The organism is Hydrogenophaga sp. (assembly GCF_018780075.1).
Classification (GTDB): Bacteria; Pseudomonadota; Gammaproteobacteria; order Burkholderiales; family Burkholderiaceae_C; genus Hydrogenophaga.
Window position 1 is genome coordinate 1 of the sequence record NZ_JADMKB010000046.1, and the last position, 42,600, is coordinate 42,600.

The following is a 42,600-nucleotide window of genomic DNA, read 5'->3' on the forward strand; positions in this document are numbered from 1 at the left end:
GTGCGCGCCTCGTGCATCCTGCAGCTGGCGCTGGGCAACGTGGGCAAGAGCGGCGGCGGCACCAACATCTTCCGTGGCCACGACAACGTGCAGGGCGCGACCGACGTCGGCCCCAACCCGGATTCGCTGCCGGGCTACTACGGCCTGGCCGCGGGTTCGTGGAAACACTTCGCCGCCGTCTGGGGCGTGGACTACGAGTGGATCAAGAAACAGTACGCCGAAGGCACGATGGAGAAGCCCGGCATCACCGTCTCGCGCTGGATCGACGGCGTGCTGGAGAACAACGAACTGATCGACCAGGGCCCGAACCTGCGCGGCGTGTTCTTCTGGGGCCACGCGCCCAACTCGCAGACCCGCGGTCTGGAGATGAAGCGCGCCATGGACAAGCTGGACCTGCTGGTGGTGGTGGACCCGTACCCCTCGGCCACGGCGGCGATGGCCGCCATGCCGGGCAAGCCCGAGGACCTCAACCCCGACCGCGCGGTCTACCTGCTGCCGGCGGCCACGCAGTTCGAGACCAGCGGTTCCTGCACCGCCTCGAACCGCTCGCTGCAGTGGCGCGAGAAGGTGATCGATCCGCTGTGGGAGAGCCGCAGCGACCACATGATCATGCACCAGTTCGCCCAGAAACTCGGCTTCGCCACCGAGCTGTCTAAGAACTACAAGATGCAGCAGATCAAGGGCCTGGACGAGCCCGTGCCGGAAGACATCCTGCGTGAAATCAACAAGTCGGTCTGGACGATTGGCTACACCGGCCAGAGCCCGGAGCGCCTGAAGGCCCACATGCGCAACATGGGCGCCTTCGACGTGAAAACGCTCAAGGCCAAGGGCAAGGTCGTGGACAAGGAGACCGGCTACGACATGACCGGCGATTACTTCGGTCTGCCCTGGCCCTGCTACGGCACGCCCGAGATCAAGCACCCGGGTTCGCCCAACCTCTACGACACGTCCAAACACGTCATGGACGGCGGCGGCAACTTCCGCGCGAACTTCGGGGTGGAGAAGGACGGCGTGAGCTTGCTGGCCGAAGACGGCTCACACTCGGTGGGTTCGGAGATCACCACCGGCTATCCCGAGTTCGACCACCTGCTGCTCAAGAAGCTGGGCTGGTGGGACGACCTGAGCGACGCCGAGAAGACCAAGGCCGAAGGCAAGAACTGGAAGACCGACCCCACGGGCGCGATCATCCGGGTGGCCATGGCCCATGGCTGCCACCCGTTTGGCAACGCCAAGGCGCGTGCGGTGGTCTGGAACTTCCCCGACGCCGTGCCGCAACACCGCGAGCCGATCTACGGCATCCGCCCCGACATGGTGGCCAAGTACCCGAGCCACGACGACCAGAAGAGCCGCTGGCGCCTGCCCATCCTCTACAAGTCGCTGCAGCAGAAGAACGTGGACGACAAGGTCCACGAGAAATTCCCGCTGATCATGACCTCCGGCCGCCTGGTGGAGTACGAAGGCGGCGGCGAGGAGACCCGCTCCAACCCCTGGCTGGCCGAGCTGCAGCAGGAGATGTTTGTCGAGATCAACCCGGTCACGGCGGCGGCGCGCGGCATCCGCAACGGCGAGCGCGTCTGGGTGAGTTCGCCCACCGGTGCGCGCATCAACGTGCAGGCGCTGGTGACCGAGCGCGTGAACGACCACACCGTGTTCCTGCCGTTCCACTTCTCCGGCCGCTGGCAGGGCGAAGACATGAAGGCCCACTACCCGGCGGGCGCGATGCCCGTCGTGCGGGGCGAGGCCGTCAACACCGCCACGACCTACGGGTACGACATCGTCACGATGATGCAAGAGACCAAGACGACGGTCTGCAACGTCGAAAAAGCATGAACATGACCCCCACGCTTTTCACTGCGTGTAATGCGCTGCCCCCCGAGGGGGCTCGTTTTCCCTTGGGGCGGCCCGGCGGGAAAACCACCGAACAGGAGACACCATGGCAAGAATGAAATTCATCTGTGACGCCGAGCGTTGCATCGAGTGCAACGGCTGTGTCACGGCCTGCAAGAACGAACACGAAGTGCCCTGGGGCGTGAACCGCCGCCGCGTGGTCACGCTCAACGACGGTGTGCCCGGCGAGAAGTCGATCTCGGTGGCCTGCATGCATTGCAGCGACGCGCCGTGCATGGCGGTCTGCCCGGTCAACTGTTTCTATCGCACCGACGAAGGCGTGGTGCTGCACGACAAGGACGTGTGCATCGGCTGCGGTTACTGCTCTTACGCTTGCCCCTTCGGTGCGCCGCAGTTTCCGAGTCAAGGCACCTTCGGTGTGCGCGGCAAGATGGACAAGTGCACCTTCTGCGCCGGTGGCCCGGAAGAGCACGGCAGCGCCGCCGAGTTCGAAAAATACGGCCGCAACCGCCTGGCCGAGGGCAAGCTGCCCGCCTGCGCCGAGATGTGCTCGACCAAGGCCCTGATCGCCGGCGACGGCGACACCGTGGCCGACATCTTCCGCACCCGCGTGCTGCGCCGGGGCAAGGGCGCCGAAGTCTGGGGCTGGGGCACGGCCTACGGCACCGCCACCAAGGAAGGGGCCAAATCATGATGCAGCAAGGTTTCTTTCGCGTCACGCTGGTTGCCGCCGCGTTGGCCCTCGTGGCCTGCGGCGAAGCGCCGCAGGACCTCACCGGCCAGGGCGTCAAGCAGGACGGCGCGCCCTATGCTGGCGTGGGCAGCAGCCAGTACGCGCAGACCGGCTGGAAGGTCGGCGACAAGGCCAGCTGGGAGCAACAGCTCAAGGCTCGCGCCCAGTACGGGCAAAACGACTACACCCGCATGGGCACCCAGCCTTGACGAAAGGACAGCCATGACCCGGCCTTTCTTTTCGGCTTTCCAACACACCTGGCGCGGTGGCCTGATCGCTGCCTCGCTGGCGCTCGGCGCTGGCTGGGCCTCGGCTCAAACGACCCCTGGCGCCGCCGCGCCCGCCGATGCCGCGCAGGCGGCACCGGCAGCCCCGGCCGTGGCCGGCGTCAAGAGCGCGAACGTCTTCGAGATCGCGCCCGACGCCAGCACCGACCCCAAGTACGCCGGGCAGACCAACGCCGAACGGCGCCAGGTGCAGCCCGGCAACAACGCGCCCATGTGGCGCGACGTGGGCAAGGGCGTGACGGGTTACAGCAGCCTGCCGCTGAGCCAGGCGCCCGAAGCGGGCAATCTGATCCAGCCGTTCGTGCAGTACCCCGGCTCGCGCCTGACCAACGCCGGCGAGGCCTGGCGGCAGGTGCGCAACGACTGGCTGATCCCCTACGGCGGGGCGCTGCTGTTCATCGTGTTGCTGGCGCTGGCGATCTTCTACAAGGCCAAAGGGCCGCTGGGCGGGCACCTCAAGGACACCGGTCGCACCATCGAGCGCTTCACGCCGCTGGAGCGCGCGGCGCACTGGTCCAACGCGGGCGCCTTCATTGCGCTGGCGGTGTCGGGCATCGTGATGGCCTTCGGCAAGTTCTTCATCCTGCCGGTGATCGGCAGCATGCTGTTTGGCTGGCTGACCTTTGCACTGAAGAACCTGCACAACTTCGTGGGCCCGCTGTTTGCCGTGTCGCTGCTGATCGTGATCGTGACCTTCATCAAGGACAACATCGCCAATGCGGCCGACTTCGTCTGGCTCTCCAAGCTGGGTGGCATGCTGGGTGACAAGGAAGTGCCCTCGCACCGCTTCAACGCGGGTGAAAAAGGCCTGTTCTGGTGGGGCATCACCATCCCTGGCATCGTCGTGGTGGGCTCTGGCCTGTTCCTCGACAAGCTGCTGCCTGGCATGCTGTACCTGCGGGGCGACATGCAGATCGCGCACATGCTGCACATCGTGTGTGCGCTGGTGATGATGGCGCTGATCATGGGCCACATCTTCATGGGCACCATCGGCATGAAGGGCGCCTACAGCGCCATGCGGACTGGTCATGTCGACGAGGCCTGGGCCAAGGAGCACCACGAGCTCTGGTACGACGACATCAAGGCCGGCAAGATCCCCGCGCAACGCAGCCAGCCGTCCCAGCCGTCGGCCATCGACGCCACGGCCAAGGCCTGATCATTCGAGGACATCCATGAAATCACTCCTGCTCATTTCCCTGCTGCTCACCGCCTCGGTCGGCGCCATGGCCAAGTTGCCCGCCCCCGTGCTGGACGACGCCGCCAAGGCCAAGGCGGACGAGGCCAAGGCCAAGACCGCACACGCCGGCAAGGTGGACGGCTACAAGCTGTGCCTGTCGATGGACCGTTCGGCCGCGAATTACCACAAGACCGCTGCCGCTTCGGGCAAAACGGTGAAGCCGGCCACGGCCACGCCGCCCTGTGCCGATCCCGGCCCCTTCGTCTGGCCCGCGCCCGCAGCGGCGGCGGCCCCTGCGGCTGTGCCCGCCGCGCCCGCAGCCCCTGCCGCCGCCCCGGCCAAAAAGTCCTGATGCGGCGCCTGAACGCCCGCTGATGCATCATGTGGAAGGCCTTCGGGCCTTCTTCCTTTTGTGAATTCCCCGCCGTGACCCTTGTTGACCTTTCCACCGTGCCGACCCTGCCCCGACTGACCCAGGCCATCGCACCGCTCACCCGCGAGGTGGCGGTGGTGGACGAGTTCGGCCAGCCCGGCACCGTGTCGATCCCCGCCGAGCGCGACCTCACGGTCTATGTCGACAAGCGCGAACTCGTCACCCTCATGACCCTGGGCGCCCATCCCGAGTGGCTGGTGCTGGGGTTCCTGCTCAACCAGCGCCTGGTGGGTTCGGTGAGCGACATCGAGTCCATCACGGTCGACTGGGAGGTGGGCGCCGCCGCCGTGGTCACGCGACACGGCATCGATCGCATCGAAGAACGCACCTCCAAACGGGTGGTCACCACCGGCTGCGGGCAGGGCAGCGTGTTCGGCGGGCTGATGGACGAGATCGATCGCATCGTGCTGCCGCCCGACGCGGTGCTGCGCCAGTCGCAGCTCAACCGCATCGTCAACACCATCCGCCTGAAAGAAAGCACCTACAAGTCGGCCGGTTCGGTGCATGCCTGCGCGCTGTTCGTGGACGACCAGCTGCAGCTGTTCGTCGAAGACGTGGGCCGCCACAACGCCGTGGACACGATTGCGGGCTGGATGGCCTTGCAACAGGCCCCCACGCTCCACCGCTCACGCGGGTCGCTGCCCCAGGATCGGGAAGGGTACCGGTCCGCGCCAGTCCCAGGGGCTGATCCGGCTCGGGGCGGCCCTGCGCCGGATCGTCAGGACGGCTTGCCGGTCGGTCAAAAGGTGTTCTACACCACCGGTCGCCTGACCAGCGAGATGGTCATCAAGTCGGCGCAGATGGGCGTGCCCCTCGTGGTGTCGCGTTCGGGCATCACGCAGATGGGCCAGCAGATCGCGGAGCGCGTGGGCCTGTGCGCGATTGGTCGCGCGACGAACACGCGCTTTCTCTGCTACACGCACCCGCAGCGGCTGGTGTTCGACGCGATCCCCGCCGCCCCGGTGGCGCAGCGCAGAGCGGCACCAGAGGTGCCGTCGGAAGCCGCATAAACTCAGCTCCCCGCTGGCTCCTGGAGCCAGCCCAACCCGCCAAATGAGCCTTGCCGATGAGCCGCGACGTCCACATCATTGATCACCCCCTGGTCCAGCACAAGCTCACGCTGATGCGCCGCAAGGACACCAGCACCAAGAGCTTCCGCGAGCTGGTGCACGAACTCTCGGCTCTGCTGGCCTACGAGCTCACGCGCGACATGCCGATGCACGAGATTGAGATCGAGACCCCGCTGGAGACCATGACCTCGCGTGTGATCGACGGCAAGAAGATCGTGCTGGCCTCCATCCTGCGCGCGGGCAACGGTTTCCTCGACGGCATGCTGCAGGTCATTCCCGGCGCGCGGGTGGGCCACATCGGCCTGTACCGCGACCCGGCCACGCTGCAGGCGGTCGAGTACTACTTCAAGATGCCCAGCGGCATGGAAGAGCGCGACGTGATCGTGCTCGACCCCATGCTCGCCACCGGCAACTCGGCCGTGGCCGCCGTCGACCGCCTGAAGCAGACGAAACCGCGCTCGATCCGCTTCGTGTGCCTGGTCACCTGCCCTCAGGGCATCAAGACCTTTCACGACGCCCACCCCGACGTGCCGATCTACACCCCGGCGGTGGACCGCGAGCTCAATGAGCATGGCTACATCGTTCCTGGGCTGGGTGACGCGGGCGACCGCATCTTCGGGACGAAGTAGAGCCCACCCCCATCGCCGGTTCACTGCGTGTAACCGGCTCCGCCCCTCAAGGGGCAACGCGAGCGGCCTGGCGAAGCCAGTTCCGCCGCGTTCTCAAATGAGGCACGCTCTCCGGTGAACGCAATCCGCGCGCCGCACCTCCACGTCCTCTTCCCCTGGGAGAGGACTGGGGTGAGGGCCGCGAGAGCAAAGGCTTCCGTTGAGCAAACCGTCGCGTTCCATCCCAAACCGCAGCACGCCGCGCGGTTGATCCGCTTGCGTTAAGGTCCGAGCATGTCCGTCGCACCCGCTTCAACCCCCCCATCTTTCTGGCAACTCGGCTGGCGCTCGCTCTGGCGCGACTGGCGGGCGGGTGAATTGCGGTTGCTGCTGCTGGCGGTGACGCTGGCGGTGGCGGCGCTGACGGCGGTGGGTTTTTTTGCCGACCGGCTGCAGGGCGGGCTGACGCGGGACGCGCGGGCGCTGATCGGTGGCGATGCGGTGATCCAGAGCGACAAGGCGCCGCCACCGGCCTTTGAAGCACAGGCGCGCAGCCTGGGCCTGCAGACGGTGCAGACCCTGGGCTTTCCCACCATGGGCCGGGCGCGCGACGAAGACGGTGGCGCGGCGCGGCTGGTGGCGCTGAAGTCGGTGTCTGCGGGCTACCCGCTGCGCGGCGCTTTGCGGGTGGCGGACGCGCCCGAGGCCGCCGACGTGGTCACGCGCGACATCCCGGCGCCGGGCACGGTCTGGGTCGATGCGGCCTTGCTGGCCGCGCTCGACCTGAAGATCGGCCAGCCGCTGCTGCTGGGGGATTCGAGCCTCACGCTGGCGAAGGTCATCGTGGTCGAGCCCGACCGGGGCGCGGGTTTCATGAGCTTCGCGCCGCGCGTGATGATCAACGCCGCCGACCTGCTGGCCACCGGCCTGGTGCAGCCCGCGAGCCGCCTCAACCACCGCGTCGCCGTGGCCGGAAACGATGCGGCGGTCAAACGCTTCGTGACCTGGGCCGAGGCCGAAATCGCCAAGCCCGATGTGCGCGGCCTGCGCCTGGAGTCGCTCGAAGGCGGTCGGCCCGAGATGCAGCAGACGCTGGCGCGCGCCGAAAAATTCCTCAACCTCGTCGCGCTGCTGGCGGCCTTGCTGTCCGCCGTGGCGGTCGCCATCGCGGCGCGCGGCTTCGCGCAGCGCCACCTCGACGACTGCGCCATGATGCGCGTGCTCGGCCTGTCGCAGGGCGCGATGGCGCGCGCCTACGCCTTCGAATTCATTGTGGTGGGTCTCGCGGCGAGCGTGCTGGGCGTGCTCGCGGGGTATGCGTTTCACCACGTGTTCGTGCTGTTGCTGGCGGGGCTGGTCGAGTCGGCGTTGCCGGCCGCGAGCGTCTGGCCGGTGCTGCTGGGCCTGGGCATGGGGCTCACGCTGATGCTGGCCTTTGGCCTGCCGCCGGTGCTGCAGCTCGCGCAGGTGCCGCCGCTGCGCGTGATCCGGCGCGACGTGGGTCAGCTCAAGCCCGCGACGCTGGCCGTGCTCGGGCTGGGCGTGGCCGGTTTTGCTGTGCTGCTGCTGGCGGCCAGCCGCGACTTGAAACTGGGCGGCATCGCCGTGGGCGGCTTTGCCGTGGCGGTAACGGTGTTCGCGCTGGTCAGCTGGGGCGCCGTGTGGCTGTTGCGGCGCAGCGTGAACGAAGCCACCGCGCCGCGCGCGCTGGTGCTAGCCACGCGCCAGCTGTCGGCCCGTCCGGCCTACGCGGTGGTGCAGATCAGCTCGCTGGCCGTGGGCCTGCTCGCGCTGGTGCTGCTGGTGCTGCTGCGTACCGACCTCATCGCCAGCTGGCGCAACGCCACACCGCCCGACGCACCCAACCGGTTCGTGATCAATGTGCAGCCTGAACAGGGCGCTGCCTTCCAGCAGGCGCTGCGTGACGGTGGCATTGCCAAGTTCGACTGGTACCCGATGATTCGCGGCCGGCTGGTGACAGTCAACGGCCAGCCGGTGCAGCCCGGGAGCTACGAGAGCGAGCGCGCGCAGCGGTTGGTGGAGCGCGAGTTCAACCTGTCGCACACCGAGGTCCAACCGCCGCACAACAAGGTGGTGCAAGGCCAATGGACCGCCAACGAGGCCGACGGCCTGAGCGTTGAGGAGGGCCTCGCGGAGGAACTGGGCCTGAAGCTGGGCGACACGCTGGGCTTCGACATGGCCGGTGTCGCGGTGAACGGCCGCATCACCAGCCTGCGCAAGGTGGACTGGGGCTCGATGCGCGTCAACTTCTTCGTCATCTTCCCGCTCGCGGAGATGCCCGACGTGCCCGCCACCTACATCAGCGCCTACCGCGTGGCCGACAGCGACAAACGGTTCGACAACACGCTGGTGCGCCAGTTTCCCAACATCACCAACGTGGACATGAGCCAGACCATCGCGCAGGTGCAGCGCGTGCTGGGCCAGGTGATCCGCGCGGTCGAGTTCCTGTTTGCCTTCGCGCTGGCCGCCGGGCTGGTGGTGCTGCTGGCCACGATCACCGCCACGCGCGGTGAACGCGAGCGCGAGTTCGCCGTGCTGCGCGCCGTGGGCGCAGGGTCGAAGCTGCTGCGCGATGTGCAGCGCATCGAGCTGCTGGGTGTGGGCCTGCTCGCGGGCCTGCTGGCCTCGGTGGTGGCGATGGGCGTGGGCTGGGCGCTGGCGCGTTTCGTGTTCGAGTTCAGCTGGCAGCCGTCGCTCTGGGTGCCGCTGGGCGGCGCCTTGGCGGGCGGTGTGCTGGCCCTGATGGCCGGCTGGTGGGGGCTGCGCAGCGTGTTGCGCACGCCTGTCGTTGAAACCTTGCGCAGAGCCGCGGTGTGACCCTGATGAGCGCTTCTGAATCTCCCGTTTCCCCCGCCACCCCGTTTGAATGGATCGGTGGAGAAGCCCGCGTGCGGGCGCTGGTGGACCGTTTCTATGACCTGATGGACATCGAGCCCGGCTACCGCGAACTGCGCGCCGCGCACGGCAGCACGCTGGACGACGCTCGGCAGAAGCTGCACTGGTTCCTGTGCGGCTGGCTGGGCGGACCCTCGCACTATGAAGAGCGCTTCGGCCACCCGCGCCTGCGCATGCGCCACATGCCCTTTGCCATCGGCATCGTCGAGCGCGACCAGTGGCTGGCCTGCATGGACCAGGCGATGGGCGAGACAGGGGTGCCGGAGGATCTTCGGGTTCGTCTAAAAGACAGTTTCTTCAAGACCGCCGACTGGATGCGGAACAGGCCGGCCTGACTTTCTGGGGCTGTTCGCGCCTGCACCTCGGGCAGGCCGATGGCGGCACCCCCGTTCTCCGGCCCACGCTCGCCGTCAGATGGGTGAGCGCGCAACCGACACCTCGTCAACCCTGAACTGGTGCTCGGCCTCTGTGGCTACGGCGAATAGGGCCTGCGCCCGGGGGAACCGCCATCGTCCTCAAAGGCGGAAGGGTGTGCTCGCGGGTTCGCTCAAATCTCACTTCGGGGCAGGTGGTTTGGGTGAGCGGGCGCAGGCCCCATTCGCGGTTGCCACAGGGCTTGCGCGCAACCAAGGCGTTGATGAAGCAACGGTAGCGTGCCCACGCAGACGCCCGAGAGGTGGGACGGAGAACGCACACCCGGACCACCTGCCCCTGCCCAAACGCAACGAGCGCCGAAGGGGAAGAACGCTCAGCGCCCCACCGGCTTGAGCAGCACCACCAGCGCCCCGGCCCCACCCTCGGCCGGCCGCGCCTGAACGAAGGCCATCACTTCCTTCTTCTGCACCAGCCAGCGCAGCACCCGTCCCTTGAGCACCGGTGCGCGGCCCGGTGAGCCCAGGCCCTTGCCGTGCACCACCCGCACGCAGCGCAGGCCCAGCTGGTGCGACTCGCGAACGAAGCGGCCCAGCGCCTCGCGCGCTTCGTCCACCCGCAGGCCGTGAAGGTCGATCTGGCGCTGGATGCTCCAGTGGCCTTCGCGCAGTTTGCGCATCACGTCCGGCCCCAGCCCATGGCAGTGGTAACTCAGCTGGTCGTCGGTGTGCAGCAGCGTTTCGACGTCAAAGTCGTCCGACAGCGCCTCGCGCATCACGGCGTCTTCGTCCAGCTGGCGCTGCCGGGGCTCGGGGGGCACATGGCGCGGAGGGTGCACCGCGTGCCGCGCAGCGGGCAGCGGCCGCACCGGGCCGACCGCCAGTTCAAACAGGCGCTTCTCGCGGTCCAGCCGTTGCAGGCGCAGGCGCTCCGCCTCGCGCGCCGCCGCCTCGGCGGCCGCCCGCTGGGCGATCACCTGCTGCAGCGTCTTGAGTTCGGACAGCGAGCGCAGTTTCATGGTGGCGCGATTCTCGCGCAGGCGAGGTTCCCAGTGCCCAGAAGCCGGCATTGTGGGGAGTGGGCAGCCGGAGCGCGTGCCCAACCCAGCACACACCGAAGATCCGGCTTTGCCGGTCCAAGGGTGTGGTCCCCCTGGGGGGAAGCCGCACAGCGGCGCAGGGGGGCTAGATCAGACCGAGCTCTGCCATCGACGCCGCGTTGTCCCGGGTCACGATGAAGTGGTCGAGCACGCGCACGTCCACCAGCGCCAGCGCGGCCTTGAGCGTCTGCGTGAGCGCTTCGTCGGCGCGCGACGGTTCGGCCACGCCACTCGGGTGGTTGTGCGCCAGCACGACCGAAGCGGCGTGGTGGTGCAGGGCCCTGAGCACCACTTCCCTGGGGTACACGCTGGTCTGGGTGAGCGTGCCGCGAAACAGCTCTTCGAGCGCGATCAGGCGGTTCTGGCTGTCGAGGAACAACACGGAGAAGACCTCGTGGGCCTTGGCGCCGAGCTGCAGCTGCAGGTACTCGCGCACGGCTTTCGGGCTGTCGAACAGGGGCTTCTGCTGCAGTTCCTGCGCGAGGGCACGGCGCGCCAGTTCCAGCACGGCCACGACCTCGGCGCGCTTGGCCGGCCCCAGACCCTTGATCACCTTCAGCGCCTCGGCACCGGTGTGCAGCAGGCCGCCCACGCCGCCGAAACGGTCGAGCAGCTCCTGGGCCAGCTGGATCACGTGTTTGCCGGCCATGCCGGTGCGCAGCAGCAGGGCCAGCAACTCGGCGTCGCTCAGGGCCGAGGGCCCGCGTGCGAGCAGCTTTTCGCGTGGTCGCGCGTCGCTCGGAAGGCTCTTGAGTCCGGTGCTGGCAAGGCCATTCATGTGTGTTGTTCCCTGTGGCTGCCCGCTTTTTACAATAGCGGCTGTTGCGTGGCGGGCACGAACCGGCGGTTTTCCGCGGTTTCGGTCCATCACCCCCTCTGTTTCATCCCCCATTTGTCCATGTCCCAAGTCCAAGACGGCTCTTTTCTCACCCTGCACTACCGCATGTCCGGTCCGCAGGGCCAGGTGATCATCGACACCTTCGAGGGCCAGCCCGCCACCCTGAGCCTGGGCTCGGGACAGCTGTCGCCGGCCATCGAGCAGCGCCTGCTCGGCCTAGAGGAGGGCACGCGCACCGTGATCGAGCTGGCGGCCGGCGAGGCCTTCGGCGAGCGCCAGCCCGAGATGGTCCAGTGGGTCGCGCGCAAGCTGCTGAGCGAGCTGGGCGACCCGCACGAACAGTACGTGGCGGGCGACGTGGTGCAGTTCCCCACGCCCGATGGCCTGGGCAGCTACGCCGGCTCGGCGGTCGAGGTGCGGGAAGACGGCGCCGTGCTGTTCGACTTCAACCACCCGCTGGCGGGCCAGCCGGTGACATTTGAAGTCCAGCTGATTGGAGTCCTTTGATGAGTGAAATTCTGTTGGCTGAGCCCAGGGGCTTCTGCGCCGGCGTGGACCGCGCCATCGAGATCGTCGAGCGCGCGCTGGCCAAGTTCGGCCGGCCGATCTATGTGCGCCACGAGATCGTGCACAACACCTACGTGGTCAACGACCTCAAGGACAAGGGCGCGATCTTCATCGAGGAGCTGTCCGACGTGCCGCCGGGCGCCACGCTGGTGTTTTCGGCACACGGCGTGAGCAAGGCGGTGCAGGACGAAGCCCGCGCGCGTGGCTTCCAGATCTTCGACGCCACCTGCCCGCTGGTGACCAAGGTGCACGTGGAGGTGGCCAAGCTGCACCGCGAAGGCTTCGAGTTCATCATGATCGGCCACAAGGGACACCCCGAGGTCGAAGGCACCATGGGGCAGCTCAGCGACGGCATCCACCTCGTGGAAGATATTGCGGACGTGGCCCGGGTGCAGCCAGCCCAGTGCGAGAAGCTGGCCGTGGTCACGCAGACCACGCTGTCGGTGGACGACACCGTCGGCATTCTGGAGGCGGTCAAGGCGCGATTCCCCAAGGTGCGCGAGCCCAAGCAGCAGGACATCTGCTACGCCACCCAGAACCGCCAGGACGCGGTCAAGCTCATGAGCCCGCAAGTGGACATCGTGATCGTGGTCGGCAGCCCCACCAGCTCCAACAGCAACCGCCTGCGCGAGGTCGCGATCAAGCTCGGCACGCCCAGCCACATGGTGGACAACGCCGACGAGCTGCAGGCCGAGTGGTTCGAGGGCAAGTCCCGCGTGGGCCTCACGGCCGGCGCGTCGGCACCCGACATCCTGGTGCAGCAGGTCATCGAGCGCTTGCGGGCCTTTGGCGTCATCGCCGTGCGCCGCATGGACGGCCTGACCGAGACCATCAAGTTCCCGCTGCCCAAGGGGCTGAAGATCACGGGCGACGGCCCGGTTGAACACATTCATTGACGGGCTCCCCCCGCGCCGCCTTCGGCGTCACCCCCCAGGGGGCGCCAGCAGCGGCCCGGCGGAGCCGGTTCCGCGCTGGCCTGGGTGGGCGATACCTCTTCGCAGCCGGATCTGCCGCAAACCTACAATCTTCCCCATGCTTGACATCCTCCAACTCCGCAAAGACCTGGACGCCGTGGTGGCGCGCCTGGACACCCGCAAGTCGCCCCAGCCTTACCTGGACGTGCCCGCCTACCAGGCGCTGGAAGCCGAGCGCAAGACGCTGCAGACCCGCACCGAGGCGCTGCAGAGCCAGCGCAACAGCCTCTCCAAACAGATCGGCATGCTCAAGGGCAAGGGCCAGCACGCCGAGGCTGACGCGGTGATGGCGCAGGTGGGCGAGATGAAGGCCGAGCTGGAAAGCTCCGCCACGCGGCTGGAGGTGATTCAGGGCGAGCTGCAGAACCTGCTGCTGGCCGTGCCCAACCTGCCGCACGAGAGCGTGCCGGTGGGCGCGGGCGAAGAGGGCAACGTGGTGGTGCGCCAGTGGAGTCCTGACGGCAAGGGGCCGCGCAGCTTCGACTTCACCGTGCGCGACCACGTGGACATCGGCGAGCAGCTGGGCCTGGATTTCGACACCGGCGCCAAGCTGGCCGGCTCGCGCTTCACCTTCATGCGCGGCCCGATCGCCCGCCTGCACCGCGCACTTGCACAGTTCATGCTGGACGTGCAGACGCAGGAGCACGGCTACACCGAGTGCTACACGCCCTACATCGTCAACGGCGAGACGCTGCGCGGCACCGGACAGCTGCCCAAGTTCGAGGGCGACCTGTTCGCCGTGAAAAAGGGCGGGCAGGAGGGCGAAGAAATGCCCGACACCCAGGCGCTGTACCTGATCCCGACCAGCGAGGTGACGCTGACCAACGTGGTGCGCGACACCGTGTTGTCCGAGGCCGAACTGCCCATCAAGATGACCGCGCACACGCCGTGCTTCCGCTCCGAAGCCGGCAGCGCCGGGCGCGACACGCGCGGCATGATCCGCCAGCACCAGTTCGACAAGGTCGAGATGGTGCAGATCGTGCACCCCGAGAAGAGCTACGAAGCGCTGGAAGCCATGACCGGCCACGCCGAGGCGATCCTGCAGAAGCTGGGCCTGCCCTACCGCGTGATGAGCCTGTGCACCGGCGACATGGGGTTCGGCGCCAGCAAGACCTACGACCTGGAGGTGTGGGTGCCGGCGCAGGGCACCTACCGCGAGATCAGCTCGATCTCCAACTGCGAGGCCTTCCAGGCCCGCCGCCTGCAGGCGCGCTTCAAGAACGCCCAGGGCAAGAACGAGCTGGTGCACACGCTCAACGGCTCCGGCCTGGCCGTGGGCCGTGCGCTGGTGGCGGTGCTGGAGAACTTCCAGAACGCCGACGGCAGCGTGACCGTGCCCGAGGTGCTGCGGCCCTACATGGGCGGTCTGGAGCGGCTCACGCCAGCCTGATCAGGACGCAAAACCCCAACAAAAAGCCCCGCATCGCGGGGCTTTTTGTTTCAAAGTTTGAAATCCGGAAATCAGTTGGGCTTGTCCGAGCGCTGGCGGAAGCCCTTGGCCTGCATGCAGTGTTTGACCAGTTCCTCGGCCTGGTCTTCCTTGACCTTGCTCAACCCCGTCTGGAACTTGCATTCCGACTCGATGTTGGCGGTGTCAAAGGCGCTCACTTCGTTCTTGAACCAGTAGGGCTTGGACGTGGAGCAGGCGGTCAGCAGGAGGCTGGCAGCGGCGAGGGCAAACAGGGCGCGGGTCAAAAGAGTCTCCAGAGCGTCAGGGCAGGGGTTTGGGCAGGGCCGCATTTTGCCTGCATTCGCTGCGATCTTTCGTCATTTACCCGCCGATTCCGCGACTTATCCATCAATAAACAACGCTGGGTTCACCATCGCACGGTTGAGCATCACACCCCAGTGCAAATGCGGCCCGGTGACGCGGCCGGTGGCGCCCACCGCGCCCAGGCGCGTGCCCGCCGGCGCGGCGTCGCCCACCCGCACGGTGATGGCGCTCAGGTGGCAGACCATGCTGAGCAGACCGCCACCGTGGTCCAGCCAGACGGTCTGGCCGTTGAAGAAATAGTCACCGGTGTCGATCACCCGGCCCGCCAGCGGCGCCACCACCGGGGTGCCCCGCGGCGCAGCGATGTCCATGCCGCTGTGCGGGTTGCGACCCTGGCCGTTGAACACCCGGCGCAAGCCGAACGAGCTGGAGCGGCGTCCTGGGGTGGGCACCCGCATGCGCAGCGTTTGCGGCAGTGGCTCGCTGAAGGTGGCGATCACCTGTTGCTGGTGGTCGCGCTCGCGCTCGAAGCGCGCGAGGTCGTCCGGCGACAGGTCCACCGTCCTGGGCGCCACCTTCAGGCGCTGCTCGGCGTAGCGTTTGGGGGCCACGCGGTAGGCCAGTTCGCGCGGTGCGCCGCCATCGGCTTGCACCGTGATGCGCGCCTCGCCCGGCTCGGCCGCCAGCGGGATGCCGACCAGCGCGGTCCACCCCGCCGGGCTGCCGAGCACGAGCAGGGGCAGCTCGCCCGCCCACGCGGCCGGGCGCTGGCCGGCCGGCCCCAGCGGCACATGGGCCACGCCGCCCGGCACCGCCGACGCCATGGGCCAGGCGTGGCCATCGGCGCCGGCCCACGCCGGGAGCGCATCGAGCGCGAGGCCGGCGGCGCCGAGCAGCACGGCTCGCCGGTGAAAGGTCGGGGCGCCCATCAAGCGGCCATCCACGCACCACCGTCGGCGCTGGAGCGGATCACCGCCTCGACAAAACGCATGCCCATCCAGCCGTCGTGCGCGTTGGGGAAATGCAGGGCCAGCGGGTCGGGTGCCTGGCCGGCGCGCCTTGCGGCGATGGCCTCGGCCGCGTCCGAATACAGGTTGGCGAAGGCCTCGGGGAAACCTTCGGGGTGGCCGGCGGCCACGCGCGTGGCGCGCAGCGCCAGCGGCAGCGTGCCGGGGCCTCGGGGCGTGAGGAGCTGCGCGGGCGCGTCCAGCGGCTTGAAGCTCAGTACCTGGGGGTGTTCCTGCTGCCAGTCGAGCGTGCCGCGCGATCCGCTCACGCGGATGCGCAGGCCGTTCTCCACCCCGGCGGCGGCCTGCGTGACCCAGAAACTGCCGCGCGCGCCGCCATCGAGCCGCAGCAGGGCGCCCGCGAAGTCGTGCGCCGTGCGCTCGGGCACCACGCAGCCCAGCTCGGCCGCGACCTGCGCCACCTCCTGCCCGGTGACGAAACGCAGCAGCTGGTGGGCGTGGGTACCGATGTCGCCCATGACCAGCGACGGCCCGCCGCGCGCCGGGTCGGTCTTCCAGGCCACGCGGCCCGGGCCGGGCTTGGCGCGTCCGCCCTGGACGTACTCGACCTGCACCATGCGGACCTCGCCGATCTGGCCCTCGGCCACCATCGCGCGGGCCTGCCGCACCATGGGGTAGCCACTGTAGTTGTGGGTCAGGCAGAACACGCGGCCGCTGGCTTGCACCTTCTCGCGCAGCTGCGCGGCCTCGGACAGGGTGTTGGTCATGGGCTTGTCGCAGATCACGTCAAAACCGTGGCCGAGCGCGGCCATCGCGTAGGGGAAGTGGCTGTCGTTCGGCGTCATGATCGCTACCACCTCGGCGCCATCGGCGCGCGCCGCCTCGGCGGCCATCAGCGCCAGCGCGTCGGGGTGACAGCGGTCGGCGGGCAGGCCCAGCTGCGCGCCGGCGGCCACCGAGCGCTGCGCGTCCGACGACATGGCCGCGGCCACGATCTCATAGCGGTCGTCCAGCCGAGCGGCCTGTCGGTGCATGGGGCCGATGAAGGAGCCCGGCCCGCCGCCGATCACGGCCAGGCGCAGGCGGCGGCCCAGCAGGGCGACCACGGGGTTGAGGTGGGGGGCGGCAAGGGTCATGGTGCGGTCGGGTGGTGGAGGGTGGTGTGGGGTGTCTGGCGATTCTCGGCCCATCTGGCGCGCGCCGGGGCGTGAACTACCATCGACCGCATGACCGTTCACTTCGAGACCCTCCACCCCGCCTCCTTGTACCCCGATGCCTTCGGCGTGGAGGCGCCCGACACGCCCGTGAACCGCGACCTCTGGCCGCGCCAGCTGGGCGTGTTCATCCGCAGGGGGTCGGTCGGCGCGCCCGTGACCGATGTGACCGATGAGGTTCCGGGCACGGCCGACGGGGTCGCCGAAGGGGCGGTCGAGCCGGCACCGCTGGTGCTGGAACGGGTGGTCGGGCAGTTCGGCCTCGTGCCGCGCTGGGTGAAGTCCGCGTCCGACGCCAAGCTGCGTTCGCCCAAGCTGGTCAACGCGCGCAGCGAGACCGTGACCACCTCCAACAACCTGCGCGAGGCCTGGCTGGCCGGGCAGCGCTGCATCGTGCCGATGGTGGCGTTTTTTGAAGACGACCTGCGCAGCGGCAAGGCCGTGCCCACGCGCATCGCCCGCGTCGACGGCAAGCCCATGGGCGTGGCCGGTTTGTGGGAGCGCTGGACCGGTGCCGACGGCGCCGAGATCGTCAGCTTCACGCTGCTCACCGTGAACGCCAACGCCCACGCGCTGATGCACCGCTACCAGCAGCCCGGCGCCGAGAAACGCATGCCGGCGATCCTGAACGAAGGCGGCTACAGCGCCTGGCTCAACGCTGGCCACCCCGAAAAAGCGCGCGAGTTCCTGCGCGCCTACCCGGCCAACTGGCTGCACGCGAACCCGGTGCAGAAAAAGTAAAGCGCCGCAGCCCCGGAGCCGGGACTACGGCGCAGGCGGCCCGATCAGGCCGCTGGTTTGGCCAGCTTGCCGGCCAGCTGCTCAGATGCCCAGCCAAACGCCGCGCCCACGGCGATGGACAGGATGGTCGGCAGGATCGCGGCCGTGGGCGTCATGTCCTTGCCCAGCAAAATCAGGCCGGCGATCGAAGCGAAGCCGTACACGCTGGACGGAATGGTTGAAAGGATCGGCAGGTGCGCGGCCAGCACGATCACCGCCGCGCCAATGCCCACGGCCACCGGTGCGGCCAGGCTGCCGAGCGCGCCCAGCGACCCGATCAGCATCACCGAGCCCATGCCCACCAGCGCGCCAAACGACATGCAGACCACGGTTTTGACCAGGCCATCGGTCTTGCCCCCGTTGTGGAAGAAGCTGGCCCAGGCCACGAAGGCCTGCCACACCTGCATCTGAAACGCGGCCAGCGGCCCGAAAAACAGCCAGGTGGCGGCGACGGCCAGCAGGCCGATGGAAATGGCCAATGCAAACAGCAAACTCATGAATGTCTCCTCGTTGGTGGAATGTCAAACAAACGTCCCACCCCAACGGGGCGGGACGCCACCCACGAGTCAACTTTCGTGCCACGGCGGTCCCATTTGTCTCAATGTGAGAGCGCCGCTGATTTGATTGAATATTCGCCGTGTTCAGTCCAGCGCCATGCCGCACTGCACCATGTACCAAAGCCGGTGCCGTGCCACAACGGCTGTGCGCGAAAGGAACAGTCCGGGTGGAACAAAGGGTGCCCGACCGCCCCATTCACGCCTCACTTCACCGTGATGGTGATGCGCTCGCTCATCACCACCGGGTGGTGCGGGATGTGGTTCTGGTCGCCCAGCACGAGCTGCAGGGTGTGCTGACCGGGCTTGAGCTCCAGCGACACCTCGGTCTGGCCGGCGCCGAAGTGGCGGAAGTTGTCGTTGGCCGGCAGCGGCGCGTTGGCGTCCCACTCGGTCACGTTCACCAGCAGGTGGTGGTGGCCCGTGCCGGCCTTCTCGATGCCGGCGGGCGCCACGCCCATGCCGCTCAGGCCAAACACCACCTTCACCGGGCTGCTCACCGTCGCGCCGTTGCCCAGGTTGACGAAATACAGCTTCGCCGCGGCAGGTGCCTCGACCTTTTTGTAGCCCCCGGCCAGGGTGGGCGTGCTGGCCGTGACCTTGGCCGGCGCGGTGGCCGCCGCGTTGGGGTTCATGGCGGCATGCCGCATGCCTGCTTGGTCGTGCTGCATGCGGTGGCCGCAGCCCACGAGAGCGATGGCGGCGGCGGTGCTGGCGAGGGTGAGGCGGACGTGTGACAAGGGGCTCTCCTGAAGGGTTTGTTGGGCCGGTCAGCATAGGCTTTCCCGGCCGACGCGCAACCCATGGACCCAGGGGGAAAACCCGGGGGGTGGGGGTTCGATGGCGTCACACAAGCGACTCCCACGCCCCGATTTTCCTCAGGGTAAACGCGAGCAGGACTGGCACCTGCGGGCCGACCGGCGTACAACGGCGTGCGGAATTTCACACAAAAGACCCCCGCCCGGGCGGTTGACCTCAGGAGACTTCTCATGACGCCTTTCCTTGCTCGCCGGCTCACGGCGGTCCTGTCGGTGGTGCTCGCGCCGGTGGTGGCATTCGCCGACGGTGTGACCGTTCGTGACGATGACAGCGCCAGCCTGTTCCCGAGCAACCGCCACACGGTGGGCGATTTTTCCAACGCGACCTTCCGCCGCGTCAACCTGCCCAAGCCCGACTGTGCGGTGCGCGTGAGCGACTGCGAAGACATCGACGTGATCAACACGCTCGACGGTTTCTCCACGCAGCCGCGCATCACGGTGCCGTTCACCGGGGACATCGACCTCGCCTCGGTCAACAGCGACACCGTCTTCCTCTACAACCTGGGTGACACGCAGAGCCTGCGCGGTTTCGGCGACAAGGTGGGCATCAACCAGGTGCTCTGGGACCCGGCGAGCAAGACGCTGGTGTTCGAGCCGGACGAACTGCTCGCCGAGCGCTCGCGCTACGTGCTGGTGGTGACCAACGGCGTGCGCGACGCCAGCGGCCAACGGATCAAGCAGGGCGGTGACCACCACCGCGAAGCGCGCGACGCGGCCCGTGCGGTGCGCATCGGGCGCGGCCTCTCGGTGGTCGCCGCGTCGCTGTTCACCACGCAAAGCGCCACCAGCGACCTCGTGAAGATCATGCGGCAGATCAAGGCCAGCACCCCCGCACCGGCCAACTTCATGATCGGTTCGAACAGCACCGGTGCCGTGCGCGCGGTGTTCCCGGTGGCGGGCATCTCGGGCATGTTGTTCAACCGCCAGACCAGCACCGCCGCCGGCGGTTTTTCGCCGCAGGCGATCCCGCTGGGGGCGCTGCAGGTGGCGCCGGGCGCGGTGGGCCAGATCGCCTACGGCCAGTACAGCTCGCCCAACTACCAGGCCGCCGGGCAATACATCCCCGCCACGCCCACGCTGAGCGGGCGCCCGGTGCAACAGGGCACGCAGACCCTGGTGTTCCAGCTCTTCGTGCCCGCGGGTGACAAGCCCACCGGTGGCTGGCCGGTGGCGATCTTCGGCCACGGTTTCACCGACAGCATGTACGGCGCGCCGTGGACGGTGGCCTCGGTGTTCGCGTCGCGCGGCATCGCCACGCTGTCCATCAACGTGGTGGGCCACGCGGGTGGGGCGGCCGGCGCGCTCGCGGTCACCCAGGGCACGGGCCAGCCGGTGAGCGTGCCCGCGGGCGGGCGCGGCATCGACCAGGACGGCAACGGCCTCATCGACTCCACCGAAGGCGTGAACGCCGCCGCGCCGCGCACCATCATCAGCAGCCGCGACGGCCTGCGCCAGACCGTGGTCGACCTGATGCAGCTGGTGCGCCAGGTCGAGGTGGGCATGGACGTGGACGGCGACGGCAGCGCCGACCTCAACGCCCAACGCATCTACTACGCCGGCCAGTCCTTCGGCGGCATCTACGGCACCATGCTGCTGGGCGTGGAGCCCAACCTCAAGGCCGGCGTGCCCAACGTGCCCGGTGGCTCGATCACCGAGGTGGCGCGCCTGGGCGGCTTCCGCTTCCTCACCGCGGCGGTGCTCGCGACGCGCCAGCCCCAGTTGCTCAACCTGCCGCCCACGCCCGGCGTGCCGGTGCCGTTCAACCTGAACTTCAACGAAAACATGCCGCTGCGCAACCTGCCGGCGGTGGTGAACAACGTGCCGGGGGCGACCGCCATCGCGCAGGTGCTGGACCGTTTCGAGTGGGTGCAGCAGTCGGGCAACCCGGTGTCGTACGCGTCGCTGATCCGCCGGCAACCGCTGCCGGGCAGCGTGGCCAAGCCGGTGATCGTGCAGGTGGCCAAGGGCGACCAGACCGTGCCCAACCCGACCAGCACGGCCATCGTGCGCGCCGGTGGGCTGGAGGCGCACACCACCTACTTCCGCAACGACCTGGCCTACGCCGCCAACCCGGGCGTGGGCAAGAACCCGCACACCTTCCTCACCGGGCTCAGCAGCCCGGCGGGACCGGTCAACGCGGTGCTGGGCCAGACGCAGATCGCCGTGTTCTTCCAGAGCCACGGCGCGACCGTGATCGACCCCGACGGCCCGGGCACCCTGTACGAGGTGCCGATCACGCCGCCGCTGCCCGAGGGGCTGAATTTTATTCCTTGAATCCCCCCGCAGCGCTTCGCGCTACCCCCCAGGGGGCGGCACTGGCCGTCTGGCAAAGCCAGCCCGGCGGTGCCCTGGGCTTTGGGCTGCTTCACTCCTCAAGGTGGCGCTCCGGCGCCGTCATCAATGGGTACGGATGCGTTTGTGCGCTTTTCGCCTTTCGCTCATGCGCGAACCCAGACCAGCAGCAGGTTGTTCGCCGGCATGACGTGACGGGCTTGCAGGCGCAGGCCGGCGGCGCGGGCCTCGGCCTCCACATCTTCCCGCCGCCGCACACCCCAGTCGGCGTTCTCCGCGCGCAGGCTGGCGTCGAACCGTCGGTTGCCTTCGGACGTGGGCACGCCGTCTTCCAGGTAGGGGCCGTAGGTCACGAGGCGGCCGTCCGCCGCGAGGTGGCGCGCCGCGCCGCGCATCAGCCCGCCGCAGCAGGCCCAGGGCGCGATGTGCAGCATGTTGGCGCAGCAGATCAGGTCGAAGGGCGGTGTGCCGTCGGGCAGCCACGTGGCTTCCCTCACATCGATGCGCACCGGCGCCTGCACGTTGGACAGCCCGGCCGCTGCGACACGGGCGGTGATGGCGGGAAACAGGTCGTCGGACAGGTCGCTGGGTTGCCACCACCAGCCCGGCAGGTGCCGCGCGAACCACGTCACGTGTTGCCCGGTGCCCGAGGCGATTTCCAGTGCGCGCCCCGCCTCGGCGAGCAGGGGCTTGAGCGTGTCGAGGATGGGCTGGCGGTTGCGTTCGGCGGCAGGGCTGAAGGGCAGGTCGTCGAACAGCGGCGGCACTGCGGGGCCGGCCATCACAGCGACTGCTGGTAACGCGCCAGCATCTCCTGCTGCGTCTCGGCCACCACCTCGTCGCCACGGAACTCGCGGATCTGGTCGCGCATCATCTCGCCCATGCTCGGCAGCGTGGCGCGCTGAACGTGGTGCGCCGGGTCCCAGAGCGCCGAGCGCATGAAGGCCTTGGCGCAGTGCAGGTAGCAGGCCTGCACCGTCACGCGGATCACCAGTTTGGGCATCCGCTGCGGTTCGGCGGCGAGTGCGCGGTCGGCCTCGCGGGTCGAGATCAGCGCCCGACCGTTGACGCGCAGGGTCTCGTCCATGCCCGGCAGCATGAACAGCAGGCCCAGCGGGGCGCCCCCCTCGCCGTGGCTCACGATGTTCTCCAGCGTGTCCAGGCGGTTGTTGCCGGGGGCGTCGGGGATGAGCAGGGTGTGCGCGTCCACCGCCTTCACGAAACCCGGCGCCCCGCCGCGCGGAGAGGCGTCCATGGCCCCGCCGAAGGCGCCGCTGGCGATGACCACGAACGGCGACAGCGAGATCAGGCGCGTGGCGTGCGCGTCGAGTTGCGGCATCTCTTTCTTGGCCGAGCGTTCGCGGACCGGGTCGTGGAGCGCGCGCAGCGCGTCGAGGGACGTGATGTTCATGGTGTTGGGGGGCAAAAGGGCAAAGTCTGGCGAGAGTGTGCCGCGAAAGGCTGGCGCAGCGCATACATTCCCCGCATGACCCTCCCGTCTTTCAACCCGCCGCAGCCCCACGCCGACCACGCGGTGTCGCGCCTGCGCAGCTCGCGCCTGGCCGCGAGCAGCAAGCCCTATGTGGCGCGCGGCTCCGGCCTGGTGCGCTGCGCCGGCTGCCGCCTGATCGTGAGCCACTGCATCTGCGCCCTGCGTCCTTCGGTGCCCACGCGCGCGGGCGTGTGCCTGCTCATGGGCGACATCGAGGCGCTCAAGCCCAGCAACACCGGCTGGCTGATCGCCGACGTCGTGGCCGACACCTGGGCCTTCGGCTGGGCGCGCACCGCCGTCTCCCCGGAGCTGCTGACCCTGCTGGCCGACCCGCAGTGGCAGCCTTACGTGGTGTTCCCGGCGGAGTACGCCGAGGCGCAGCAGCGCGTGGTGACCGAGGTGCCCGCCGCCGCGCAGGGCCTGGATGGCAGCGTGGGCAAGCGACCGCTTTTCGTGCTGCTCGACGGCACCTGGTCCGAGGCGCGCAAGATGTTCCGCAAGAGCCCTTATCTCGACCGCCTGCCCGTGCTCAGCCTACACCCGGAGCAGGTGTCGAGCTACCGGCTGCGCCGCTCGACCCAGGAACACCATTTCTGCACCGCCGAAGTGGCCGCGCTGTGCCTCGCGCTCGCGGGCGAGACGCGGGCGGCCGAATCGCTGGTGGCGTGGTTCGACGTGTTCAGCGAGCGCTACCTCTGCATCCGCGAGCAGCTGCCGCTGAACCCCGAAAGCGGGGTGCACCAGCGGCTGGCGCAGCTGGCGGCGGCGCCCGTCAGTCCGGCGCCAGCAGGCGCAGCCGCGCCGTGAACTGCCCGTAGCAGTGGTTGGTGGCCCCGGCGGCGACGCCGATGTCGTCCGCTTCGATGGTCACCCGCAGGAAGACCCGGTTGCCTTCGATCACCCCGGCCCTGAATTCGTCGGTCACGTTGATCACGGGGTGGGTGGTGAAGGGCACCGAGAAGCGGTCGTTGCCGTCGTCCGTCAGCTCGCTGGTGGTGATCCAGGATCGCCCATAGCTCTCTGGCCCGGGCACCCAGCCACTGCGGGGAAAGCTCTTGATCTTGAAGCGGCAGGTGCTGCGCGTCGCGCCCGACCAGGTGCCCGTGACGCCGGTGGACAGCGGCCGCGCTTCGGTCACCTGGACCGGTGCCGCCGGGCGAAAGCTCAGGATGTCCAGCAGCGCCGTGGTCGCGTTGACCGGCATGCCGGCGTCCAGTGTGCCGATGAACATCATCACCCCCTGCACGTTGGCTGACTGCTGCCGGTTGCAGGCGATGGGGGGGGCGCCCGGGACGTACACCGTGCGGAAACCTGCCAGCACGCTGTTCGCTTCGTAGGGCGTTCGACCTGTGATCGTCAGCAGCGGCGTGGTGTTGAGGCCGCAGACCACCGCGCTTTGTTGTTCACCATGGCGCTCCATGGAGGTGTGGTGGGGCGAAAGGATCTCTTGCTCGCGGCAGCCGGCCAGCGCATAGGCCAGGCCCAGCAGGACCATCCAGCGGCAACAGGGTTTCATGGCAACTCCTTCGTGCGCGGGCAGCACGAAAAGGCCACCCCGGGTGCGAAGTTTGAGCCGTTGCTTCGGCCACCACATCCACCGTGGGGTGGATGTGGGCGCGCTTCAGGTGCCGCAGAAGGTGCGGTAACCGGCGCTCTGTTCGGCGCTGGCGGGCTGGGCAAACAGGGCATCGTTCGCCCGCTCTTCATACGGCCGCGTGATCACGCCGAGCAGCGCCTCGAACGGCGCCAGGTTGTCCGATTCCGTGGCGGCCTCCAGCGCGTGCTCGACCAGGTGGTTGCGCGGGATGTAGATCGGGTTGACGCTGTCCATGCGCTGCGCCACCTCGGCCGCCGGCGCCTCGCCCAGCCGGGCCTGCCAGCGCGTGAGCCAGGCCGCCAGGCCCTCGGCCTCGGCGCCGAACAGGGCCTGCAGGGGTTCGGGCTGGCCGCGCAACACGCCGGACAGGCGCCGGAAGCCGAGCGTGAAGTCCACCGCGTGGCGCTGCATCAGCGCGAGGAAGTCGTTGACGAGGTCGCGGTCAGCGTCGACATCGCCCGTCGCCGGCAAGCCGAGCTTGCCCCGCATGCCCGCGAGCCAGTGGTGCGAGAAGCGGTCGGGGAAGGTCTTGAGTACCGCCATGGCGCGCTCGGCGGCCCGGTCTTCGTCGGTGTCGATCAGCGGCAGCAGCGCCTCGGCCAGCCGGGTCAGGTTCCACTGCGCGATGCCCGGCTGCTTGCCGTAGGCGTAGCGGCCGTGCGCGTCGATGGAGCTGAACACCGTGTCGGGGTCGAAGGCCTCCATGAAGGCGCAGGGGCCGTAGTCGATGGTCTCGCCCGAGACCGTCATGTTGTCGGTGTTCATCACGCCATGGATGAAGCCCACGCCCATCCAGCGCGCGAGCAACACGGCCTGCCGCTCGCACACCGCGCGCAGCAATTCCAGGTAACGGTCTTCGTGTTCTGCGAGCGACGGGTCGTGCCGCGCGATCACGTGGTCGGCCAGCCGCCGCAGCCGATCGGTGTCTTGCCGCGCGGCGAAGAACTGGAAGGTGCCCACGCGGATGTGGCTGGCCGCCACGCGCGTGAGCAGTGCGCCGGGGAGTGGGCGCTCGCGGTACACCGCTTCGCCCGTGGCCACCGCCGCGAGCGTGCGCGTGGTGGGGATGCCGAGCGCGTGCATGGCCTCGCTGATCAGGTACTCGCGCAGCACCGGCCCCACGGCCGCCTTGCCGTCGCCGCCGCGCGAAAACGGCGTGCGCCCCGAGCCCTTGAACGCGATGTCGCGCCGCCGGCCCTGGGTGTCGATCACCTCGCCCAGCAGCAGCGCGCGGCCGTCGCCCAGCTGCGGCGAGAAGCCGCCGAACTGGTGGCCGGCGTAGGCCTGCGCGACGGGCTGTGCGCCCTCGGGCACCACGTTGCCCGAGAGCACGGCCAGCCCGGCTTCAGAGGCCAGCGCGTCGGGGTCCAGCCCCAGCTCCTGGGCCAGCGCCCGGTTCAGGCGCAGCAGGCGCGGCGCCGGTACCTTGGCGGGGTTCCAGGGCACCGACATGCCCTCCAGCCCGTTGGCATAGCTGTTGTCGAACTTGAATACCGGTGGGGTGCTGACGCTCACGCTCTCTCCAGGTGGGGAATCGATTCAGGCCCCCATTGTCCCGGGATCGGGTGGGCCTGTCGGGACAAGGCCTTTGCACCCGACACCGTTGCCTGGCGCCACGCCACCCAGGGCACCGCCGGGCCGGCTTTGCCGGACGGCCAGTGCCGCCCCCTTGAGGGGGTCGCGCGAAGCGCGGCGGGGGTGCTTCAAGTCATTCCGTGACCTCGGCCTCCACGAGTTGGGCCAGCAGCTGCATCGTCTGCTGCCAGCCGAGGTAACAGGCCTCGACGGGGATCATGGCCGGAATGCCTTGCTGCACCGCCGTGAACTCGGTGCCGCAGAACACGGCCTTGAGCGTGATGGTGGTGCTCATCTGGCCGGGCAGGTTGGGGTCATCGAAGGTGTCGGTGTGGACGATGCGTTCGTTGGGCACCAGTTCCAGGTACTCGCCGCCAAACGCGTGGCTCTGACCGTTGGAGAGGTTGGTGAACTGCATGCGGTAGCGGCCGCCCACGCGCGCGTCCATCTCCAGCACGCGGCCGGTGAAGCCGTGGGGCGGCAGGAACTTGGCCAGCGCGTCCGGGTCGAGGAAGGCGCGGTAGATGCGCTCGGGCGGTGCCGTGAGAACGCGGTGCAGGGTGACGGTGCCGGTGGTCATGGTGGTTCCTTTCGGGGAAGTGGAGACAGGAGTGTCGGCGAAGCGGTGCATGGGAAGGGGCTTCACCGGTACGACGTTTGGCCTGAGCAGAAATCGACACGGAAGGCGCAGCAGGTGCCCTCCTGGCCTTCACCGTGTCTCCCGCTGCGCCGTGACTGCCGACCCCCGGGTCCACCACCTTGGCAGCGCGGGCCGCTGTGCCTATCATCGATTCACGGACCGGCCGCCACGCGCGCCGACGGGCCGGCGGTGCAGGGGGTTCACGCTTGGAGCAGACGACATGAACGATGTTGACCAGCTACCTTCGATCAAGCAGGGCCAGTGGTTCTACGGGGGCCTCACCACCTGCCCTGTGCGCATCGTGCGCCACCACACCCTCTATGGCTCCGGCGACGCCGACGACCCGCCCGAGCTGTTCAGCGACCGGGCGGTGGAGTGTTACTACATCCGCTACCACGTGCCTGCGGCCGCCCAGCCCTGGCTGGACGGGGGCGCGGCCCTCTCGCTGCGCGAGGCCGTGTTCCTGGCCGAGCGCAAGCTCGGGCCGGTCGTCACCTGGGTGGACTGACGCAGTGGCTCGCGCTGCCTGACAAGGGGCTTTAGGCCTTCGGGGCTTCCACCAGCCGCACCTGGTGGCTGGCCGAGCCCTGCGCCCAGGCCACCAGGCGGTCGATGTTGGGGTGCTTGCCCGGGTGCGCGTGTGCGTCGGCCGTGTGCTCCGCGTACCACTGCAGCCCCAGCGCCGCCGCCTCGGGCGTGATCCGGCCGCCGTGCTGCGCGGCCAGCGCCGCGTACACCGCGAGCGAGCCGGTCTGGCCCGGCCTGTTTTCAATGGTGGCGACCACCTGGCCTTGCGCGTCGAGCAGCTGCAGGGCGGCGAGGTGGCTGGTGGCGGGGAGCTGTTTCAGGCGGTCGGCGAAGTTCATGGTGGTACGGTGTGGGTCGGAGCGGCCGGATCATGGCACGGCGGGCAAACCCTCTGCCCCTTGGCCCCTGATCCCGCGGGTGCTCCGGCCCATGTCCATCTGACCACCCACCCATGAAGCGTTCCATGACCACGCCCACCACCACCTACCCCATCGGCACCCCCGGCCAGGCCTGGGGCCCCGCCGAAGTCAGCGCCTGGCGCGCGCAGCTGGTGCGCCAGCGCAGCTACGCCGACGACGTGCTGACCGTGTTCGAGCGGCTGCGGGCGCGCTTCGAGGTCTTGCCCTACGGCGAGGTCGCGCACGGGAGCGATGTGTACCCGCTCTTCGCCCTGCAGAGCCTTGAATGGCAACCCGGCCTGCCGGGCGTGCTGGTGACGGGCGGTGTGCACGGCTACGAGACCAGCGGTGTGCACGGCGCGCTGCGCTTCCTCGACCAGCACGCCGAGGCCTATGCCGGCCGGGTGAACCTGCTGGTGGCGCCCTGCGTGAGCCCCTGGGCCTACGAGCGCATCCACCGCTGGAACTTCGACGCCATCGATCCGAACCGCTCGTTCAAGGCAGGCAGCCAGGTGCCGGAGTCCGCCGCGCTGATGCGGCTGGTGGCGCCCTTGCTGGGGCAGTTCGCCGTGCACATCGACCTGCACGAAACCACCGACACCGACGCGTCGGAGTTCAGCCCGGCGAAGGCGGCGCGCGACGGGGTGCCCCACACGCCCGTGCACATCCCGGACGGTTTCTACCTCGTGGACGACACCGAGAACCCGCAGCCCGAGTTCCAGCAAGCCATCATCGTGGCGGTGGAGCGCGTCACGCACATCGCGCCGTCCGACGCCCAGGGCGGCCTCATCGGCGCGCCCCTGTCCGGCCGCGGCGTGATCCGCTACCCGCTGAAGTCGCTCGGCCTGTGCGCCAGCCTCACGGGCGCCCGCTACACCACGACCACCGAGGTCTACCCCGACAGCCCGCGGGCGACGCCCGAGCAGTGCAACACCGCGCAGGCCACGGCGGTGTGCGCGGCCATCGACTTCGTGCTCGCGCAACCCTGAGGTTGTCCCTGCAGCGGGTGTCGCACCGCTGCGGCGGCCCGCTGCTCGCCGGCGGTCAGGCGCTGCCCACCGAGGTCGATCGCGTCGGCGGCTTCTGCCAGCGGATGACGGGCTGCCGCGCGTCGGGCGTGTCGTTCTTGCGGGGCGCGTGCTTCTGAATCACGATGCGCGACGCGCCCTGGATGCGGAACACCAGGCCCTGCGTGGACGCCAGCTCGATGCGGTCGCTGCCGAAGCCCTTCTCCTGCACGTCCACGTAGCGCGTTTCCAGCTGCCTGATGCGCTTGGCGATCTCGTCGTTGAAGGCGACCTCGATCTCGCCCGTCGCCGCCCCGATGGTGTTCTGCAGCGTGTAGCGCGTGGGCTCCAGCAGCGTGACCGCAAACAGGTCGCCGTCGTCCAGTCGCCTGCTGTCGAACACGGGCTTGCCGTCGGCGTTGTGCACGACCACCGAATAGCCTTGGCCCGACGACGCGTGGAACAGCACGTGGCCCTGGGGCGACACCGTGCCCATGCTCGGCACCGCGCCCTTGCAGCCACAGGCCTCGGGCTGCTGCCGCCCCGGATGGGCCGCCAGCGCCAGGTCGATGTCGTGCTGCATGACCGTCGAGGTGGCGTCCACGTCGAACCCGAGCTCGGCGACCGGCCGACCGTGCGACATCACCACCACCCGGTGGCGGCCAACGGTGCCGAACTGGTGGATCACCATCGCCAGCACGCCCAGCGCGCCGCTGTCGTGTGTCGATGTGTGGAAGAGTTGTTGGTTCAGTCTGGCTTGCATGTCATCACCCCACGTTTCCTTCAAGGACCATTTCGACGTCGTTGTTGAACACCTTCAGGTCGCGGATCGGGACCTTCACGGGGATCAGCATCGTTGGATTGCCCGGGTTCGGGTTGGCCGCCGCTTCCAGCATGGGGAAGGGGTCTTCGATCTGGTGCAGCGGCGACTGGTTGGCGAGGTAGTCGGCCACCATCTGCAGGGCAAAGTCCAGCAGGCCGAAGCTCACGTTCAGCAGGTCGGAGATCCACTCCTGGATGTCGTCGGCGATGTCGAGGATGGCCCGGATCAGATCGATGACCGGACCGAGGATCGCCCGGACGATGGCCCGCGCCCAGCCGGGCAGGAAGCCCAGCAGGTTGTCGATGGCGGCGTCCACCGCGTTCTCCAGCAGGTCGCCCACGATGTCGGCGATGTCGAAGATGTCCACGTCGAGGAACTGCGGGTCCACGAAGAGCTGCCAGTGGTTCGCCAGCGAGGGGCTGGCGTCCTGCGCGTCCCAGTCGTTCATGCCGGCGGGCCGCGCCGGGTCGGTGGCGTACTTGGTGAGCAGCGAGCCGGTGACCGAGATCTCGGAGGTGATCAGCCCGCCCAGGGGTAGCGTGAAGCTGATGTCCGGGTTGGCGCTGAACGCGCAGATCCGGGGCGCGCGCACCAGGCAACCACCGAAGGGGTTGGGGATGATGCAGAAACCACCGACGCAGATTTCGGGGATGTTGAGCCCCAGCGAGAGGTCCAGCTGGTCCCACTTGATGTCCAGCTCCTTGACCTGGACCGTGTTGTCGGCCCGCAGGTCGATGGTGCCGCCTTCGAGGTGGGCGTCCACCGCGTAGGACGCGCTGAACGGGCCGAAGCTGGCGCTGTCGGAGTGCGTCAGCCGGAAGTTGTCGCGCAGCGTGTCGAACAGCGCCTTGAATGTGGCCTCCGAGGCCGCGATGGTCAGGTGTGCCATGTCAGTTCACCTCCGCTTTGATGAAGACCTTCAGCTGATCGTCTTCGATGGCCGGGTTGTTCGGCACGCTGGCCGAGACCGGCACCGCCGACAGCGTCACGTTGGTGGGTTGCGGGAACAGGTCGGTGGCGCCCTGGGTGAGGTTGAGCGGCGCATGCTCCAGGAGGATGCGCAGGCCCGGCAGCACCACCAGCCGCATCAGCAGACCGAGGTAACACTCCAGGCTGTTCTCCAGGCCTTTGGGCTCGATGTCCACGATCTCGAAGCCGTCCATGAACGGTTCGAGGTAGGGCTTGCCGTGGTGGGTGGCGATGCGCACGCCGCCGTGCACGTAGGCCTCCAGGCAGAAGCAGTGGAGCTGCCGCGTGGGCAGCGCCACGATGGGGGTGTCGCGCGGCGGGTCCTTGCCCTCGGTGGGCCGGCCCGGCAGCTTGGGCGGCGGAACCAGCCGGTCGAGCAGGTCTTTGTCCGGGCAGCCGATGCCGCCGCAGAGGCCCACCTTGATCGCCAGCCGCTGGGCCTGCAGCGGCGGGTTGAGCTCCGGCGGCAGTGCAAACCCTTTGCCCGGGTGGAAGTCGATCTGCAGGTCGACCAGCTGCACCGCGAAGTTGACGCCGAAGTTCGTGCCCGGGATGGGCAGCGGGTCGGCGATGGTGACCTGCGGGTTGTTGCGCAAGGCCACGATCGGGTGCGCGTCGATCTCCTTGCACAGGAGACGCGGGTTGTTGGCCACGTCTGCCGTGGCGTGGTTGAAGAGCGAAGGTCTTTGTCGCCGGACATGACCGAGGATGCGGTTGAAGCCCTCTTCATGGAAGGACGCGAAGATGTCGCAGTTGTCTGTGAAAGCCATCTGATCACCCCTGGAGAACGGGTGGGGGAGGGAACCGGAGCGATGGCTCCAGCCACTTCCCTGACCCTCGCGCCGAACCCCGGCGCGGGACGGGTCACGGCCTGTCGTGGCCCGGGTGTCAGGTGTAGGTCAATGCCCCGTCGGGTGGTATCCCTTGCGAGAGGGATGGCGTCCCTCGCATGGGTGAGTCGCCTGCAACAGGGTGTGTCGGCGCCAACACGTTGCGCCGCTGGCTCAGCCCGTCCGCAGCGCCGCCAGCCCCAGGTGCCGGTACACGTGCGCGGCGCCGTGGCGGTAGGTGATCTCGGTTTCCAGCGTGGCGCCCATGCGCCGCGCCACGGCCTGCGAGGCCGGGTTGTGGACCGACACCACGCTCACCGCCGTGGTCCAGCCGAAGTCTTCGTAGGCCGCCCGCAGCGCGCGGCGCGCGCCCTCGGTGGCGTAGCCCTGGCCGTGTGCGCCCGGCACCAGGGCCCAGGTGATCTCGGGCTCGGCCCAGCCCTCGGGGTACCACAGGCTCGAGAGGCCGACATAGGTGCCGCTGGCCTTGTCTTCCAGCGCCCAGGGCCCGTAGCCGCGCAGCAGCCAGTGGCCCGAATACACCGCGAACTTGCGCCAGGCGTCCTCGCGCCCGCACGGGCCGCCGTAGTAGGCCGACACCGGGTCGGCAAAGAACGCCGCCATGGGCTCGAAGTCCGACTGGCGGAACGGGCGCAGGATCAGGCGCTCGGATTCGAGGGTGGGGATGGGGGAGCGGGTGGGGGAGGGCATGGCCGCGATCCTACCCATCCACCTCCACCGCCTCCACCTCGATCACCCCCTCGAACAGGTCGATGGCCGTGGCCGCGACCTGCGCGGTGTCGTAGTAAGCGTAGGCCCCCACGCCGACCGCGCCCACGATCGGCACCCAGCGCGCCACGCCCTTGCCCAGGACGCGTTGCGCCACCTTGGCGCCGATGCGCCGCGTGATCGCGCGGATCAGCAGCGGCGAGGCGCGCCGCACCAGCGTGCGCTGGCCCACGCGCACCACCAGGTCGCGCACGCCCAGGGCCGCGGTGTGCTGGAACAGGCAATACACCACCTGCTCGGGTGTCAGCGTGGGCTGCTTGCCGTACAGCGCGGCGATGTCGGCCACCAGCTGTTTCTGGATCTTCCAGACCCCCACCATCTCGGGGAGGATGGTCAGCCAGCCCAGCGGCCCCGGTGGCAGCGCCATCGCCCCGGCCGCCAGCGCCGCTTTCGCCGCCGCGGCGTTCGCCTTCTTGCGCGCATCGTCCGCGGGCGTCTGGCTGATGCGCTCTTTCGAGGCGGGCACCCTGCCCGCGAGCGACAGGATCGCCTGGCCGATCAGGTGCGAGCCCGAGGCATCGGGGACCTCGGTTTCGATGGCGGGTTTCTTGCGGGTGGCCATGACAACTCCTTGGGGTGAGGTGAGGCGCTCACGGGACGACCCTCCGTGCTGCGCACTGCGGGGCTGAGCGCCTTCGGTGCGGCCGGGTGGCGCCCAGCGCGCGCCAGCCTGCGCAGCATATCCTTGCGAATCCGACAGAGGCCACCGCATGGACACCCACACCCGCTTCCCCCGGCCCCGTGTGCTGCTCACGGGCTTCGACGCCTTCGGCGGCGCCACCCTCAACCCCAGCTGGCTCGCCGTGCAGGCGCTGCGTGGCCGGCAGGTGCGGGGCCACACCGTGGTGGCGGCGCAGCTGCCCACGGTGTTTGGCGCTTCGCAGCAGGTGCTGGACGTCTTGCTGGCGAAGCACCGGCCGGCGCTGGTGGTCTGCGTGGGGCAGGCCGGTGGCCGCAGCTCGATCTCGCTGGAGCGCGTGGCCATCAACGTGGACGACGCGCCCATCCCCGACAACGCCGGCGCCCGGCCGATCGACACGCCCGTGGTGCCCGGCGCGCCCGCCGCCCACTTCAGCACCCTGCCCATCAAGGCCATGCTGGGCGCGCTGCAGCGCGAAGGCCTGCCCGCCGAGGTGTCGCTCAGCGCGGGCAGCTTCGTCTGCAACCACGTGTTCTACGGCCTCATGCACGCCATCGCCACCCGGCCCGAGCTGCGCCACACGCGCGGCGGCTTCGTGCACGTGCCCTGGCTGCCCGAGCAGGGCACGCCCAGCCTGCCGCTGGCCGACGTGGTGCGCGGCCTGCGGGTGGCCTTGCGCTGCGCGCTGGCCGAGCCCGGACCGTCTCAGAAGTAGAGCGCCACCACCTCGTTCACCGCGTCGTCCATCAGCACCGGCAGCGCCAGCACCGACCGGGCGCCGGACGCCTGAAGGGCCGTCGCATCGGCCGGGGTGCCCGGTGTGGGCAACAAGGTGCTGGCCTGCGCCACGCCGGTGCGCCAGGCGGTGCCCACGGCCCCCAGCGCCTCAAGCTTGTGCACGGTGCCCGCGCCGGCCGGCAGTTCGCCGGCGGATTCGCAGAAGCCCGAGCTGCGCACCAAGCCGTCGGTCAGGCCAGGCGGCTGTGTCCAGACCTCCACCCGAAGCGCAATGGGCGTGCTGGGCGCCGACAGCAGCGCCAGCACCCAGGACGACGCGCCCTGCACGCTGCAGGGCACCGCCAGCGCCCGGTCGATGCCCAGGGCAAGCGCCGCTTCCTTGCGCAAAAACCGCTTGGAGCGGGCGATGTCGGCGATGCACACCGTCTCGCCCTTCTGCCAGGCCAGGCCCGGTGCGCCGGCGCCGCGGGGCAGCCAGCCTTCGCGGGTCAGCGCCTCCAGCTCGGAGGCCTGGGCACTGGCGCCGAAGTACCCGTCCACCAGCGCCATGTCGGACGAGATGCGCCCGTCGTTGCGCCACAGTTCCACCGTGCCGACCGACGACGCGGCGCCCCCCATCAGCAGCACCACCACGCACAGCAGCGCATCGCCCCGGAACACCGGGCAGGCGACGGCGCAGGTCAGGTCGATCGCATTGGCGGCCGCCGCCCGCTTGAAATAGCTGCCCGAGAGCTCGCGCATCATCAGCGGGTGACCCACCTCCCAGGCCCGGCCAGGCAGGCCCTCGCCGCGCGCAAAGAGCATCTGCCGCGTGATCGCCTCGAAGGCCGCGGCCCCCGGAAACAAGCCACTCGACAGCTCCAGCGAGGCACCGTCTTCGGTGGGCGTCCAGACCTCGGCAATGCGGATGAAGGTGTTCATGCCCAGCCTCAAGCAAATCGCACGCCAACCGACCCGCCAGCGACCGCGGGCCGCGCTGCAGGCGGCTCACGGCTGTTTCGGAAAGAAACACACGACCCGTCGCCTGCGGGCGCTTAATGGGGCATCGCCACGCTCGGGGCATCGGCCGAGCCGATCCCGGGCCCTTCCACAAGGAGACCCCTCATGATGAAGACCACCCCTTCCGCCCCCCGCCTGGCCGCCGCCCTGGGCCTGCTGCTCCTGCTGGCGCCGCTGGCCCACGCGGCACCGGCCATGGACCGCGCCGCCATCGACGAGCAATACCAGCGCGACCGCAGCGCCTGCGCGGGCAAGCAGGACCCTTCATCGCGCGAGGCCTGCCTGCGCGAAGCCGGCGCCGTGCGCCAGGACGCGCTGCGCGGCAAGATCGGCGACAACACCACGCCGGACGACTGGCGCCGCAACGCCCTGGCGCGCTGCCAGTCTCACCAGGACGCATTCGACCGCTCTCAGTGCGAGCGCCGGATGATGGGCGAAGGCCAGGCCCAGGGCAGCGTCGAGGGCGGCGGCCTGTTGCGCGAGATCACCACCACCATCGAGCCGGCGGCGCCGGGCCCGGTCACGGCCCCGAAGTGAGCGCCGGCCGGGGCCGGCTGCTGCGGGGTGGGCTTCTGCCTTGACCCGGGGTCAGGCCTGCCAGACCCCGAACCCCGCCGAGCGCAGGTCGATGCCGATCTCCACCTCGCGCGCTTGCGCGTCCTTGTAGCGCATCGGGTTGAAACCCTCGTACAGATCGGGCAGCAGGCGCAGGCCGTACTTCTGCGCGTAGGCGTTCGCCTGAATCCCCGCCTTGTGTTTGTCGAACCGCAGGTCCGGGTCCAGCCCGGTCATGCCCACGTACACGCAGGGCTTGCCGTCGATGTACCCGGGGTTGCACCTGCGGAACCGGGGTTCCCGCAGCACGTCCGGGTGCAGCTCGATCACGTAGACGTGGTGGTGGGGGCGGGGCATGCTGGCGTCGCGCGGTGGTTGACCGGATTGTCACCCTGCTGGTGGACGCTGGTTGGATAAGGCCCGAACTGCGCCGCCTTTGTGGGGCTCTTGTGCGCTTCGGCGAAGGGCTTCGGCCCCTACCCTTTGTGGACCCGAGACTGGAGCACTCCCCACATGACCCCCGCGTTGCACAACATCGAAGATCGCACCCACCTCACCGGCAACAACCAGTTTGAGTTGCTGTTGTTCCGCCTCGGCGAAGCGCCGGGCACCGACCGCCGCGAACTGTATGGCATCAACGTCTTCAAGGTGCGCGAGATGATGGTCATGCCCACCATCACCGCCATCGCGAACGCACCGGCCCACGTGATGGGCGTTGCCAACATCCGCGGGCAGATCATCCCGGTGATCAACCTGTCTGCGGTGGTGGGCTGTGTGCCCCAGAGCGGCCACACCATCCTGATGGTGACCGAGTTCGCCCGGACCACCCAGGCCTTTGCCGTGGAAGAAGTGGACCAGATCGTGCGGCTGGACTGGAGCAACGTCCTGGCCGCCGAAGGCAATGGCGCGGGCCTGGTGACCAGCATCGCCAAGCTCGACGGCGACACCGAAAAGGGCCGCCTCGTCCAGGTGCTGGACGTGGAGCAGATCCTGCGCAACGTCATGCCCACCACGCAGGAAGCCATCACCCCGGCGTCGGTGGGGGCGGCGGTGAACCTGCCCCAAGGCGCCATCATCCTCGCGGCCGACGATTCGCCGGTGGCGCGCATGATGATCGAGCAAGGGCTGAACGCCATGGGCGCCCCCTTCGTCATGACCAAGACCGGTCAGGAAGCGTGGGAGCGGCTGCAAGCCTTTGAAGATGAAGCCCACGCCGAAGGCAAGACGGCGCGCGACAAAGTGGCGCTGGTGCTGACCGATCTGGAAATGCCGGTGATGGACGGCTTCACGCTCACGCGCAACATCAAGAACGACCAGCGTTTCAAGTCGATCCCGGTGGTGATCCATTCGTCCCTGACGGGCACCGCCAACGAGGCGCACGTGAGCTCCGTGGGCGCCGATGCCTACGTGGCCAAATTCGTGGCGTCCGAACTGGCCGCCACCATCCGGCAGGTGTTGGCGCACTGACCTCGCGCGCCACGCAGCGCTGATCTCACGCCGGCTTCAACAGTTTTCGCAGCGAGCGAATTTTTTGCCAGAGCACCGCCTTGGGCAAGGTCATGGCCATGGCCTGCATGCAGCGCTCCAGCCAGCCTGGCCGTTCTTGCAGGCGGTCGATGGCTTTGGCCAGATCGCGCGCCACAGCGGGGCCGTAGGCCTGCTCGGCCTTCGCCAGCGCCCTGCGCAGCAGGGGCAAGCCCAGGCCCATCATGGCCAGGTCGATCACGTCGCGGCTGAACACGCCGTCGTCCGCCTGCCGGTCTGAATTGGCCAGCAGCTTGGACGCCGCCAGATCGAGCGGCGTGAGCATGCTGATGCCGCACACCACATCGCTCTTGGCAGGCGCCTCCAGCGTCATGCGTGCCTCCAGAACAATTTCGAACTTGATGGCCTGGCCGTCCATCTGCACCACCGTGCGCAGGCCGTATTGATCGGCGCGCACCTCGCGCAACATGGTCAGCGGCTGAGCCCCCGACCGAACCAGGGCGTTGAGCCCCTCGGCGCCTGTGAGCAACTGGCGCAGCTCACGGTAGCCCGCAGCGTCGGACACCAGGAAATCGATGTCCACAGATTCCCGGTACTCGCCGTAGCGCAGGGCGATGCAGGTGCCGCCGCCAAACAGACAGCCGTGCTGACGCAACACGTCGCCGTCCAGCGCGGCCAGCACATGCGCAATGCGCTGGTGGTGCGGCCGCTCAAACATCGGGTTTGCCCGTTCCTGCTGCGCCACCGCCCAGACCCGTGCGCAGCGCCTGCAGCAGCGCCCGCTCGGCGGGCAGCATGGCCGCGGTGTCCAGATGGCGCGCATTGCGTTCGTAAATGCCCAGGGCCTCCAGGGGCGAGAGCGTGTCGGTGCCGTGCACCTGCCAGGCCAGGGCCTTCAACTGCGGGTGGTCGGCGAGCCGCACACGCACTGGAATCCACTCGGCCAGATCCGCCGGGCTGGCGTGCACACTGGCAGGCTCGGCGTCTTCAGCGTTGCGGGCCTGCAGCGTCATGCCTAGCGCCGCCATGGCATTGGCCCAGGCGCCGCCCGCCACAGAGGGTTCGCCCTTCTCGATGCGGTGCAGCGTCACCCGCGACATGCCCGCCGCCTCCGCCGCCGCCGTGCTGCTCACCCGCAGGGCCTTGCGGCGCGCGCGAAGCTGCTCGCCCAGGGCGCGGAGCTGGGCGGCGCTTTGGTCGAGCGGAAGGGGTGGTTTGGCTGGCATGTGTTTCTCATTCTGATCAAAAATGATGGTTTGTCAAGTTTGAGAAACACTTATATATGCAACCTCACCCTGCTCTCATCACCAGCGTCCGCTTGCAGCGAGGGTAGTTCACGCACCCCCAGAAGCGCGAACCGTCCTTGCGCGATTCGCGTTCGGTCATCTTCACGCCGCAGCTGGCGCAGGTGGGCTTCCAGTATTCCCCTTCGTAGGCCACCTCCAGCAGGCGGGCCTGCTGTTCTGGCGTGCGCTGGGCGATCAGCTTGAGCAGGCCGGTGCCGTCCTGCGCGTTGATGCCGTTGACCTTGGCGAACTCCAGCGCATCCGCCGTGTAGCGGGACGTGGTCGCGTAGGTGCCGCGCTTCAGGCCCTTGGACACCATCACACCCAGGAACTCGCGCATCTCCTTCACGCCCACGGGCTTGCCTTGCCAGTGCTTGCACTGCACCACTGCAACAGGCCCGCTGGCGTTCTTCGAGTGCAGCCAGATGTCCACCCCGCCGTCAGCGCCGTGCGACTGGCTGCGTGTCTCGAAACCGGCCTGCGCGAACAGCGCTTCGACCACGGCCTCGAAACGGCGCCATTCGATCGCTGACAGCACGTCTTTGCTCCAGGCGCTGTGCTCCACAGGCGGATCGCTGGAGAGCAGTGACGGCTCCTTGCGCGCCTGGGCAGCCACTGGCGCAGGCCCTGACGACGGCGTTGGGGTCGAACCGCGTGCCTGCAGTGATCGGATCAGCGCATGAATCGCCAACAGCACCGCGCCCAGCCCCATCGCGAACAAGGCGGGCGTCTTCACGCCCTGGGCCACGATGTTCAGTATGGGGTTGCTGGTCGGCATGATCGACGCCACCCACAGCCCAGCGCCCAGCACCAGAAGCGTGAGCCCCTTCTCCAGAAACGGTTCCGAACGGCGTTTGCGTGAATTCCTGCCGGGTTGTTGTCGGCGGCCCATTGATATCCTCCCCGCATCAGTCTGGCCCGCATGATGCCGCAGCCTGGAACAGGGAGGAGAAGATGAACATCCAAGGGCGTGCGAACCCGCACGCTGCTGCTTCGGCCCGATGGGCCATCGTTCTGATGACTGGCTTGACGGCCAGCGCGGTCGCGCAAGCGCAGGCTGTCTACCGCTGCGAAACCCATGGCCGCATCGGCTATTCCCACGAGCCGTGCGTTGGCGCCAAGGTCATCGACACCACGCCCACGCAAGGGCTGGACAAGTCAACCGGCGCCAGCCGCAAAGGGCGCGATGTGCAGCGCGAAGAAATCAAACGATCACTGAACGAAGCCATGCGCCCGCTGACCGGCATGTCTCACGAACAGACCAAGGTGTTCGAGCGGCGCTTCAAATTGCCGGCCAGTGCGCAGGCTGAATGCAAGCTGCTGGATATGCGGCTTCCTGATCAGGAGCAGATGGTGCGAAACAGCGCACAAGCTGCGAGGGCCGAGGCGGAGGTGCAGTTGTTCCTGAGTCGGCGGCGGTTTCGCGAGCTGGGTTGCTGAGAATCTGGCGCCGAATGTGAAAAACATTCATAAGCGAAAAAGCCCATGGAAGCGGTCGCATCCCGAATCAACAGCAGGCTCACCAAATGGAACGCTGAGCGGGGCTTTGGCTTCGTGGTGGCCGACCATGGCGATCAGGAACTCTTCGTGCATGTGTCCGCTTTCCCACGCGACGAGCGGCCACCCGCCATCGGCGAGCCGCTGTCGTTTGAGATGGAGCTGGACAAGGAAGGCCGCAAACGGGCGGTGAGGGTGCGCCGGCCGGGAGCCCCGGAACCCAGGGCGCCTCGACGTCAACCACACGATCAGGTTCGGCACCAGGCCAGCCGAACGCCCGAGCGCACCGAATCAAACTCGTTTGGCAGGCGCTTCGTGGCGTTGTTGATGGTCGCTGGCCTGGGTTGGTATGGCTACACCCGGTACACCGAGCGGGCCGAAGTGACAGCGGCGGAACCCCAGAGCGTGATGAGCAGCCCGGCGCAAACCGCCGCGCCCGAAATCAGACAGCCAGCGTTTCAGTGCGATGGCCGCAAGCACTGCTCGCAAATGAGCTCATGCAGCGAAGCCAAGCAGTTTCTGAACAACTGCACTGGCATGGAAATGGACGGGGATGGTGATGGCATTCCGTGCGAGCAGCAGTTGTGCACGGGGCCTTTTGGCGGGTGAAGGCGGGCTAAAGTCGAATCCCGGTGCTTCGCTGCCGAATCAGGGGCCAAATGCAGATGGCTCGCTCAAGGGCAAAAGGCAAGACCTGACCCAGATGCCTTCGCCACGCACTCCTGGCTAAGTCAACTGACCTTTCATGCTCTGAAGTTTGAGGAATGATGAAGTTCGTCTAACTTCATCTTCTGCAAACTGTCGCAATGCAACTGTTGTGCGATTTGCATCTGGAGCCCCTTTTTTTGAGCTTATCGCCTCTAGCTGAGAAAAGAGTGATTCAAAATTCTCGTAGAGATGCTGTTCCTGGGTGTCAATTCGTTCCCTCAAGATATCATTCTTAAACATAGAATAGTAGTGCTCAATGTACCAAGAATAGGTATCCCACATAGCGTCCGGGGTAATGGCTTGCAACTTAAGATATATGCCTAGCTCTTCCATGTATTCGGTTATGAACTGTCCAATGCTATCGAAGGAGTGTTCACTCTTTAAGTACCGATCACATACTGCATGCCTTGCTCGGAGCATCGAGTCTTCGTTCCATCTTTGATGAATTGCTTCAAGGGTTTGGACTATATGTGTGGATGTTTGTAGGCGTATCTGACGAAGTATCAACGCAAGAGTTATTAGTAAGCCTGCAGCCTGGATTGCGGCCCAAAACCAATCTTCTGTCAGCAACTTCATATGTCACCTGTATTTAATTTTGTGGCGAGAGGTAAGATCAGATTCCGTTGCTCCCTACGCTCACTTCGGCTGTATTCTATTGATTGCACTCTTATCGGTTAAAAATCAGAATTGATTTTTATGCCAACGAATTTTGACAAAATCCTAAGTCTTTCTCGAATAGAGCTCGCGTCATTTGTGCCTTGTTGTGACATGCGGTCAAATTCCAGGAGCTCGAAGTTGGCTTTGGTTATGTCTAACTCGGCAAGTACTCTGTTTCCTTTGCGGTCTTCATTGAATTTTACTAACTTCTGTCGTGAGATCAATTCAAGGTTGCCTTGAGACTGAGCTTCTCTGAATAAAAGATAATAAACAGGAATAACCGCTTGCGCTGCCAGCAGGATATCCTTACTGGTAAACACTTTTGCCATTGCTTCGGTGATGATTGTCACGGTGCCTAGCAAATTTGAAACTTCCCGTTTCTTTCCCGTTTTGTAAACTTTGACCATGTCATCTAAGAAGGGCTTCTTTGTATCCACGAGCCTATTTGAATTAACCGATGACTCTACGAAAAGAAGTCGTGCGGCTACTTCTCTGTGGCGATAGCGGACGTTTGAGAAGCGAACTTTCTTCGCAAATAGCGAACTTTCAGAGAGTTCTACTATTGCCTTGGCCATTTCGCCGCCTATGGCATTTCGTTTTTCGGCAGCATTGAGTGGAACCGCCTCGTTTAATCGGGAGAACATCTCCTCGATCAACTCTAGGTCATCTGTTTCAACTACTGTGATCGGCAGTGTGAATGCGTCAAATCGTTGTTTGATGCGTGGAAGTTTTTTGGCAAGATCCTCGTATGTAAGTCCGCCGGCCTCAATCGAGTCATCGGATATATACTCGAAATCGTTAGCTAGCGGAAATTCGCCGTCCATGAAGCCGAAGATTGCCTCTAATCGTTGACGACCATCAATTACTGCATACTGCTTGCGCTTTTTTTTTGCGGCTTCCCGATCAAGTTTGTGAAAATATAGTTTTGGAATATCGTATCTATTGATGATGGAGTCGATCAATAGCTGCTTTTTTTCTAGTGGCCACACATCACCTTGGCGCTGGTAATCAGGATCAACCCAAATCAGATCTTTTTCAACGTATATGCTAAGTACGGCGCTGTGTGGTAGCTCGTGGTGATCAATGTAGCTCACGTGAGGGACTCCTTAATTAGATCTCCGGCACTAGACAACTCTGGAAATAGTTGAAATTTATTTACTCCCAGGAGCTTAAGTTCGCCGAAGATGGTCTTTTTTGCCGCTGGCGAGATTGTGAACTTTGTGACGTGAGAGCCTGTGCCTATATTTTCGATTGATGTGGCTGTGCGATGGCTAATTGTAAAAACTCCAAGTTGCGCTTGGATTCGGGTGTTGTTTCTCGTGGCTATTGCGGCCATTGGAATAACTCCTTCGAAATTATTTGCTTCAATACTCTCGGTTGAGTAGTTGTCTAGTAGTTGATCATCAAAGGAGGGGATGAACTTCGCTTCCTTTGTGTTGGAGGTTGCTAGCTTATTTAACTCTAGTGGCTTAAGTAGCCATAGAGCCCCTTGTTTGTTTGGTGTGGAGGTTACTGCGAAATACAGGCCGAAAAGCGGACTTTCGGACCAATCCAACAACCGGGTTGGTGCTCCATAGTGCTGCATATAAAAAAGCCACTCAAATTTGTGCGGCTCTCTTGTATTAACAAGCAGTGATGCATTTTGCTTGAATTTGTTTATGAGAACGGACTCGGGTGGCGGATTTTTGTATCTTTGGTATCCAGGTAGGAGTTTCCAAGACGCGTCGGCATGACCGCGAAACCAAGCTGGATCTCGTTGCTTTAACTCTGGCTTCAGTTTGTCAATTAGTTCGCCGATTGAATTGATCGCATACTTCTTGTAAGTCACCAAGTTCTCCCTGTGTTTCTGCGGTTTTCCAGGGAAGCTACTTCCCCCAACTATCCTTCAACCCCGTAACCCGGTTAAACACCGGCTTCACCCCTGCCACGTGGTCCACCCGATCCGCCACAAAGTACCCAAACCGCTCGAACTGGAATTTCTGGTCCGGCTGCGCGGCGGCCAGTGACGGCTCCACGTAAGCGGTCACCACCTTGAGGCTGTTGGGGTTCAGGGCTTCGATGAAGTCTTTACCGCCGGCGTCGGGGTTGGGGTCGCTGAACAGGCGGTCGTACAGGCGCACTTCGG

Annotated in this window: 48 protein-coding genes and 1 pseudogene; 22 read left to right on the plus strand and 27 right to left on the minus strand. The window is 67.1% G+C overall.

All coding sequences use genetic code 11. The features are described 5' to 3' along the window. The 9 genes from IV088_RS10495 to IV088_RS10535 form a co-directional block, all read left to right on the plus strand. The coding region (locus IV088_RS10495; protein ID WP_291101592.1) for a formate dehydrogenase subunit alpha at positions 1-1,830 on the plus strand (1,830 nt) is incomplete at its 5' end. A gap of 103 nt (positions 1,831-1,933) precedes the next feature. Beyond that, on the plus strand, positions 1,934-2,542 hold the full coding sequence (gene fdh3B / locus IV088_RS10500; RefSeq protein WP_291101595.1) for a formate dehydrogenase FDH3 subunit beta: 609 nt from the start codon (positions 1,934-1,936) through the stop codon (positions 2,540-2,542). Further along, positions 2,542-2,790 (plus strand): hypothetical protein, encoded by a 249-nt coding sequence (locus tag IV088_RS10505; protein ID WP_291101678.1) that lies wholly within the window; start codon positions 2,542-2,544, stop codon positions 2,788-2,790. The genes fdh3B and IV088_RS10505 overlap by 1 nt, the downstream gene beginning before the upstream one ends. 13 nt (positions 2,791-2,803) lie before the next feature. Further along, positions 2,804-4,024, plus strand: a complete 1,221-nt coding sequence (locus IV088_RS10510) for a formate dehydrogenase subunit gamma (protein WP_291101596.1) — start codon at positions 2,804-2,806, stop codon at positions 4,022-4,024. A 16-nt stretch (positions 4,025-4,040) separates the two neighbouring features. Beyond that, positions 4,041-4,397, plus strand: a complete 357-nt coding sequence (locus IV088_RS10515; RefSeq protein WP_291101599.1) for a hypothetical protein — start codon at positions 4,041-4,043, stop codon at positions 4,395-4,397. A gap of 98 nt (positions 4,398-4,495) precedes the next feature. Then, complete coding sequence (locus IV088_RS10520) at positions 4,496-5,488, plus strand: formate dehydrogenase accessory sulfurtransferase FdhD (RefSeq protein WP_291101680.1); 993 nt, start codon at positions 4,496-4,498, stop codon at positions 5,486-5,488. Positions 5,489-5,544: 56 nt separating this feature from the next. Continuing rightward, positions 5,545-6,177 (plus strand): uracil phosphoribosyltransferase, encoded by a 633-nt coding sequence (gene upp, locus IV088_RS10525; RefSeq protein ID WP_291101601.1) that lies wholly within the window; start codon positions 5,545-5,547, stop codon positions 6,175-6,177. 273 nt (positions 6,178-6,450) lie between these two features. After that, entirely contained in the window at positions 6,451-8,994 is a 2,544-nt protein-coding gene (locus IV088_RS10530) for an FtsX-like permease family protein (protein ID WP_291101604.1), read from the plus strand. A 5-nt stretch (positions 8,995-8,999) separates the two neighbouring features. Next, positions 9,000-9,407 (plus strand): group II truncated hemoglobin, encoded by a 408-nt coding sequence (locus IV088_RS10535; RefSeq protein WP_291101606.1) that lies wholly within the window; start codon positions 9,000-9,002, stop codon positions 9,405-9,407. A gap of 413 nt (positions 9,408-9,820) precedes the next feature. Here the strand turns inward: IV088_RS10535 and IV088_RS10540 are convergent, their stop codons facing one another. Continuing rightward, complete coding sequence (locus IV088_RS10540; protein ID WP_291101609.1) at positions 9,821-10,462, minus strand: Smr/MutS family protein; 642 nt, start codon at positions 10,460-10,462, stop codon at positions 9,821-9,823. 166 nt (positions 10,463-10,628) lie between these two features. Then, positions 10,629-11,321, minus strand: a complete 693-nt coding sequence (radC, locus tag IV088_RS10545) for a DNA repair protein RadC (protein WP_291101612.1) — start codon at positions 11,319-11,321, stop codon at positions 10,629-10,631. Positions 11,322-11,441: 120 nt separating this feature from the next. Between radC and IV088_RS10550 the strand changes: the two genes are divergently transcribed. The 3 genes from IV088_RS10550 to serS all read left to right on the plus strand — a co-directional run bounded on the left by IV088_RS10550 (position 11,442) and on the right by serS (position 14,312). Continuing rightward, positions 11,442-11,888, plus strand: coding sequence for an FKBP-type peptidyl-prolyl cis-trans isomerase (locus IV088_RS10550; protein ID WP_291101615.1), 447 nt, complete (start codon positions 11,442-11,444; stop codon positions 11,886-11,888). Further along, positions 11,888-12,844: a 4-hydroxy-3-methylbut-2-enyl diphosphate reductase gene (gene ispH / locus IV088_RS10555; RefSeq protein WP_291101618.1), complete on the plus strand. Its 957-nt coding sequence runs from the start codon at positions 11,888-11,890 to the stop codon at positions 12,842-12,844. The genes IV088_RS10550 and ispH overlap by 1 nt, the downstream gene beginning before the upstream one ends. 136 nt (positions 12,845-12,980) lie before the next feature. Beyond that, on the plus strand, positions 12,981-14,312 hold the full coding sequence (gene serS / locus IV088_RS10560; protein ID WP_291101620.1) for a serine--tRNA ligase: 1,332 nt from the start codon (positions 12,981-12,983) through the stop codon (positions 14,310-14,312). 71 nt (positions 14,313-14,383) lie between these two features. Here serS and IV088_RS10565 read toward each other — a convergent pair whose 3' ends face one another. The 3 genes from IV088_RS10565 to IV088_RS10575 all read right to left on the minus strand — a co-directional run bounded on the left by IV088_RS10565 (position 14,384) and on the right by IV088_RS10575 (position 16,740). Then, the gene (locus IV088_RS10565) at positions 14,384-14,617 is read right to left on the minus strand and encodes a hypothetical protein (RefSeq protein WP_291101623.1); all 234 of its coding nucleotides are present in this window, start codon (positions 14,615-14,617) and stop codon (positions 14,384-14,386) included. Positions 14,618-14,713: 96 nt separating this feature from the next. Then, positions 14,714-15,565 carry a peptidoglycan DD-metalloendopeptidase family protein gene (locus IV088_RS10570; RefSeq protein WP_291101626.1) on the minus strand — a complete coding sequence of 284 codons (852 nt, stop codon included), beginning with the start codon at positions 15,563-15,565 and terminating at the stop codon, positions 14,714-14,716. After that, positions 15,565-16,740, minus strand: coding sequence for a Gfo/Idh/MocA family oxidoreductase (locus IV088_RS10575; protein ID WP_291101629.1), 1,176 nt, complete (start codon positions 16,738-16,740; stop codon positions 15,565-15,567). The genes IV088_RS10570 and IV088_RS10575 overlap by 1 nt, the downstream gene beginning before the upstream one ends. A 90-nt stretch (positions 16,741-16,830) precedes the next feature. Between IV088_RS10575 and IV088_RS10580 the strand changes: the two genes are divergently transcribed. Further along, positions 16,831-17,559, plus strand: a complete 729-nt coding sequence (locus tag IV088_RS10580) for an SOS response-associated peptidase (RefSeq protein ID WP_291101632.1) — start codon at positions 16,831-16,833, stop codon at positions 17,557-17,559. A gap of 44 nt (positions 17,560-17,603) precedes the next feature. Here the strand turns inward: IV088_RS10580 and IV088_RS10585 are convergent, their stop codons facing one another. Together IV088_RS10585 and IV088_RS10590 are read right to left on the minus strand one after the other, a co-directional pair. After that, positions 17,604-18,095, minus strand: a complete 492-nt coding sequence (locus IV088_RS10585; protein WP_291101634.1) for a DUF1097 domain-containing protein — start codon at positions 18,093-18,095, stop codon at positions 17,604-17,606. Between the two features lie 263 nt (positions 18,096-18,358). Further along, positions 18,359-18,892 (minus strand): DUF4399 domain-containing protein, encoded by a 534-nt coding sequence (locus IV088_RS10590; protein WP_291101636.1) that lies wholly within the window; start codon positions 18,890-18,892, stop codon positions 18,359-18,361. A gap of 249 nt (positions 18,893-19,141) precedes the next feature. On the opposite strand from IV088_RS10590, the gene IV088_RS10595 reads away from it, so the two are divergent. Further along, positions 19,142-21,244 carry an Ig-like domain-containing protein gene (locus tag IV088_RS10595; RefSeq protein ID WP_291101637.1) on the plus strand — a complete coding sequence of 701 codons (2,103 nt, stop codon included), beginning with the start codon at positions 19,142-19,144 and terminating at the stop codon, positions 21,242-21,244. Positions 21,245-21,408: 164 nt separating this feature from the next. On the opposite strand, the gene IV088_RS10600 is transcribed toward IV088_RS10595, so the two are convergent. Next, positions 21,409-22,044 carry a DUF938 domain-containing protein gene (locus IV088_RS10600; protein WP_291101639.1) on the minus strand — a complete coding sequence of 212 codons (636 nt, stop codon included), beginning with the start codon at positions 22,042-22,044 and terminating at the stop codon, positions 21,409-21,411. Continuing rightward, the gene (locus IV088_RS10605; protein WP_291101640.1) at positions 22,044-22,673 is read right to left on the minus strand and encodes an MSMEG_1061 family FMN-dependent PPOX-type flavoprotein; all 630 of its coding nucleotides are present in this window, start codon (positions 22,671-22,673) and stop codon (positions 22,044-22,046) included. Before IV088_RS10605 ends, IV088_RS10600 begins: the two co-directional genes overlap by 1 nt. A 75-nt stretch (positions 22,674-22,748) precedes the next feature. On the opposite strand from IV088_RS10605, the gene IV088_RS10610 reads away from it, so the two are divergent. Further along, the gene (locus IV088_RS10610; protein ID WP_291101641.1) at positions 22,749-23,561 is read left to right on the plus strand and encodes a tRNA-uridine aminocarboxypropyltransferase; all 813 of its coding nucleotides are present in this window, start codon (positions 22,749-22,751) and stop codon (positions 23,559-23,561) included. Here the strand turns inward: IV088_RS10610 and IV088_RS10615 are convergent. From IV088_RS10615 to IV088_RS10625, 3 genes are all read right to left on the minus strand, one after another. Further along, entirely contained in the window at positions 23,527-24,270 is a 744-nt protein-coding gene (locus tag IV088_RS10615; RefSeq protein WP_291101642.1) for a hypothetical protein, read from the minus strand. The two genes, IV088_RS10610 and IV088_RS10615, sit on opposite strands and share 35 nt — an antisense overlap. A gap of 105 nt (positions 24,271-24,375) precedes the next feature. Then, positions 24,376-25,866: a YdiU family protein gene (locus IV088_RS10620; RefSeq protein WP_291101643.1), complete on the minus strand. Its 1,491-nt coding sequence runs from the start codon at positions 25,864-25,866 to the stop codon at positions 24,376-24,378. A gap of 193 nt (positions 25,867-26,059) precedes the next feature. Next, entirely contained in the window at positions 26,060-26,506 is a 447-nt protein-coding gene (locus tag IV088_RS10625; protein ID WP_291101644.1) for an SRPBCC family protein, read from the minus strand. A 280-nt stretch (positions 26,507-26,786) separates the two neighbouring features. Between IV088_RS10625 and IV088_RS10630 the strand changes: the two genes are divergently transcribed. Next, positions 26,787-27,074, plus strand: coding sequence for a hypothetical protein (locus IV088_RS10630; protein ID WP_291101645.1), 288 nt, complete (start codon positions 26,787-26,789; stop codon positions 27,072-27,074). A 31-nt stretch (positions 27,075-27,105) separates the two neighbouring features. Here IV088_RS10630 and IV088_RS10635 read toward each other — a convergent pair whose 3' ends face one another. Then, entirely contained in the window at positions 27,106-27,432 is a 327-nt protein-coding gene (locus tag IV088_RS10635) for a DUF2322 family protein (RefSeq protein ID WP_291101646.1), read from the minus strand. A 125-nt stretch (positions 27,433-27,557) separates the two neighbouring features. Between IV088_RS10635 and IV088_RS10640 the strand changes: the two genes are divergently transcribed. Beyond that, the gene (locus tag IV088_RS10640; RefSeq protein ID WP_291101647.1) at positions 27,558-28,481 is read left to right on the plus strand and encodes a M14 family metallocarboxypeptidase; all 924 of its coding nucleotides are present in this window, start codon (positions 27,558-27,560) and stop codon (positions 28,479-28,481) included. Between the two features lie 55 nt (positions 28,482-28,536). On the opposite strand, the gene IV088_RS10645 is transcribed toward IV088_RS10640, so the two are convergent. From IV088_RS10645 to IV088_RS10665, 5 genes are all read right to left on the minus strand, one after another. Then, positions 28,537-29,262, minus strand: a complete 726-nt coding sequence (locus IV088_RS10645; protein WP_291101648.1) for a hypothetical protein — start codon at positions 29,260-29,262, stop codon at positions 28,537-28,539. 4 nt (positions 29,263-29,266) lie between these two features. Further along, positions 29,267-30,211, minus strand: a complete 945-nt coding sequence (locus IV088_RS10650; RefSeq protein ID WP_291101649.1) for a hypothetical protein — start codon at positions 30,209-30,211, stop codon at positions 29,267-29,269. Between the two features lies 1 nt (position 30,212). After that, positions 30,213-31,061 (minus strand): hypothetical protein, encoded by an 849-nt coding sequence (locus IV088_RS10655; protein ID WP_291101650.1) that lies wholly within the window; start codon positions 31,059-31,061, stop codon positions 30,213-30,215. 234 nt (positions 31,062-31,295) lie between these two features. Continuing rightward, a complete protein-coding gene (locus IV088_RS10660) occupies positions 31,296-31,832 on the minus strand; it encodes a GNAT family N-acetyltransferase (protein ID WP_291101651.1) in 537 nt (178 codons plus the stop codon). A 10-nt stretch (positions 31,833-31,842) separates the two neighbouring features. Continuing rightward, positions 31,843-32,472 (minus strand): hypothetical protein, encoded by a 630-nt coding sequence (locus IV088_RS10665; protein WP_291101652.1) that lies wholly within the window; start codon positions 32,470-32,472, stop codon positions 31,843-31,845. Positions 32,473-32,620: 148 nt separating this feature from the next. Between IV088_RS10665 and pcp the strand changes: the two genes are divergently transcribed. Then, positions 32,621-33,265, plus strand: coding sequence for a pyroglutamyl-peptidase I (pcp, locus tag IV088_RS10670; RefSeq protein WP_291101653.1), 645 nt, complete (start codon positions 32,621-32,623; stop codon positions 33,263-33,265). On the opposite strand, the gene IV088_RS10675 is transcribed toward pcp, so the two are convergent. Beyond that, a complete protein-coding gene (locus tag IV088_RS10675) occupies positions 33,256-34,209 on the minus strand; it encodes a hypothetical protein (RefSeq protein WP_291101654.1) in 954 nt (317 codons plus the stop codon). The genes pcp and IV088_RS10675 overlap by 10 nt on opposite strands. Positions 34,210-34,392: 183 nt before the next feature. Here IV088_RS10675 and IV088_RS10680 point away from each other — a divergent pair, with 183 nt between their 5' ends. Continuing rightward, a complete protein-coding gene (locus IV088_RS10680) occupies positions 34,393-34,824 on the plus strand; it encodes a hypothetical protein (protein WP_291101656.1) in 432 nt (143 codons plus the stop codon). Between the two features lie 51 nt (positions 34,825-34,875). On the opposite strand, the gene IV088_RS10685 is transcribed toward IV088_RS10680, so the two are convergent. Then, entirely contained in the window at positions 34,876-35,199 is a 324-nt protein-coding gene (locus IV088_RS10685) for a hypothetical protein (RefSeq protein ID WP_291101658.1), read from the minus strand. Between the two features lie 156 nt (positions 35,200-35,355). Here IV088_RS10685 and IV088_RS10690 point away from each other — a divergent pair, with 156 nt between their 5' ends. Next, positions 35,356-36,309 (plus strand): chemotaxis protein, encoded by a 954-nt coding sequence (locus IV088_RS10690; RefSeq protein WP_291101660.1) that lies wholly within the window; start codon positions 35,356-35,358, stop codon positions 36,307-36,309. A gap of 25 nt (positions 36,310-36,334) precedes the next feature. Here the strand turns inward: IV088_RS10690 and IV088_RS10695 are convergent, their stop codons facing one another. The 3 genes from IV088_RS10695 to IV088_RS10705 all read right to left on the minus strand — a co-directional run bounded on the left by IV088_RS10695 (position 36,335) and on the right by IV088_RS10705 (position 38,391). Then, positions 36,335-37,045: a nucleotidyl transferase AbiEii/AbiGii toxin family protein gene (locus IV088_RS10695; RefSeq protein ID WP_291101662.1), complete on the minus strand. Its 711-nt coding sequence runs from the start codon at positions 37,043-37,045 to the stop codon at positions 36,335-36,337. Next, positions 37,038-37,553, minus strand: coding sequence for a helix-turn-helix transcriptional regulator (locus IV088_RS10700; protein WP_291101664.1), 516 nt, complete (start codon positions 37,551-37,553; stop codon positions 37,038-37,040). The genes IV088_RS10695 and IV088_RS10700 overlap by 8 nt, the downstream gene beginning before the upstream one ends. A gap of 64 nt (positions 37,554-37,617) precedes the next feature. Next, positions 37,618-38,391, minus strand: coding sequence for a restriction endonuclease (locus IV088_RS10705; protein WP_291101666.1), 774 nt, complete (start codon positions 38,389-38,391; stop codon positions 37,618-37,620). A gap of 176 nt (positions 38,392-38,567) precedes the next feature. Here IV088_RS10705 and IV088_RS10710 point away from each other — a divergent pair, with 176 nt between their 5' ends. Next, complete coding sequence (locus IV088_RS10710; RefSeq protein WP_291101668.1) at positions 38,568-39,053, plus strand: DUF4124 domain-containing protein; 486 nt, start codon at positions 38,568-38,570, stop codon at positions 39,051-39,053. Between the two features lie 45 nt (positions 39,054-39,098). Continuing rightward, positions 39,099-39,719: an excalibur calcium-binding domain-containing protein gene (locus IV088_RS10715; protein ID WP_291101670.1), complete on the plus strand. Its 621-nt coding sequence runs from the start codon at positions 39,099-39,101 to the stop codon at positions 39,717-39,719. 117 nt (positions 39,720-39,836) lie between these two features. Here IV088_RS10715 and IV088_RS10720 read toward each other — a convergent pair whose 3' ends face one another. From IV088_RS10720 to IV088_RS10735, 4 genes and pseudogenes are all read right to left on the minus strand, one after another. Beyond that, positions 39,837-40,151 (minus strand): hypothetical protein, encoded by a 315-nt coding sequence (locus IV088_RS10720; protein WP_291101672.1) that lies wholly within the window; start codon positions 40,149-40,151, stop codon positions 39,837-39,839. A 341-nt stretch (positions 40,152-40,492) separates the two neighbouring features. After that, positions 40,493-41,569, minus strand: coding sequence for a DUF262 domain-containing protein (locus IV088_RS10725; RefSeq protein WP_291101674.1), 1,077 nt, complete (start codon positions 41,567-41,569; stop codon positions 40,493-40,495). Further along, positions 41,566-42,303 (minus strand): FRG domain-containing protein, encoded by a 738-nt coding sequence (locus tag IV088_RS10730; RefSeq protein ID WP_291101676.1) that lies wholly within the window; start codon positions 42,301-42,303, stop codon positions 41,566-41,568. Before IV088_RS10730 ends, IV088_RS10725 begins: the two co-directional genes overlap by 4 nt. A 37-nt stretch (positions 42,304-42,340) precedes the next feature. Further along, a pseudogene (locus tag IV088_RS10735) lies at positions 42,341-42,600 on the minus strand (glutamine--tRNA ligase); the annotation flags it as partial.

Bases quoted from the DNA above. Each gene is read 5' to 3' on its own strand.
- IV088_RS10600 (WP_291101639.1), bottom strand. From the start codon at position 22,044: ATGGCCGGCCCCGCAGTGCCGCCGCTGTTCGACGACCTGCCCTTCAGC.
- radC (WP_291101612.1), bottom strand. From the start codon at position 11,321: ATGAATGGCCTTGCCAGCACCGGACTCAAGAGCCTTCCGAGCGACGCG.
- IV088_RS10550 (WP_291101615.1), top strand. From the start codon at position 11,442: ATGTCCCAAGTCCAAGACGGCTCTTTTCTCACCCTGCACTACCGCATG.
- IV088_RS10655 (WP_291101650.1), bottom strand. From the start codon at position 31,061: ATGGCTTTCACAGACAACTGCGACATCTTCGCGTCCTTCCATGAAGAG.
- IV088_RS10615 (WP_291101642.1), bottom strand. From the start codon at position 24,270: ATGAAACCCTGTTGCCGCTGGATGGTCCTGCTGGGCCTGGCCTATGCG.
- IV088_RS10660 (WP_291101651.1), bottom strand. From the start codon at position 31,832: ATGCCCTCCCCCACCCGCTCCCCCATCCCCACCCTCGAATCCGAGCGC.
- fdh3B (WP_291101595.1), top strand. From the start codon at position 1,934: ATGGCAAGAATGAAATTCATCTGTGACGCCGAGCGTTGCATCGAGTGC.
- ispH (WP_291101618.1), top strand. From the start codon at position 11,888: ATGAGTGAAATTCTGTTGGCTGAGCCCAGGGGCTTCTGCGCCGGCGTG.
- IV088_RS10685 (WP_291101658.1), bottom strand. From the start codon at position 35,199: ATGCCCCGCCCCCACCACCACGTCTACGTGATCGAGCTGCACCCGGAC.
- IV088_RS10535 (WP_291101606.1), top strand. From the start codon at position 9,000: ATGAGCGCTTCTGAATCTCCCGTTTCCCCCGCCACCCCGTTTGAATGG.
- IV088_RS10540 (WP_291101609.1), bottom strand. From the start codon at position 10,462: ATGAAACTGCGCTCGCTGTCCGAACTCAAGACGCTGCAGCAGGTGATC.
- IV088_RS10715 (WP_291101670.1), top strand. From the start codon at position 39,099: ATGGAAGCGGTCGCATCCCGAATCAACAGCAGGCTCACCAAATGGAAC.
- upp (WP_291101601.1), top strand. From the start codon at position 5,545: ATGAGCCGCGACGTCCACATCATTGATCACCCCCTGGTCCAGCACAAG.
- IV088_RS10695 (WP_291101662.1), bottom strand. From the start codon at position 37,045: ATGTTTGAGCGGCCGCACCACCAGCGCATTGCGCATGTGCTGGCCGCG.
- IV088_RS10570 (WP_291101626.1), bottom strand. From the start codon at position 15,565: ATGGGCGCCCCGACCTTTCACCGGCGAGCCGTGCTGCTCGGCGCCGCC.
- IV088_RS10665 (WP_291101652.1), bottom strand. From the start codon at position 32,472: ATGGCCACCCGCAAGAAACCCGCCATCGAAACCGAGGTCCCCGATGCC.
- IV088_RS10630 (WP_291101645.1), top strand. From the start codon at position 26,787: ATGAACGATGTTGACCAGCTACCTTCGATCAAGCAGGGCCAGTGGTTC.
- IV088_RS10700 (WP_291101664.1), bottom strand. From the start codon at position 37,553: ATGCCAGCCAAACCACCCCTTCCGCTCGACCAAAGCGCCGCCCAGCTC.
- IV088_RS10505 (WP_291101678.1), top strand. From the start codon at position 2,542: ATGCAGCAAGGTTTCTTTCGCGTCACGCTGGTTGCCGCCGCGTTGGCC.
- IV088_RS10720 (WP_291101672.1), bottom strand. From the start codon at position 40,151: ATGGAAGAGCTAGGCATATATCTTAAGTTGCAAGCCATTACCCCGGAC.
- IV088_RS10645 (WP_291101648.1), bottom strand. From the start codon at position 29,262: ATGCAAGCCAGACTGAACCAACAACTCTTCCACACATCGACACACGAC.
- IV088_RS10610 (WP_291101641.1), top strand. From the start codon at position 22,749: ATGACCCTCCCGTCTTTCAACCCGCCGCAGCCCCACGCCGACCACGCG.
- IV088_RS10640 (WP_291101647.1), top strand. From the start codon at position 27,558: ATGACCACGCCCACCACCACCTACCCCATCGGCACCCCCGGCCAGGCC.
- IV088_RS10680 (WP_291101656.1), top strand. From the start codon at position 34,393: ATGATGAAGACCACCCCTTCCGCCCCCCGCCTGGCCGCCGCCCTGGGC.
- IV088_RS10580 (WP_291101632.1), top strand. From the start codon at position 16,831: ATGACCGTTCACTTCGAGACCCTCCACCCCGCCTCCTTGTACCCCGAT.
- pcp (WP_291101653.1), top strand. From the start codon at position 32,621: ATGGACACCCACACCCGCTTCCCCCGGCCCCGTGTGCTGCTCACGGGC.
- IV088_RS10625 (WP_291101644.1), bottom strand. From the start codon at position 26,506: ATGACCACCGGCACCGTCACCCTGCACCGCGTTCTCACGGCACCGCCC.
- IV088_RS10710 (WP_291101668.1), top strand. From the start codon at position 38,568: ATGAACATCCAAGGGCGTGCGAACCCGCACGCTGCTGCTTCGGCCCGA.
- IV088_RS10595 (WP_291101637.1), top strand. From the start codon at position 19,142: ATGACGCCTTTCCTTGCTCGCCGGCTCACGGCGGTCCTGTCGGTGGTG.
- IV088_RS10585 (WP_291101634.1), bottom strand. From the start codon at position 18,095: ATGAGTTTGCTGTTTGCATTGGCCATTTCCATCGGCCTGCTGGCCGTC.
- IV088_RS10605 (WP_291101640.1), bottom strand. From the start codon at position 22,673: ATGAACATCACGTCCCTCGACGCGCTGCGCGCGCTCCACGACCCGGTC.
- IV088_RS10530 (WP_291101604.1), top strand. From the start codon at position 6,451: ATGTCCGTCGCACCCGCTTCAACCCCCCCATCTTTCTGGCAACTCGGC.
- IV088_RS10635 (WP_291101646.1), bottom strand. From the start codon at position 27,432: ATGAACTTCGCCGACCGCCTGAAACAGCTCCCCGCCACCAGCCACCTC.
- IV088_RS10510 (WP_291101596.1), top strand. From the start codon at position 2,804: ATGACCCGGCCTTTCTTTTCGGCTTTCCAACACACCTGGCGCGGTGGC.
- IV088_RS10650 (WP_291101649.1), bottom strand. From the start codon at position 30,211: ATGGCACACCTGACCATCGCGGCCTCGGAGGCCACATTCAAGGCGCTG.
- IV088_RS10575 (WP_291101629.1), bottom strand. From the start codon at position 16,740: ATGACCCTTGCCGCCCCCCACCTCAACCCCGTGGTCGCCCTGCTGGGC.
- serS (WP_291101620.1), top strand. From the start codon at position 12,981: ATGCTTGACATCCTCCAACTCCGCAAAGACCTGGACGCCGTGGTGGCG.
- IV088_RS10675 (WP_291101654.1), bottom strand. From the start codon at position 34,209: ATGAACACCTTCATCCGCATTGCCGAGGTCTGGACGCCCACCGAAGAC.
- IV088_RS10515 (WP_291101599.1), top strand. From the start codon at position 4,041: ATGAAATCACTCCTGCTCATTTCCCTGCTGCTCACCGCCTCGGTCGGC.
- IV088_RS10705 (WP_291101666.1), bottom strand. From the start codon at position 38,391: ATGCCGACCAGCAACCCCATACTGAACATCGTGGCCCAGGGCGTGAAG.
- IV088_RS10690 (WP_291101660.1), top strand. From the start codon at position 35,356: ATGACCCCCGCGTTGCACAACATCGAAGATCGCACCCACCTCACCGGC.